Raw genomic sequence first — 57671 nt, 5'->3', positions numbered from 1 at the left:
AAGGAGCCGCGGGCGGCACGCCCGCCGCGACCATGTCGTCGATCAATTTCGCTGCCGTGGTCGCGGTGGCAAGGAAGCCGATCGTCTCCAGTACATCGTCGAGACCCCGCCGCGCGGCGTCGTCTTTTCCGCCGGCGGCGGAACGCAGTGCGGCGAGCGCCTGTCCATTCGTCAGGTCGTCCCATTCCAGCCAGTCGGCATCGATGCCTTCCGCCAGGGTGATCATGCCAAGATAAGTCGTCTCCTTGAGGATCAGCCTGATGAGGACACGCTTTCTGCGGCTGTCCAGGCGTGGCATGAGGTGAAGCACGAACAGCGCCGGTTTGCCGCCTTCGGCGATAAGCGTATCCGCCATCTGCGTAAGGGCGGCTTCGCTCCCTGTGGTGGCGACCATTCGTGCGATCAGGATGTCGGCTTTATTGTCGGCGCCGAATTGCCAGCCTCCTATGAATTCGGCTTCCGTAGTGTTGAACCGTTCGGTAAGGTCGACGAGGTTGCATATCTCGAACAGTTCGGCGCGGCGTTGCTCCTGCGCTTGGGATTTTAGTTTTGCCGGAGTGTAGATGGTCCGGCGGCGGATTAAGCCCGATCTGCCTTCAGTGATAAAGGCGGCGAGCTCGGCTACGGGATCGTCCGGTCCACCGTCGCTCGGGCGAACGTGCTCTCCTAATCTTGCCAGCAGCCGGCCAGCCAGTTCACGCACCTTGCCGGACCTGTCGGCGGAAAGGCTTTTCAGGAAAGGCGCGTCCTCGGCACTCAGGACGAAGCGCATAAGCTCGATGAGCGCAAGCCTGACTTCCGCCGGTTCGCCAGACGCCTTGGCTTCGATCAACGTTCGAGCCGATGTCGGGTCGGTACGGCGCATATCGGCAAGGGCCAAGCGTCGCGCTGCGGGATAGAACTCATCCCAGTTTTCCGCAGTCAGTTTCTCTTGTGGGGCGAGCCTTTCCCCGTCCATGCTTGCTTGCCAGTCTACCCATGGCGCGTAGACGTCAGGACAGTTCTGATCCGAGGGCATCCAATCCATGGGATGGAGCACAAAGCCGCGGCTGGCGACGAGCGCCGCCACGCGTGTCTTTCGCCTCGCGTCGGCGGCGTGCTTCAGAGCGGCTCTCAACAACGGCCGAAATCGTGCCGGCAGAATGGGCAGGGCAAGTCTGGGCAGCGGCAGACGACGCTTGAGTGTCGTCGGCGCGGCCGGCCGCAGCGCGACGTCGAGCGCTTGTGCTGTGATTGCCAGGAGCCGGCGCTCCTGTTCGTCGGAACTTGCACCGCCGGCGATTGCCTTCCATTCTGCCGGAGCCAGATCGAACGTAGCACCGCCGGTGATCCAGCAATCGCGCATTGCCGCCAGGCCTGTTTGCTCGCGTTCGTTCACGCCAGATCAAGCCTCCCGAACTCGCTTTGCGCCGCCAGAAGCTCAAGCCGGGCGCCGTTCCAGAGCGCTGCCGTGGCCGCAAGGTCGAGGCCGAGCAAGGTTTGATCTACCGCGCCGGCGATCGGCAAGGCGATCCCCTGCGGTTCATCCTCCGCCTGCCACCATGCCGTACCCCGATCGTCGAGCAGGATAGCGCCGGGCGCCAACATGAGGGGCCAATCGGCGATCCAGGGCGCGGCGTCCTGATGGGAAGCATGCGTGGCGAGCGGATCCTTCGCGGTGCCAAAAGCAAAATCGGGCCAAGCGCCGGGCGCAACTTCCCCCATGCGCTCCGCCACCAGAGCGCGGAGCGGCATACGTGATGGATAAAACACCAGTCGAGCATTGAAACGGTCGCCTGGTGCGAAAGCGTTGGACCGGCGTCCGGCCGAAGCCGGGAAAAAGTCGAGCAGCACGGCAAATTGCGGGTTGGCGCTGTTCAAATCGAGCAGCCAGGTCGAATGGCTGACCAGACCATCGCGGCGGCTCTCGATCTTCTCGCCGAGAACTTCCCAGAGGCTTTCAACCTGTCTTGCATTCGGACTGCTGAGAACCTGTTCTCGGGGTTCAGACGTTGATACGAGGCGCTTCAGCTCGGGGTCGTCGGGCGCCGCCCGCCACGCCTTGGCCAGCAGCACGAGCTTGCCGAGTTCGCGGATTGCGGCATCAGACCGTTCCTCGCTGCGCAGCGCCATCAGCCGCGATGGAATCTCGTCGATACGGCCGGCGAGCGCGGCCGCCTTCATATCGACCAGCCGCGCAGCAATCCGCCGGCAACGGTCGCTGCTGGCGTCGACAAACCCGGATAGACCGAGCCGTAACTGGTCGGCAATCCACTGATCAAGCTCATCGAGCCCAGCCGACACTGCTTCTCGTGTGCTTTCCGCCCGCTTGCGCTGCGCCGCCTCGCGACGCTCCAGCGCCGCGATGTCTTCAACGGCGGTGCTCTCGTCGGCTTGTGCGGCTTCGCCAATGCGCTTGGCTTCCGCGCCGGGTACCGGTTGCGCCGGCTGTGGCGTTGTCTTCCTGCGTCGGCCAAGCCAGTCATTCACCCATTCCGGCGTGGTATTGGCAGCGGCAAAACTGGCTGGCGCGGTGGCGGCAATCCACATCAGGGCCAGCGTATGCTTGCATGGGAATTTGCGCGAGGGACAGGTGCATTTGTAGCCGTGATCACCCGTGTCGACCACCACGCGATAAGGATTGGAGCCGGAGCCCTGGCATTCGCCCCAGATGAGCGCCTGCTGCTCATGCTTTTCTAGCCGCGGCCAGTTCGTTCGTTTGGTGAGCTTGGAGGCGGCGCTCAGCGACGCCTGATCGGGAGCAAGCGCCTCAATGGTTTTCAGATCGAATTCCAAGCCGCGCTTCTCCCCGCCCCGACGCAGTATAGGTAGCGGTTTGTGAAGAATTATTATAGCTCTGGTGTGGTGAAGATCGGCACGCCTTGGCTCTGTTTTGATGGGCCAGGACATGCCTCGGACGCAAATAGTATCGACCGTTATTCGGCAGACAGAACGGGCTTTGATAGCCGGCGGCCTAGGTGGAAGCGTTCAGGCTCTGCCTTTCAGGAACTCGATCACCATCGCTGCGGTCCAGGTGAAGCGGCTGCCGCCGAGCGGCTCGCCGCTGAGGGGATCGTAATATTCGGCAAAACCGCTCTCGGCGATCAGGTCGAGACTGGACTGGGTGATCCGTTGTGCGATTTGGCTGTGGCCGGCGGCGGCAAGGCCGCCGGCGATCATGTAGTTGACCACCAGCCAGACCGGGCCGCGCCAGTAGCGCTTGGAGTCGAAGCGCGCATCGCCAGGATCGTGCGAGGGGACGATGTAACGCGCTTTGCCGGCGATGCGCTCGATCGTTGCAGCGATGGTCGCTGCCCGGCTATCCGGGATGGCCGAAAACACCGACAGAATGCCGCCAACCGACGCGCTGTCAACGTGCTTTCCGGCCACTCGATCGAAACAAATGTACTGGCCATGCGTGTCGCTCCACAGCCGTTCCATTGCCGAAAGCCCCTTTTCGGTACGGGCGCGGTTGGCCTTGGCGATTTCGGTTTCGCCAAGTGTCTCGGCGAGATCGGCAAGGTCGGCGGCGGAACGGATCAGGATGGCGTTGAAGCCGGGATCGACGACCTGGAATGGCGAGGCATCGTGCAGCCGGGCGTTGTCCCAGCCAAGCCCGCGGAAATGCTGCAGCAGCCAGACATAGCGGTCATACTGTGCCTTGGTTGGACGATGCGCCGGGTCGGCGTGCAAGGTGTCGCGGCGCGTGTAGGCCTCGACGCCTTCGGTCGGCACGCGCTCGAAGGCGTCGTCCCAGTCGATGGAATTGTCGCGGCCGGACTCCCATGGATGGATAATGGCGACCAGCCCCTCGCCCCTTGGATCGCGGTTTTCGTAGAACCAGCGGTGCCAGGCGTCGATCTTCGGCAGCAGCGCGCGGGCGCGCCCGGCCGCCAGTTTCTTGTCCTTTGCCCGGTCGAACAGGCGGCGCACGGCAAAGCCGGCGACCGCCGGCTGGGTGATGCCCGAGGTGGCGGTCGGGCGGTCCGTTCGCCAGACCTCCGGCCCGGGGAAATAGCCGTCGCTCCAGACATGAAAGACGATGTGCGGCACCATGCCGTCTGGCCACTGGTGGGCGAACAGCGTGTCGATCTCGGTCCAGGCGCGCGCCTCGTCATAGTGGGCAAGGCCGAGCGCGGTCAGGCAGGAATCCCAGTTCCACTGAAACGGGTAGAGGCCCTTGGTCGGTATGGTATAGGTGCCTTGGTCGTTTTCCCTGAGCACCTCGACGGCGCGGGCGATGGTTTCGTCGACAGCAAGAGATATCATCGGGGCGTTCGTACTTTCAGAATCGAAGGGGGGATCAAAGGGCGTTGGTGGTTTCGGGATCGAACCAGCGGATGCGGTCGGGTTTGGGCAAGAGTCGCAGGTGATCGCCGACAGCGACCGTGACATTCGATTCGAGGATGGCGCGGAACAGGCCGCCCTCGACATCGCAGGTGACCAGCGTGTGCGGTCCGAGCGGCTCGACAACGCGCACGGTGGCGTGCAGTCCTTCGGTGCCGGCGTCGACATCCTCGGGGCGAATGGCGAATTCTATCGTCTGCTTGTCCGATTTCGGGCCAGGCAGCGTCAGCCCGGCGACGGTCCAGCTGCCGTCTGCCGCCTTCGTCGCCGGGATGAAATTCATCGGCGGGTTGCCAATGAAAGAGCCGACGAAGCGGGCCGCCGGATTGCGGTAGACCTCTACCGGCGAGGCGGCCTGGACGATACGGCCCTCGTGCATGACGGCGATGCGATCGGCGAGGCTCATCGCCTCGACCTGGTCATGGGTAACGTAGATGGTGGTGGTCTTGGACGCAGCGAGCACGCCCTTGAGCTCGGCGCGCATTTCGAGCCGCAGCAGCGCGTCGAGGTTCGACAGCGGCTCGTCCATCAGGATCACGTCAGGCTCCATCGCAAGTGCCCGAGCGACTGCCACGCGCTGGCGCTGACCGCCCGAAAGCTGGCCCGAATAGCGCTTCAAAAGCTGCTCGATATGCATGAGCTCCGCGGTGCGGTTGACGCGCCCCTCGACCTCCTGCTGCGGCAGCTTCTTCATGCGCAGGCCGAAGGCGATGTTCTCGAACACGGTCAGGTGCGGAAACACGGCGTAATTCTGAAACACCATGGCGATGCCGCGTTCGCGCGGCGGCAGATGGTCGACGCGACGGCCGCCGATCCAGACCTCGCCCTGGCTTGGCGTTTCCAGCCCGGCGACGATCCTCAGCAGCGTGGTCTTGCCGCAACCCGAGGCGCCAAGCAGCACCATGAATTCCTGGTCGGCGATGGTCAGGTCGATCGAATGCAGCGCGGTGAAGCCGCCGAAACGTTTTGCGACCTGCTTAATGGCGATCTCAGCCATCGGCGTTCTCTTTTGTGCGCGTCATCGGTTCGCGATCCCCCACATGGCGAACAGATATTTGCGAACGGCGAAGATGAAGATCAGCGCCGGGATGACCAGTGCCGCGCCACCGGCGAATTTGAGGTAGAGCGGCGATTCGCCGAGGCCCTGAAGCAGGAAGGCGGTCAGCGTCCGGTTCTCGATGGTGAGCACGGCGGCGGCAAACACCTCGTTCCAGGAGATAGTGAAGGCAAATACCGCCGATGCCGCGATACCCGGCAGCGCCAGCGGTAGAATGATTTTTCGGAATGCCTCCAATCTCGTGCAGCCGAGCGTCCAGGCCGCTTCCTCCAGCTCGACGGGAATGCCGGAGAACAGCGAGAAGGTGATCAGCACCGCAAACGGAAGCGCCAGCGTGGTGTGGACCAGCGCCAGCCCGATCGCGGTGTCGTCGAGGCCGGTGCGGATGAACATCACCGCCAGCGGCAGCGCCAGCAGCGGCAGCGGGAAGGCGCGGGTCATCAGCACAAGGAAACGGAACGTTTCCTTGCCCGGGAATTCGAAGCGCGACAGCGCGTAGCCCGCGGGTGCGCCGAAGCCGATCGAGAGGAGCATCGTCAGCGTGGCGACGAGAACGGAGTTCCACAGCGCCTTGGCGACGCCGGCGAAATTGATGAAGAAAGAAAGGCTGCCGAAATCGAATGACGGGAAGAAGCGCTTAGGAAAGGCGGTCACCTCTTCCGGCGACGACAGCGCGTTGACGATCAACAGATAGATCGGCAGCAGCACCCAGACGCAAAGCAGGATCACAGTGGCGACCAGCAACCAGTTGCCGGCTTTGCGGGCCTCAGGCGCGGCGATCGAAAGCTCCGCGACGGTGCTCATATCCGCGCCTCCTTCGGCACACGCAGCACCCGCAGGAAGAACAGCGTGAAACCGATCGAGATGGCGAGGATGAAAAGCGCCATGGCGGCGGCGACATTGTGGTCCTGCAGCGTGAACTGCCAATTGTAGGTCTCGCCCATCAGCACCGGCAGATTGGTGCCGCCGAGTGCTGCAACCACGGCAAAGACCTCAAAGGCAAGGATGACGCGCAGGATGATCGCCGTCTGCAGGCTTGGGCGCAGCAGAGGCAGCGTGATCTTGATGAAGCGCTTCCACGGGCTGGCGCCAAAAACCTCCGCCGCCTCGTAATATTCCCGGGGGATGAGCCCCATGCCGGCGACCAGAATGACCATCATGATGGCGGTCGCACGCCAGATCTCGGCCAGCGCCACGGCGATGAAGATCGTCAGCTTGCTCTGGTAGCCGAGGAACATGACCGGCCTGTCGATGACGCCGAGATTGGAGAGCAAGGTGTTGAGGAAGCCGGACTGGTCGAAGATGGCGAGCCATATCAGCCCGGCGGCGAGATCGGAAATGCCGAGCGGAATAGCGAAGATGTAGAGCGCGGTGCTGCGCCCGATTTCAAGCCGCGACACCACCGTTGCCATCAGCAGCGCCATGACCAGCTGGATGGGCACGACGACGGCGCTCAGCAGCAGCGTGTTGCGAACAGTGACCGGGAATTTCCAGCTGCCCGCCATGGTGCGGAAATTGTCGAGCGTAAAGCCGCCGTCGCGGGTGAACGCCTCGAAGGCGATCAACACGAACGGGTAGAGGAAAAAGACGCAGAGGAACAGCGTCGCCGGCATCAGCAGCAGATAGGGCAGGGCCTTGCCGTGCATGGAGCGCTCTCTATTCGAAGCTTCAAAAGGGGTGGGCGCCCGGCGCGCTGGAAATCCGGACGCCCGGGGAGGATTCTTAATCGACCGGGCAGGCGCCTTGCGAGGGCTTGTCGGGCGCCCAGCATGGCGCCTTCGCCTGGTCGATGATCGCCTTCAGCGCCGCTGCCTGTTCGTCGAGTACGCCGCGCACATCCTCGCCGCCGAGCACGATGCGCTCGAAGCTGTCGGTGTAGATCTGATTGAACTTGCCGCCGAGGCCGCCAAGTCCCATCGGCAGCAGCGCCGGCAGCGCATCCGGGGCACCGGTCATGGTGGCGATGACCGGGCTGAAGGCCTTTACCGAGGCCGGCATGTCGTCGGGCAGCTTGACGTCGACGATGGGGAAGAAGTTTGTCGCCTTCAGCGTCGCGATCTGGGTTTCCGGTTTCAGCATATAGGCGACCAGCGCCTTGGCCTTGTCCATGTCAGGCGAGGTCTTCGGGATAGCGACGCCGGCCACCACTGGCATGTAGCCGCGGCCTGCCGGGCCAGCCGGCGCCGGGAAGGCGACGAAGTCATCCGGTTTCTGGTTGAAGGCGTCGGCGAGGCGCGCCACGTGGTCGAATGCCACCCAGACTTCGCCGGTCAGCAGCGGCTCCTGCATGAAGGCATAGTTGGTCGAGTTCGGGTTGGTGTATTGCCATAGTTCCTTGAACTTGTTCCACGCCGTCTCGGCCTCCGCCGAGCGGAACTTGGTCACCATCGAGCCGGTATACGATGGAAGGAGAAAACCCTCGAAGAAACGGTGCTTCAGCCCTTTCGGGCCGGCCGGAAAACCGAATTTGGGCGAACCGGTCTTTTCAGCGATGTTTTTCGCCCACTCGATCAGTTGGTCATAAGTGATGGTGTTGAGATCGGTGCCGGCCGGCAGATATTGCAGCGCCTGCTTGTTGGCCGCCATCAGAAAGGTGGCCTGCATCCATGGCAGGTACTTCTGCTCTCCGGTGCCGAGCATGCCGAGTTTCTTGTAGGTCTCGTTGACCTTGACGCCACCGAGATCGATGCCAGAGAGATCGACAAGGTTCGCGCCGACGGTGGAGAAGTCTCCGTGCAGGCCGCCGAGCACGCCTATGGTGCCGGAGCCGGCTTGCAGTTCGGCCTGAAGGCGGGTGAGCCAGGGCCCGTCCTCGGCGACCTGATAGTCGACCTGGCCGTCAAACCCTTTCAGCACCTCACCGCGCATTTTTTGCGTCTCTTCCACAGGTCGCGCCTGTGTCGACCAGAACAACACCTGCTGGGCTTGCGCTGCACCGGCAGCGAGTGACAGCGCCAGCACGGCGCCTGCCAATCTCCGCAACGTATTCATCGTCGTGTTCCTCCCTGGTTGTGCGCCGCTGAGGCGTCAGTTCCGTCCTATGGGTGCCGGGCCATGGCTTGCCCGCGAGACAAGTGTCGGCCGGACCAGCCGCGTCAGTGGCGCGTCCGGCCTGTTGCCGATGACGGTCAGCAGCATCTCGCCGATCTCGCGCGCGCACTGGCGGATCGAGGCGTCGAAAGTGGTTAGCCCAGGCGGCGCATAGGCTGAGGCGGCTATGTTGTCGAAGCCGATCACCGAAAGGTCGCGAGGAACGGCAAGGCCGGCGCGGGCAGCCTCTTCCATCACCGTCAGCGCCAGCTCGTCGAACAGCGCGACAATGGCCGTCGGCCGGTCGGTGGCGTGCAGCAGCCGATTGATTGCCTGGATGCGGGCACCGCGATCGAACCGCGGCGCCGTCGCCACATCGAGCCTGACCGACGGATCGCCTCGGCGGGCGATCGCGGCAGCGAGCCCATCCTGCCTGAGATGGCGAAACGTCATCGGCTCGGAAATCGTCACCAGGCCGAAATGGCGGTGTCCGAGATCGTAGAGCATGTCGAAGGCCTCGCCGAATGCGTGCGCGCCATCGGTATCGAGCCAATGATAGGCAAAGTCACCGTCGAGCAGCCGGCCATGCGCGACGAACGGAAAATTGCGTTGACGCAGATAGGCAAGCCGCTCGTCGACCTCGGCGATGCGGGTGACGACGACCCCATCGGCGCGTCCGGATTCGACGACATGGCGAAGCACTGAAAGTTCCGACTGGCCCTGCGCCGCTGCGGCCAGGATCAGGTCGGAGCCGTGCGAAACCAGCCCTTCGCCGAGCCCTGTGACGAATTCGCCGAGGAAGGAATCGACCAGATTGGGGCCGCGGATCGGCAGCACCATGCCGACAAAACCGCTGCGGCCGGAGACCAGCGTGCGGGCTGCCGTGTTCGGCACATAGCCAGCCTGGCGCGCGGCCTCGGTGACACGTTGGCGCGTTTTCAAGGCGATCTGCTCGTGGCCGGCAAGGGCGCGCGAAACGGTGGTAATCGACAGGCCGAGCTGCGCGGCAAGTTCCTTGAGGGTGGTAACGCGGGCCGGCATCGTTCCTCCCGAACGAAGTTTGAAACGTTTGTAATACGTCCAAGCGAAATTGCAAACGTTTTAAATGCGCATGGTCAGTGTTATTTCTTGCCGGTTGGTTCGCGTGGCTCCTGTTCGGCCCCGACCGGCTGGCTCCCGGATAGCGATTTAAACGCAACGGTTGCTTGACTCGGGCGATGCCTTGTGAAAAATTTTGCAGCAACTGATAAAAATATCAAAGGGCGGAAATGGTTGGTTTTGGCAACGGCCTGCTGCGCGACGATGAGACCGGCATGGCAGCCCGCGCCGCCTGGCTTCACTATGCCGGCGGCCTGACCCAGTCGGAGGTCGCCAAACGGCTCGGCCTGACCAGCCTCAAAGCGCATCGCCTGATTACCAAGGCCAATCAGGAAGGCCTGGTCAAAGTCTATATCGACGGCGAAGTCTCAGAATGCGTGGAACTCGAGGACGAGTTGTCCGGCCGTTACGGTCTCGACTATTGCGAGGTAGTTCCGGACTTCGATGCCGAAGACCTGCCGCTCAAGGCGCTCGGCATCGCGGGCGCGCAGTTTCTCAAGCGCGAGATCGAACGCGGCGAGGAGGCGCTGATCGGCGTCGGCCACGGCCGCACACTTGCCGCCTGCGTGGAATATCTGCCGCGTATATCGGCAGGCAGGATCCGTTTCGTCTCGCTACTTGGCGGCCTGACGCGCAAGTTCTCGGCCAATCCGCATGACGTCATCCACCGCGTCGCCGAACGGACCGGTGCGGAAGCCTATGTGATGCCCGTACCGATGTTCGCCAACACGGCCGAGGATCGAACCGTGTTGCTCGGGCAGAAGGGCGTCAGCGATGTCTTCGACCTCGCCAAGTCCGCCGACTTGCTCATCGCCGGCATCGGCACCGCCGAGCGTGAGGCCTCGCTTGTCGCCACCGGCATGATCGAGAAGGGCGAGATGGAGGAGATCCGCCGCAACGGCGGTGTCGGCGAACTGCTAGGGCATTTCTTTGACGACGCCGGAAAGGCCGTTGCGACGACGCTTTCCGACCGGGCGCTGGCGCTGGCGCGCGAAGACATCAGCAACCGCAGAATTGTCGCCGTCGCCGGCGGCAAGGTGAAGGTTCGCGCCATCAAGTCAGTGCTGGAGGGCCGCTATCTCAAAGGCTTGATAACCGACGAGCGGACGGCGCGATCGCTCGTGGAACAGACGCCGGTCGGGTAGCCGGCAACCATTTCGTCGAAACTACCCTGTGGAGGAGAAGAGAAATGCATGAGAAAGAGAAAGACCTCATCGACGCATTCCTGCGTGGACAAGTCGACCGCCGTGGGCTGATCAAGGGCCTCGGTGCAATGGGCCTTGCCGCCAGCACCGCCGGTACACTGCTCAATTTCGGGCAGACCCGCGCCCTGGCGGCTGATTTCGACTGGCAGGCGCACAAGGGCAAGACCATCAAGCTGTTGCTCAACAAGCATCCTTACGCCGATGCGATGATTGCCAACCTCGACAATTTCAAGAAGTTGACCGGCATGGAAGTCGTCTATGACGTGTTCCCCGAAGACGTTTATTTCGACAAGGTTACCGCCGCGCTGTCGGCCAGCTCGCCCGAATACGATGCCTTCATGACCGGCGCCTACATGACCTGGACCTACGGCCCGGCCGGCTGGATCACCGACCTCAACGAATGGATCAAGGATCCGGCCAAGACCAACCCGAAATATGCCTGGGACGACTTCCTGCCAGGCGTCAAGAATTCCTGCGCCTGGAACGGCCAGCCGGGCGGCGCGCTCGGTTCGGAAGACGCCAAGCAATGGTGCATTCCGTGGGGCTTCGAGCAGAACAACATCACTTACAACAAGGGCATGTTCGACAAGGTCGGCGTCAGCGTTCCCGGCAATATGGATGAGATGGTCGCTACGGCGGCGAAACTTACCAAGGATGTCGGCGGTGGCGTCTACGGCATCGGCGTGCGCGGCTCGCGCTCCTGGGCAACGATCCACCCAGGCTTCCTGTCGGCCTACGCCAATTTCGACCAGAAGGACCTGAACGTCTCGGCTGACGGCAAGCTGTCGGCCGCGATGAGCACCGCCGAATCCAAGGCTTTCCACAAGCAGTGGGTCCAGATGATCCAGGAGAGCGGCCCGAAGGACTGGTCGACCTACACCTGGTACCAGGTCGGCACCGATCTCGGTGCAGGTGCCTCGGCGATGATCTACGACGCCGACATCCTTGGTTACTTCATGAATGGCGGCGACAACAAGATGGCCGGCAAGCTCGCCTTTTCGGCATTCAAGGCCAATCCTGCCGCCAAGGCGCCGACGCCTAACATCTGGATCTGGTCGCTGTCGATGTCCAACTTCTCGAAGGACAAGGACGCCACCTGGTACTTCATGCAATGGGCATCCGGACCCGAGCACGCGTTGTTCGGTGCGACCAAGATGGACTTCGTCAATCCGGTCCGTCAGTCGGTCTGGAACGACCAGATGTTCCGCGACAAGCTGAACAAGAGCTATCCGGGTTATGTCGAGATGTTCGACGTCTCGGCGCCGGGCGCCAGCATCAAGTTCACTCCGCAGCCGCTGTTCTTTGATCTCACCACCGAATGGGCGGCGACGCTGCAGAAGATGGTGGCCAAGGAAGTGCCGGTCGACGAGGGCCTCGACAAGCTGGCCGAGAGCATCAACAGCCAGCTCAAGGAAGCCGGGCTCGGCTAGGCCGCGGCCAAGGCTGGCCCGTCCGCGGGCCAGCCTTTGAGATGTGATACGTTTGCGACGCGGTCCCGAAAGGTGCCGCCTGCTCGCCCGACCGGCCGCCTTGCTCCCTTGGGCGGCCGGGACGGCGAAGCAACAGGATGACGGAGCAGCCGATGACTGCGGCAACAATACAAAGAAACAGGCCATCGGGCTTCAGGATCAGCAAGCGGGTGCTGCCCTATCTCCTCAGCCTGCCGGCCCTGCTGGTCTGCATCGGCATCCTGATCCCGTTCTTCACATCGGTGGTCTATTCGTTCCAGCGCTACCGGTTAAGTCAGCCCTGGGCGCGGCAGTTCAACTGGGGCGACAACTATATCTCCTTCTTCACGGACCCGAAGTTCTGGAACACGCTGGAGATATCGCTGCTCTACGCCGGCATCACCGTTGTGCTCGAACTGCTTCTCGGTCTCGGCATCGCCATGCTGCTGCAGAAGCGCTCGACGCTGAACAACTTCATCTCGATCATGCTGCTGATGCCGCTGATGACGGCACCGGCGCTCGCCGCGCTGATGTGGAAGCTGATGACCAACCCCGGTTTCGGCGTGCTCAGCTATCTTGCCAGCCTGATCGGCCTGCAGGATTTCCGCTGGGCCTCATCGCCGTCGACGGCGCTGCTCACCGTCGTGCTCGTCGACATCTGGGTCTACACGCCTTTCATCATGATCCTGCTGCTTGCAGGCCTGCGCAGTCTGCCGACGCAGCCATTCGAGGCGGCAGCACTCGATGGCGTGCCACGCAGCTTCGTCTTCTTCCGCATCACACTGCCGATGCTGACGCCCTACATCCTGACGGCGACTTTGTTCCGCCTGCTCGATTCCATCCAGCAGTTCGACATCATCTACGCCATGACGCAGGGCGGCCCAGGCGATACGCTGACCGTGTTCCAGGTCGAGGCCTATCTCAACTTCTTCCAGTCGACCAATGTCGGCCGCTCGGCGGCGCTGATGATCATCCTGTGGGCGATCACCTATTTCCTCTCGAACATTTTCATCAAGAACTGGCTGCGGCTGCGCGAACGCGCCCGCGGCCAGGCATAGGAGGCTGGCGTGGAACACACCTCGCTTCTCGAACGCATCCTGCGCGGCATTGCCCTGGCGCTGGTCGTGATCTTCTTCATGTTCCCGATCGTCTGGATCCTGATGATGTCGTTCCAGACCAACGAGACAATCCTGCGGATTCCGCCGCAGCTTGTCTTCGAGCCGACGCTCGCCAACTACACGGCCTTGATCACCGGCAAGCTGATGACGGCGGCCGGCACGCTCGACATCGCCTTCATGCGCAACCTGTGGAATTCCGTCTTCCTGTCGGTCACCTCGGTTGCCGTCGCGTTGCTGCTCGGCGTTCCGGCGGCCTACGCCTTTGCGCGGCACAAATTCCGCGGCTCGGAGGACATTGCCTTTACGCTGCTGTCGTTCCGGTTTGCGCCGGCGCTGCTGGTGCTCCTGCCGCTCACCCTCTATTTCCAGAAGCTCGGGCTGGCCAACACCTATATCGGGCTGATCTGGGTCTATCAGCTGATCTGCCTGCCGTTGATCCTGTGGATCGTGCGCGGTTATTTCGAGGACATTCCCGCCGACATCGAATACGCCTACCGCATCGCCGGCCATTCCTGGTTTGCCACCTTCCGCAAGATTGCGCTGCCGCTCGCCGGCCCAGGTATTGCCGCTGCCGGTCTGCTCGCCTTCATCTTTGCCTGGAACAATTTCGTTTTTGCATTGGTGCTCGCCTCGGCCGACAAGCAGCCGGTGACGGTCGGCGCGCTCGCCTTCATCACCTCCTCGGGGATCCAGTATGGCCAGATCTCGGCGGCGATCGTGCTGTCGATCACGCCGACGCTGGCGCTCGCGCTCTATGCGCAACGCTATCTCGTCGAAGGCCTGTCGCTTGGCGCGGTGAAAGGATAGTCCGATGGCAAGCCTCGAACTGCGAAACATCGTCAAGCGCTATAAAAGCCAGACCGTTCTCGACAATCTGTCGCTGACCGTCGCCGACGGCGAAACGCTGGTCCTGTTCGGGCCGTCCGGCGCCGGCAAGACGGTGCTATTGCGGCTGGTGGCCGGCGTCATCGACCCCGACGAGGGAAAGATCCTCATCGGCGGCGAGGACATGACCGATCTCGACGCCGAGTTCCGCGGCGTCGGCATGGCCTTCCAGAACTTCGCGCTGTTCCCGCATATGACGGCGTTCGATAACATTGCGACGCCGCTGCAGGCGAAGCACTCGTCGCAAGGAACGATAAAGACCGGCGTCGAGAGCGTCGCCAAGCTGTTGAAAATCGGCCATGTGCTCAGCCACAAGCCGCGGGCGCTGTCCAACGGCCAGAAGCAACGCACCGCGCTTGCCCGCGCGCTGGTCGGCTCGCCGCCGCTTCTGCTGCTCGATGACCCCTTGCGCAACGTCGATGCCAAATTGCGCTTTGAAATGCGGCTGGAATTGCCAAGACTGCTGGCGGATCGTGGCGCGACCGTCATCTACGTCACCCAGGACTATAAGGAGGCAATGGCGCTCGGTGACCGCATCGCGGTGATGTCGCAGGGCGTCGTCAAACAGCTCGGCACGCCCGAACAGATCTATCGCGAGCCGGCCAATGTCGAGATTGCCCGGCTGTTCGGCGACCCGACCATCAACCTTCTGGACGTCAAGCCGTCGCGGGACGCCAAAGGCATCTATGTCGGCCTGTCCAACGTCCAGGTCCATCTTGCCGGCGCTCACGAGGCGGCGGTCGGCCGCGACTGCGTGATCGGTTTGCGGCCGGAGGCGCTGGCGTTTGTCGATGAAGGCACGCCCGGCGCCATCCCGGTGACGGTTGAGGCCGAGACGCCACTCAACGAGAAGATCGTCACGCTGGTGCGAACCGTGCGCGGCCGTGAAATCCTGGTCTCGCGTCCTTCCGGGACGCCGGGCCGATCCGAGGGCAAGGTCCACATTGCCGTCGACAGCAAAAGCGCCCTTTTGTTCGATCGCACAAGCGGCGAGCGCATCGGCTCGAAAAACGTCGTCAATTTGCGCAGTGGAGAAGCGGCATGAGCCCGACCGCAATCACCATTTCGGGCGTCGACAAGTTCTATGGCCCGATCGACCGCGGCGTGCATGCGGTCAAGAACCTGACGATGGAAATCGCCAAGGGTGAGATCGTGGCGCTGCTCGGCTCGTCCGGCTGCGGCAAGACCTCGACATTGCGCATGATCGCAGGCTTCGAAGAGGTCTCGCGCGGAACCATCGCGGTTGCGGGCCGCAAGGTGCACACGTTGCCGCCGGTCAGGCGCAACGTCGCAATGGCCTTCGAGGGCTATTCGCTCTACCCGCCTCTGACCGTGCGTGAGAACATGGCATTCGCCCTCAAGGCCGCCAGGCTGGCGAAGAGTGCGGTCGATACAAAGGTTGCCAACATCGCCAAGCTGCTCGAGATCGAGGACATTCTCGAGCGCTATCCGAGCTCGATCTCCGGCGGCCAGCAGCAGCGCGCCAGCCTCGGCCGGGCGCTGATCCGCGAGGCCGACCTGCATCTGCTGGACGAGCCGATGGGCCAACTCGAGCCGCAGCTTCGCGCCGTGCTGCGCGGCCGCATCAAGCATTTCATCAAGGAGCGTGGCCTGACCGCGATCCTGGTCACCCACGACCAGACCGAGGCCAATGCGCTGGCCGATCGCATCGCTGTCATGGAGGGCGGCGTGCTGCAGCAGTTCGACACGCCTGACAGGCTCAAGGAGCGGCCGGCAAACCTGTTCACCGGCACCTTCGTCGGCGAGCCGCCGATGAATGTCTTCGAGGCCTATGTCGGCACGGCTGCCGGCAAGATCAGTCTCAAGCTGCCCGACGGGCTTTCGCTCGACTACGACAAGGATGCGTTCAGCGGCCCGGTTCGCGACGAATTGCTCAACCGGCAGCGCGTCGTCATCGGCGTCAGGCCCTATGCGGTCCGCCGCTCGAAGGATGGTGTGCCGGCGACGGTTTCGGCCAATCAATGGCTCGGCGACCAGACCCATATCGCCGCCGATTTCGCCGGCGGTTCGCTGGTCCTGGTCGAACATGACCGGACGCGCCTGGAGCTCGGTGCACCGATCAAGATCAGCATCGATCCGAAAAACCTCCACGTCTTCGATCAGGCGAGTGGTGACGCCATTTCGCACGGCACGGAGCTTGCCTGATGCGGGATGTGCTGATCGGCATCGATGCCGGCACGTCTGTCATAAAATCCGTCGCCTTCGACACGGCGGGCGGACAGATCGCGGTCGCCGCGCTGCCCAATAAATACGAGACACTGCCGGGCGGCGGCGCCGAGCAGGACCTGGCCCGCACCTGGGCCGATACCGCGACGACCTTGCGCGAGCTTGCCGACAAGGTGCCGGATCTCGCCAGCCGGACCATTGCCATCGCCGTGACCGGGCAGGGCGACGGTACCTGGCTGATCGACAAGGATGGCGAGCCGGTGGCCAAGGGCTGGCTGTGGCTCGACGCGCGCGCTGCCGCGGTCGTCGAGGAGATCCGCGCGCGGCCAGAGGACCGGGTGCGCTTCGAAAAGACCGGCAGCGGGCTCGCTGCCTGCCAGCAGGGATCGCAGTTCGTGTTCATGAAGCGCCACATGCCCGCGATGCTTGCCAATGCAGCGACGGCGTTCCACTGCAAGGACTGGCTCTATTTCAAGTTGACCGGCCACCGCGCCACCGACCCGTCCGAGGGAACTTTCACCTTCGGTGACTTCCGCACGCGCGGCTATTCAGATGATGTGCTCGAGGTACTCGGCGTCACCGATCTCCGGCATCTATTGCCGCCCATCGTCGATGGCACCAGGCAAAGCACCTCGCTGTCGGCGGCAGCAGCCGATGCGACCGGCCTGCTCGCCGGCACACCGGTCGTTCTAGCCTATGTCGATGTCGCCTGCACGGCGCTTGGGGCCGGCCTGTTCGATCGCGAGCGCAAGCCGGGATGCTCGATCATCGGCTCCACCGGAATGCATATGCGGCTCGCCGAAACGCCGGACGAGGTGCTGCTCAACGAGGCTGCAACCGGCTACACGATGACGATGCCGGCACCAGGCGTCTTTGCGCAGATGCAGTCGAACATGGCGGCAACGCTCAATATCGACTGGGTCCTTGGCCTCGCCTCCGGCATTCTCGCCTCGCAAGGCATCACGCGGACCAATGGCGAGATGATCGCGCTGGTCGACCAGTGGATATCGTCGTCCGAGCCAGGCTCTCTGCTCTACCAGCCCTATGTCTCGGAGGCAGGCGAGCGCGGGCCATTCGTCGATGCCAATGCCAGGGCAGGCTTCGTCGGCATTTCGTCCAGGCACGGCTATGCCGACATGGTCCGCGCGGTGTTCGAGGGGCTGGCTTTCGCGGCACGCGATTGCTACGCCGCCATGGGGCCGCTGCCCAAGGAAATCCGCCTGACCGGCGGAGCGGCCAGGAGCCCGGCGCTGCGCAAGATCCTGGGTGCTGCGGTCGGCGCCGACATTCGCACCAGCGAGCGCGAGGAGGCTGGTGCTGCGGGCGCTGCAATGATTGCTGCGGTCTGCGTCGGCCAGTACGCATCGATGGACGATTGCGTCAGTGAATGGGTCACACCTTTGCTCCGTGCGGCCGAACCCAGCGACCGGAAACTTGCCGCTGCCTATGAGGCGATGGCTCCGTCCTACGCATTGGCGCATGAGGCGCTGCGGCCGGTCTGGCGTTCGATGGCCGCGTCCAGGCAAACCGACGTGAATTGAGAAGAGCATGCCCAAGAAAATTGCGATCATCGGCGACCGCTTCATGCTTCCGGAAGTGTTTCGCGAGAAAATCGAAGCGGCCTGCGGCGACAATATCGACATCCGCACCGTTGAGACCGCTTGGCCCGACGAGCCAATGCAATTCGGCAATGCCGCGCTTAGTCTGGATAAGGTCAAGGAATATTTCGGCGATCCCGACGAGGTGGTGGATTTCATCGGCGACGCCGAAATCTTCGTCACCCAGCTTGCGCCGCTCTCCGAAGCCATGATGCAGCGCCTGCCCACGCTCAAGCTGGTTGTGGTGTCGCGCGGCGGGCCGATCAACATCGACATGGCGGCCGCCAAGGCCCATGGCATTACCGTTGTCAACGTGCCCGGCCGCAATGCCAGCGCCGTAGCCGAGTTCACCATCGGCGCCATTCTCGCCGAGACGCGGCTGATCCGCGTCGGCCACGAAGCCTTGCGCAAGGGCGAGTGGCGCGGCGATCTCTACCGCGCCGACCGCACCGGCCGCGAGCTCAACGAAATGACCGTCGGCGTCATCGGTTACGGCAATATCGGCACCAGGCTGGTTCGCCTGCTGCGCGCCTTCGGCTGCCGCATCCTGGTCTGCGATCCCTATGTGCAATTGAGCGCCGAGGACCGCAATGCCGGCGTCGAACTGGTTGCGCTGGACGATCTCCTGTCGCGCTCCGACGTGGTCACGCTGCATTCCCGGGTCACCGAAGAGACGCGGGGTCTGATCGGCAAGGACGCCATCGCCCGGATGAAACCCGGCGTGATCTTCGTCAATACCGCGCGCGGACCGCTGGTCGACTACGATGCGCTCTACGAGGCGCTCGTCTCGGGACACATCGGCAGTGCTATGCTGGAGACGTTCGCCGTCGAGCCAGTGCCTGCCGACTGGCCGCTGTTGCAGCTGCCGAACGTGACGCTGACGCCGCATATCGCCGGCGCGTCGGTACGCACCGTGACCTACGCGGCCGAGCAGGCGGCGGAGGAAGTGCGCCGCTTCATCGCCGGCCTGCCTCCGGTCAATCCATGCTGACGACAGGGCATAGAGCGAGATGAGCGGTGAAACCGAAATCGTCGACCTCTTCGTCATCGGCGGCGGCGTCAATGGCGCCGGCATCGCGCGCGATGCGGCAGGCCGGGGCCTGTCGGTCATTCTTTGCGAAAAAGACGATCTCGCCGAGGGCACCAGTTCGCGATCGGGAAAGCTCGTTCATGGCGGTTTGCGCTATCTCGAATATTACGAGTTCCGCTTGGTGCGGGAGGCGCTGATCGAACGCGAGGTGCTGCTCGAATCCGCGCCGCACATAATCTGGCCGATGCGCTTCGTGCTGCCGCACAGCCCCGATGACCGGCCGGCCTGGCTGGTCCGGCTCGGCCTGTTCCTCTACGACCATCTTGGCGGCCGCAAGCGGCTGCCGGCCACGCGCACGCTCGACCTGCGAACCGCGCCAGAAGGCGCGCCGATCAAGGACGCCTTCAAGCGCGGCTTCGAATATTCCGACTGCTGGGTCGATGACGCTCGCCTGGTCGTCATCAACGCGCTCGACGCCGCTGAGCGCGGAGCCAGGATATTCACCCGCACCGCCTGCATCGCCGCCCGTCGCGAAAACGGCCTGTGGTCGGTGGAGATGCGCGACGGTCGAACCGGCGTCAGGACCACAGTTCGGGCACGGGCGCTGATCAACGCCGCCGGACCCTGGGTCAACGACGTCATCAACCGCGTCGCCGGCCAGAATTCCAGGCGCAACGTGCGCCTGGTCAAGGGCAGCCACATCGTCGTGCCGAAATTCTGGGAAGGGCGGCAGGCCTATCTCGTCCAAAACAGCGACAAGCGGGTGATCTTCATCAATCCCTATCAGAACGACCTCGCGCTGATCGGCACCACCGACATTCCCTATGAAGGGCGGCCGGAGGACGTGACCGCCGATGCGAGCGAGATCGATTACCTGATCAAGGCAGTCAATCGCTACTTCAAGCGCCAGCTCGCACGAAGCGACGTCGTCTACTCGTTTTCCGGCGTCAGGCCGCTTTATGACGACAATGCCGACAATCCGAGCGCGGTCACCCGCGACTACATATTCGAACTCGACGCACCGGCTGGGCAGGCGCCGCTGCTTTCGGTCTTCGGCGGCAAGATCACCACCTTCCGCAAATTGGCCGAGCACGCGCTCGACCGTATCGCCCCGTTCTTTTCGAAAATGGGCAAGCCGTGGACCTCGAAAGGGCACCTGCCGGGCGGCGATATCGCCAATGCCGATTTGGAGCAGTTTCTGGGCGACCTCGGCCATGAATTCCTCTGGATGCCGGCATCGCTGGTCAAGCATTATGGCAGGCTCTACGGCACAAGGACGCGCGATCTGGTCGGCGCGGCCACCTCGCTCGCCGAACTGGGCCGGCGCTTCGGCAAGGATTTTTTCGAGCGCGAAGCCAATTACCTGTTCGAGCATGAATGGGCCGAGACCGCCGCCGATATTCTCGACAGGCGCACCAAGCACGGCCTGCATCTGTCCGCCGCGGAAAGAACCGCCTTCGAGGACTGGTGCTCGAGCCGGCTGGCAAAGGCCGGCTGATGGCCTTCACGCTTTCGCTCAATACCAATCCGCTGGTCAACCGCTTTGCGGAGCCGGACGACCTGATCGACGCGATCGCCTATCAGATCGGTATCAGGGACGTGCAGCTCACGCATGAATTCGTCAATCCCGGCTGGCCGGCGGCGACGATCGCCAAATTCGTCCGCCTGTTCCGTACCGCGCTTAACCGCACCGGCGTGCGCGTGACCTCCGCGATGACCGGCCCTTACGGCCGGCTCAATCATTTCGGCCATCCCGATGCCGACGTGCGGGGTTACTACGTCGACTGGTTCAAGACCTTTGCCGAAATTTCGGTCGAGCTCGGCGCCGCGGGCATGGGCACGCAATTCGCGATCTTCACCCATCGTGACTACGACGATCCTGAGCGTCGCGCGCGGCTTTTCGACATCGCGCTGGGATGCTGGCGCGAGGTCGCCGAGCATGCCAAAGCAGCCGGCTTGACCTACCTGTTCTGGGAGCCGATGTCGGTCGGCCGCGAGTTCGGCCATACGATCGAGAGCTGCCGGATGCTGCAAAGCGAAATCGATGCGGCAGGGATAGCGATCCCGCTCAAGATGATGGTCGACATCGACCATGGCGACGTGACGTCGAGCAATCCGGACGACATCGACCCCTATGCCTGGGCCGAAGCCTTTCCCCGGCAGTCGCCGATCATCCACGTCAAGCAATCGTCGATGAACAAGGGCGGCCATTGGCCGTTCACTGCGACCTACAACATCGACGGCCGCATCACGCCGGAAAAGCTCCTTCAGACGGTTCGCCGTGGCGGCGGCGTCGACAACGAGATCTGCCTCGAACTGTCATTCCGCGAGCGCGAGCCGGTCGACCATCAGGTCGTCGCCATGATCCGCGAGTCGGTCGACTACTGGGCACCATTTATCGAGACCGGCCGGGCCGATCTCTTGCCGCGAGTATGATCGGATGAGCAGGAGCCGAAGCGGCTCCTGCTCAGAACCGGAATATGTCAGCCAAATTTCGGATCGAGGCTTCCGGACTTGTAACGTTTGGCCATTTCCGACAGCGGCAGCGGCTTGATCTTGGGAGCGTTGCCGGCGGTGCCGAACTGCTCGAAGCGCTCCTTGCACAGCTTCCGCATGGCGGCCATTGCCGGCGTCAGATATTTGCGCGGATCGAATTCGCTCGGGTTCTCGGTCAGCACCTTGCGGATCGCGCCGGTCAGCGCCATGCGGTTGTCAGTATCGATATTGATCTTGCGCACGCCGTGCTTGATGCCGCGCTGGATTTCCTCGACCGGCACCCCCCATGTCGGCTTCATCTGGCCGCCATATTTGTTGATGATCTCCTGCAGCTCCTCCGGCACCGAGGACGAGCCGTGCATGACGAGATGCATGCTCGGCAGACGCCGGTGGATTTCCTCGATGACGTTCATGGCCAGCACGGCGCCATCCGGCTTGCGGCTGAACTTGTAGGCGCCGTGGCTGGTACCCATGGCGACTGCCAGCGCATCGACACGGGTGTCGCGCACGAATTGTTCGGCCTGCACCGGGTCGGTCAGCAGCTGGTCGTGGCTGATGACGCCCTCGACGCCATGGCCGTCTTCCTGTTCGCCGCCGCCCATCTCCAGCGATCCGAGAACGCCGATCTCGCCTTCCACCGAGACACCGCCCCAATGCGCCATGTCGACGACGCGGCGGGTGATGCCGGAATTATAGGCGTAGTCGGCCGGCGTCTTGCCGTCTTCCTTCAGCGATCCGTCCATCATCACAGAGGTGAAGCCGTGCTGGATCGCGGTGACGCAGGTCGCTTCGTTGTTGCCATGGTCGAGATGCATGCAGATTGGGATATCGGGATGGATTTCGACCAGCGCGTCGATCAGCTTGGCCAACACCACGTCGTTGGCGTAGGCTCGCGCGCCGCGGCTCGCCTGCAGGATAACCGGCGATTTGGTCTCCTCGGCTGCCTCCATGATAGCGAGGCCCTGTTCCATATTGTTCATGTTGAAGGCAGGCACGCCATAGCCGTATTCGGCGGCATGATCGAGCAATTGTCTCAGTGTGATGCGAGCCACTCAGTAGTCTCCCGTATCCGGTTTCGAGCCAGTGTTTGCGGGCTGTTCGGTTGTCGTCGAGCCCCTAATGCTTCTGGCCGGATTTCCGCGGCACCGCAACCGCTGGGCGCTCGGCCGGCAGCAATTCTTGTTACAGCACGCGACCAGAAGCGCATGATATCCCATAAAGATATAACATTATCACAAAAAATTTGGTGGCTTGTGCGACGTTTGCTGTTATATCTCGGAGCCGGGGTGCACGAGGAAGCCGCGGAAATGAAGAGCGACGGCCGTCGGCAAGGCATCATGGATTTTCTGATGGACATCGGCACCGCCAGTGTCGACGATCTTGCCTCGCGCTTCGGCGTGTCGAAGATGACCGTCCACCGCGACCTCGACGAGCTCGAGGAAAGCGGTTTTCTGCGCAAGGTGCGCGGCGGCGCCTCGATCCAGCCGAGCAGCCTTTTCGAGAGCGATTTCCGCTACCGCCAGCGGCTGGCCGGCGACGAGAAGAAGCGCATCGCCGCCGCTGCCGTGACGATCATCGAACCGGGTCAGACGGTGATCATCGACGACGGCTCGACCGCGGGGGGCGTTGCTCGGCATCTTGCCGATCTGCGTCCGCTAACGGTGATCTCGAACAATCTGGCCGTCATCCAGGATTTGGCGGGCGTTGCCGGGATTAACCTGATTGCGCTCGGCGGCCAATACAGCAAGAAGTTTCACGGTTTCTTCGGCCTGCTCGCCGAAGACACGCTGAAATCATTGCGCGCCGATGTCGCGTTCCTGTCGTCATCGGCCATTCATGGTGCCTCGGCCTTTCACCAGGATCAGGAAGTGGTCCAGACCAAACGGCTGATGATGGCCGCAGCAGCGCGCAAATATCTGCTGGTCGATCATGGGAAATTCGGCCGCACTGCCTTGCACTTCCTGACCGATCTCAAGGCCTTTGACACGGTCTTCACCGGCCGCGAGCCGCAGCCGCAGATGCGCGCCGCGCTGGATGGTGCCGGCGTTTCGCTGACAGTGATCGCAGAATAGGAGGGCACGTATGGTTTATTGGGTCGGCACCAGCTGGAAAATGAACAAGACGCTCGCCGAAGCGATGATTTTCGCCGAGGCGCTGGCGGAGTTCGTCCCCGGTTTCGACGAGCGCATCCAGCTTTTCGTCATCCCGCCTTTCACGGCGATCCGCGAGGTCAAGAAAGCGCTGTCGCCGACGCGCATCAAGGTCGGCGCGCAGAACATGCATTGGGCCGACGCCGGCGCCTGGACCGGCGAGATCTCGCCGGTGATGCTGAAAGACTGCGAACTTGATATGGTAGAATTGGGTCACAGCGAACGGCGCGAGCATTTCGGCGAGACCGACAAGGCGGTCGGGCTGAAGACTGCGGCCGCGGTGAAGCACGGCTTGGTGCCGCTGATCTGTGTCGGCGAGACTCTGGCACAGCGAGACAGCGGCCAGGCCGCTGCGGTGCTGGCCCTGCAGGTGCACGGCGCGCTGCAGTTTCTCGAAGGCGCGGCGAAGGCGGCGACGATCCTGTTTGCCTATGAGCCGGTCTGGGCGATCGGCGATAAGGGCGTGCCGGCCAGTTCGGACTACGCAGACAGGCAGCAGGCGCTGATCAAGAAAATCGCCCGCGACCTGCTGCGAGTTGTGCCGCCGGTGCTTTATGGCGGCAGCGTCAATCCGCAAAATGCCGCCGAACTGGTCGGCCAGCCCAATATCGACGGCTTGTTCATCGGCCGCTCGGCCTGGCAGGCGGAAGGCTATATCGACATCCTCCAACGCGCCTCGGCGGCGATCTGAAGCATCGAACAGGAAGGAAACCGAACATGAAAATAGCCATTGGAGCTGATAGCGCCGGCAAGCCGCTGCTCGACGTCATTGCCGCTCACCTCGCCACCAAGCCCGGCCTCACGGTCAGCGACCTCAGCCAGGCGGGCTACTATGCCGACCTGTCGCAGAAGCTCGCGCAGACGATCCTGGACGGCGAAAACGACCGCGGCATCCTGTTTTGCGGCACCGGCATCGGCGTATCCATATCCGCCAACAAGGTCCCCGGCATTCGCGCTGCACTCACCCACGACACCTATTCGGCCGAGCGCGCTGCAAAATCCAACAACGCCCAGATCATCACCATGGGCGCGCGCGTCATCGGCCCGGAACTGGCCAAGTCGATCGTCGACGCCTGGCTCGCATCGGAATTCGATGAGAAGGGACCATCGGCCGGCAATGTCCAGGCCATCGACAGGCTCGACGCGGCGAAGCGGGGTTAGACCAGACTGTTCCGCATCGCCCTGATGATCGTCACGGCCGATGCGGCGCCGGGGTCCATGTGCCCCAACGAGCGCTCGCCGAGCCGCGATGAGCGGCCCTTGGCGGCGATCATGTCCTTGGTCGCCTCGGCACCTCGTTCGGCCGCCGCAAGTGCAGCCTCCAGGCTCTCGGACAGGCTCTTGCCGGCTTCCTGCGCGGCACAAGCTGCCTGCGTCGCCGGCAGCCAGGCGTCGACCATCGTCTTTTCGCCGAGCTCGGCCTTGCCGCGATCCTGGATGCCTTGCGCCATCGCCCGGAACATGGCGACGACGTCTACGTCCTCTAGAATTGCCCTGCCTTTGACGGCGACGGCACCGCGCATGAAGGCCGTCGCATAGAGCGGGCCTGACGAGGCGCCGACCGCGTTGAGGAACGACTTTGCCGCGGTGTTGAGCAGTGCCGTCGGCTCGGTCGCCGAGAGATCGAGCGAGGCGAGCGCATCGCGCACCGCGCCGAAGCCGAGCGCCATGGCGATGCCGTGGTCGGCGTCGCCGATGACGCCGTCGAGTTGGCAGAGCCTGTCCTTGTCGGCGTCGATCGCCACCGCGATCGCATCGAACATTCCTTTCAAGCCGGCTGAATCGATCGACGTCATGATGCTCTCTCAGCCGGCGCGGAACATGGCGCAGTCGCAAGGGTGGTCGAGCATCTCCTGCAATTCGCCGTCGAGATGCATCAGCGTCACCGAGGCGCCGGCCATTTCGAGCGAGGTGCAATAATTGCCGACCCAGGTCGCGTGGACAGAAACGCCGATGTCGTCGAGCCTCTGCTTGACCCGCCGGTTCATGATGTAGAGCTCCATCAGCGGCGTCGAACCGAGCGAATTGACCAGCACGGCGACCTTGTCGCCGCGCGTCGGCGCCATCTCGTCAAGGATCTTGTCCAGCATCTCGTCGGTGATCTCGTCGGCCGTCTTTAGTTTTCCACGCGCGGTGCCCGGCTCGCCATGGATGCCCATGCCGATCTCCATCTCGTCCGGTCCGATCTCGAAATTCGGCCGGCGGGTCTGCGGCAGCGAACAGGGCGAAAGCGCCACGCCCATAGTGAACGTCTGATCGTTGGCCTTCCTGGCGATACGCTCGCATTCATCGAATGACAGCATCCGGTCGCATGCGGCACCGACAGCCTTGAAGATGAAGAAATTGCCGGCGACGCCGCGCCGCTTCTGTCTCTGGTCGCGCGGCGCCGAGGCGACGTCGTCGGTGGTCAGCACGGTGCGCACTTCGATGTTGTCCATTGCCGCCATTTCGGCGGCCATGTCGAAATTCATCACGTCGCCGGCATAGTTGCCGTACATGAACAGCACACCGGTACCGCCGCTGGCCGCTTTGGCGCATTCGAGGATCGGGTCCGGCGGCGGCGAGGCGAAGACATTGCCGATCGCGGCCGCGTCGGCAAGCCCCTTGCCGACAAAGCCGAGGAAGGTCGGCTCGTGGCCCGAGCCACCACCGATGACGAGGCCGACCTTGCCGGGGCGTGGCCCGTCGCGGGCGACGATGGAGCGGGGGCTGCCGTCCGCACGTCTGAGATGGCGCGGATGCGCGGCCAGAATGCCCTCCAGCATCTCGTCGACGGAGCGGTTGCCGTCATTGATGATCTTCTTGGTCTGCACCGGCATCCTCCCTGGTTTTCGTGAGATACTACAGCGCCTTACCGGGATTTCCACCCGGCGACGGAGGTTTCACGCCGCGATGCGTTCGCGTGTCGCCAGCAGTTGCACGCAGGCGCTGGCCGCCTCTTTGCCCTTGACCCTGAAATGCTCGAAAAAGAAGCGGTGATGGTCAGCGCTGTCATGGTAGTTGTGCGGCGTCAGCACCGCCGACAGCACCGGCACGCCAGTTGACAATTGCACGTTCATCATGCCGTCGATGACCGCGCTCGCCACGAACTCATGCCGGTAGATGCCGCCGTTGACGACGAACGCGGCGCCGAGGATAGCGGCATAGCGGCCGGTTTCGGCAAGCGTCTTTGCATGCAGGGGAATCTCATAGGCGCCGGGAACATCGAAGACATCGACGGCAAAGCGTTTCTCTCCGAGAACCGCCAGTTCCGCCTCGAATGCTTCAACGCATTGGTCGACGATATCGGCGTGCCAGCGCGCCCGAATGACGGCGACGCGGATCGTTTCATAGTCGTTATGGGAATGCTGATTCATGGGTCCATCCTTCCGTTTCGAACCAGAATCAGGACGCACGATACGGAGTTCGAACCGCGAAAGCGGATCGTCTTCCATTTCGTTCTCTTCCATCCGGACTGTGACCGTCGGCTCCGGAATCGCACCGGATCTGCTGACCTTTCCGATCATCTGGAAAGCGCTCGCGGGCTTGGGCCGAGACCCTTACCGCCGGTGGGGACTTTCACCCCGCCCTGAGAACATTGACGGCCTTTGTATGAAAGGGCTGGATGGCGCTGTCAACCACCGGCGTCGTCGCGGATGGCGCAGAAATAGCCATCCGTTTCGACTTGTCACAATTGAGAGCGAGAGAGGAAAGCGTCAAATGGCGATCACAGGCAAGGCAGGCAGCACCTTGTCCAAGGTGATGGGAAATTCACGCACTCGCGCGCCGGTCGCGTTGTAGATGGCGTTGGCGACAGCAGCCCCCGCACCGCACACGCCGAGTTCGCCGAGACCCTTTGCGCCAAGCGGGTTGGCCTTGTCGTCGTCTTCCTCGAGGAAGACGACCTCCATCGCGGGGACGTCGCCATTGACCGGCACATGATACTCGGCAAGATCGTGATTGACGAAGTGGCCATGGCGCGGGTCGAGCACCGTCTGCTCCATCAGCGCTGCACCGATCCCCCAGGTCATGCCGCCGATGATTTGCGAGCGCGCGGTCTTGGCGTTGAGGATACGCCCCGCGCCGATCACAGTCAGCATCCGGCGCATGCGGATTTCACCGGTATCGCAATCGACAGCGACCTCTGCGAAATGCGCGCCATAGGAATGCTGCGAATAAGTCTTGTATGACTGGGTGGTGGCGCCCGCGGCTACGGAGCCTTCAGCCTCGAGGCCGTCGGGAGAGATCCCTCGGATGAGATCGGCCAGGCTCGCCGATCGCTGGCCAATCCTGACCTCGCTGTCGGCAAAGCTTGCCTCGGTGGCGTTCGCGCCGCGCAACGGCGAGGTTTTGCTCGACTGCGCCGCCTCCAGGATCCGTTCCTTGAGGGCGTTGCACGCATTATGCAAGGCCGAACCCGCGCTTGCTGCGCCCCAGGACCCGCCGGAGCCGGCGGTACGCGGGAAGCGACTGTCGCCGAGCTCCACCTTGACGGACGAGATCGGCAGGCCGAGGCTCTCGGCGGCGATCTGGGTCAGGATCGTATAGGTGCCGGTGCCAATATCGGTCATGTCGAGCCGCACCGTAACCCGAGCGTCCCGGTCGATCGCCACTCGCGCCGTCGCCGCGCCGATATAGTTCGGACGGATCGCCGCCGCCATGCCGTAGCCGATAAGCTTCCGGCCCTCCCGGGTGCGGCCCGGTGTCGGGTTTCTCCGCTCCCAACCGAAACGGCGGGCGCCTTCCTCCATGCAGGCGACGAGATTGCGGGTGGAGAACGGCACGCCGCGCTCGGGATCCTGTGCCGGTTCGTTGCGGATCCTGAGTTCGATCGGGTCCAGGCCGACGCGCTCGGCGAGCTCATCCATGGCGCATTCGAAAGCCAGCATGCCGGGCGCTTCGCCCGGCGAGCGCATCCATTCGCCGCGGTTGATGTCCAGCGGGACCAGGCGATGGCGGGTGAGACGGTTCGGCGCCGCATAGAGCGAGCGCGCAAAAACTGCCGTTTGTTCGCAGTACTCCTCGAAGCTGGAGGTTGCGGACCAGACATCGTGCGCGATGCCGGTGAGCCGCCCGTCGGTGTCCGCGCCGAGACGTACCTGTTGGACCATCTCTGCGCGATGACCGGCATTGGCGAACATCTGTTGCCGCGTCAGCGCGATCTTCACGGGGCGCTGCAGCACCTGCGCTGCAAGTGCGGCCAGGATCGTGTCGGCATGGGCAATCAGCTTGGAGCCGAAGCCTCCGCCGATGAAGGGGCTCACGATGCGCACTCGCTCGGGCGGGATGCGAAGCGTGCTGGCGACCCCGGCCCGGAAGTTCGCGAGAGTCTGCGCCGATGTATGGATCGTCAGCTCGTTGCCTGACCAGGCAGCGAGCGTTGCATGCGGCTCCATCGGATTGTGATGTTCGAAGGGGGTCCGGTAAGTGGCATCGATGTTGATCGGCGCCGTCGCAAAGGCGCTCTCAAAGTCGCCTACCGCGCTGTCGGTCTCGAAGCCGGCATTTGTCCGCTTTGGTGCATAGGCGTCGGCCTCATGGCCCGTTAGATCGTAGAGGCCCGGCTCCTTGTCGTAGCGTATTCTGATGAGGCCGGCAGCAGCGCGTGCCGCCTCGAACGTCTCCGCAACGACCAGCGCGACGGGCTCGTCGTAATACCGCACCCGATCGCTGTTGAGCGCGGGCCGGGCGCGGGTGAAGACCTCCGGCACCGTCGGCGTGACCGACGGGCCGAAATCCGGCTGGGCCGGCGCATTGCGGTGCGTCATGACGAGCAGCACCGCCGGCGCCCGTTCGGCTTCGGTCGTGTCGATCTCGGCGATGCGGCCCTTGGCGACGGAGGCGCCGAGAATGTAGCCATAGGCTGTACCATCCAGGTCATTCTCGTAAGCATATGTGGCGCCGCCCGTCACTTTGAGCGGACCGTCGATGCGGTCGATCGGCCTCCCGATGATGCCGGCATCGGGACGAGGTTTCACCCTTGAATGGGTGGCGGAGCCGGGCAGTCCGGGTATGGTCTCGTTCATAAGTCACCTAAAGATTTTCATTTGGAGTTCGGAAGCATCGAGGCCGCGACGACGCCTCTTCCTTGCACCTTCATGTTCGTCGCGCGGCGGCCCGGAGCTCACGCGGCGATCTCGCCGAAATACTCGCGAAACTCGACCAGCCTCCCCGTCGGGCCGGCCCGCATGAAGATCGCATGCAGGCCAGTGTAGGGCGCGCCACTGATTGTCCCGCTCCCGCGATCGCAGACGATGACCCAGTCGGCCGCGAAGAGCTTGAGATCGACGGTCGATTTCGTAATCCTGTTTCCCTGAGCTTGATGCGCGGCGGTCCAGGCTGCGAGTGCCCGCTTGCCTTCTGGCGGTCCGTGTCGGCCTCGTTGCTCGCCGACAGGGAATTGGAAGGTCATCGTCTCATCGCAACAATCAAGGAATGCCGTCCAGTCGCCAGAGGCCCAGCCGGCAAAGAAGGCGTCGACGGCCGCCTCGAGCACGTGCCGAGCTCCCGGGTCGGATGTGGCGCCCAAGCTGCGGCGGCAGAAACAAAAAGGCCGCCACCCGCGGCGGCAACGGCGCGTCGCGTGAGTTTCATATCGATCTCCTGCTCGGCGCCTGCATCTGGGAACCGCTGTTCGGGGTCGTCGTCTCTGTCATCGCATCACCTCATGCACGTTCGACGGCAGCAGCGAGCGTGTGCCGCATCGTCCGTTTCGCCAGCGGGATCTTGAAGTCATTGCCGCCATGCCCGACGGCTCCGGCGAGTGCGACTTCGGCCGCGTTGGTAAAGGCAGCGTCGGACGCCGACGCTCCTGCGAGCGAGCGCTCCGCCTCCGTCGCGCGCCAGGGCTTCGCGGCCACGCCGCCCATGGCGATCCGAGCGCTTCGGATACGATCGCCGCTTTTCTCGACGATTGCTGCCACCGACACCAGCGCGAAGGCGTAGGAAGCACGGTCGCGCACCTTGCGGTAAAGCTGCCGGCCGGGTGGTGGCGGCGGTAGGTTAACCGCGACGACCATTTCGCCGTGGCCGAGCACGGTCTCGACATGGGGCATCGTCTCGGGCAATCGATGGAAATCACCGATCGGGATCGTGCGGGTCTCGCCGCCGGGCGAGACGGTCTCGATCCTGGCGTCGAGCCCGGACATGGCGACCGCCATGTCGGAAGGATGGACCGCGATGCAGGCTTCGCTCGCGCCGAGTACGGCGTGCATGCGGTTGAAGCCTTGAAGCGCCGCGCAGCCCGAACCCGGCTGGCGCTTGTTGCAGGGCATGTTGCGGTCGTAGAAATAGGGGCAGCGCGTGCGCTGCAGGAGATTGCCGCTGGTCGAGGCCTTGTTGCGTATCTGGCCGGACGCTCCCGCCAGCAGCGCTTGTGTGAGCATCGGGTACCGCGACCTTACCCGCGGGTCGGCGGCAAGATCGCTGTTGCGGACCTGGGCGCCGACCCGAAGCCCGCCTTCTGCCGTCTCCTCGATCCGATCAAGGGGCAGCCGGCTGATGTCAACGAGATGCGCTGGGCGCTCGATCTCGAGCTTCATCAGGTCGAGCAGATTGGTGCCGCCGCTGATGAACTTGGCGTCCGGCCGGGCCGCAACTGCGGCGGCCGCCTGCTGGGCACTCGTCGCACGTTCATAAGTGAAGGACTGCATTGCTCATGCCTCCTCTGCCGCGTCGCGGATTGCAGCGACAATGTTCGGGTAGGCGGCACAGCGGCAGATGTTGCCGCTCATCCGCTCGCGGATCTCGGCATCTGTGAGAGCGACGGAAGTCGCTGCCACGTCGGCGCTCGCATGGCTTGGCCAGCCGGCCCGCGCCTCGCCCAGCATGCCAACCGCCGAGCAGATCTGGCCTGGCGTGCAGTAGCCGCACTGGAAACCGTCGCGGGCTACGAAGGCGGCCTGGACCGGATGCAGCCGGTCGCCCTCGGCAAGCCCCTCGACCGTGGTGATCTCGTCGCCTTCATGCATTGCGGCCAGCGTCAGGCAGGAATTGATCCGGCGTCCATCGACAAGCACCGTGCATGCGCCGCACTGGCCGTGGTCGCAGCCCTTCTTCGAGCCGGTGAGGCCGAGATGGTTGCGCAGGGCGTCGAGCAGTGTCATTCGCGGGTCGAGCTCGATGGCAAGATCCTTCGCGTTGATCCGCAACGATATCGGTATCGTCGGTACCGGCGAGGACGATGCAGCCGCCGTGACGGTCTCGGCCGGCTCCGCGTCAACCGGTATTCCGGTAGCCAGGAGCACCCCGGTCGCAACACCGCCTTCCAATACCATCCGACGCGTCGGCCCGCTCCTGTTGTCCGTTTTGGCCATGCATGATCTCCCAGTCGCAATGAAGCGCAGACGGCAACTTGACCCGAGCGAACCCTCGGGTTCTGTCACCCAACGACACTGGAGGTGGGAGTGCGGGCGGCGGCTTTCTTTCAAGAAACCGGCGCACTATCAGGATTCTGGAGAAGAATTCACCCGATAGGCACGAGGCGTCATGCCCCTTAGACGCCGGAAGGTCGTGGTGAAATGGCTCTGGCTTGAGAAGCCGAGCCGAAAGGCAATGATACCGATCGACAAACCCGTCTCGCGCAGCAGCGCCTCCGCTCGCCGCACCCTTTCCTCGATCACATAGGCATAGGGTGGAAGGCCGGTCGTCGCCTTGAAGCGACGCGCAAAACTGTCGACGGCCATGCCCGCGACGGCTGCCAGCTCGCTTAGCGAAATGTCGGAATTCATATGCGTATCGATGTAGTCCCGAACGCGAGCAAGTGCTCGGCGGCTGAGGCAGCCGTGACGTACAAACCGCGGTTGCTCCCGGCTCAGGTTGGCCACGCGGAGACTGACGAGGGCGACCAGATGCTCGACATAGGCAGTGTCCGGCTTGTGGCCGAGTGCCATCTCGTCACGAAGCGAACTCAGCAGCGTGGCGACGACCGCGTCCTTCTTGTTTACCAGTATAGGCAGGTTCCTCAGGCGTTCGCATCCGGGAAGCCCGATATCGGGATCGATCCACAGGGCTGAATAGGAGAGGTTTACATCTCGATAGAAGCCGTGTCGCTCCGCGCCTGCCGGGACGAAGGTGAGGGCTCCGGGACGGTCCCTTCCGTCGTAAAGGGATCGTGCCCCGTGCCGGATGGATGTGTGGGACGTGCCGCCTTCTTCGGTCAGCACGATCAGATGATGAGGGGCTGTCCAGCGGAGCTCCGCCTCCCGGCACGCCCACCGCCGATTGTCGAAAACGATCGAGGAGCTGACCCATGACGCGGTTTGCAGGGGCTCCGACTTCTCCTCCTGGCTCCGAATCCGTCCGTCACCAAGCAACGGTCTGAATGACATCGCGGCATCCCGCTGGTTCACTCGCCGGCCCGTGGTCAGCCCCGGCTTCGAGCGTTGGGCGCCGCCCCGCCGCTACGCATACGGCCGTCCATGTGGGACAGGCAACCGGCGTTTTTAACCGTGCCGTGTTCAAGAAATCGTGAGATCAGGCAAATCCAGAGCGCCCTCCCGGCAAAGCGGATCATCCGCGCTCGGGAAACATCGCCTTCAGGCCTTCGCGCGAGGCCGTGGCGACACCGCGTTCGGTGATCAAGCCGGTGACCAGCCGCGCCGGCGTCACATCGAAGGCCGGATTGGCCGCCGGCGTGGCTTCCGGTGACACGCGTACCTGGGCGATCTCGCCGGAAGCGGTCTTGCCCCAAACCAGCGAGACCTCGTCGGGCGAGCGCTGTTCGATCGGGATTTCGGCCAGCCCGTCGCCCACCGTCCAGTCGATCGTCGGCGACGGCAGCGCGACATAGAACGGCACGTCGTTGTCGTGGGCCGCCAGTGCCTTGAGATAGGTACCGATCTTGTTGCACACATCGCCGTCGGCTGTGGTCCTGTCGGTGCCGACGACGACCATGTCGATCTGGCCGCGCTGCATCAGATGGCCGCCGGCATTGTCGACGATCAGCGTATGCGGCACGCCGTGGCCGGCCATCTCCCAGGCGGTCAATTGGGCACCCTGGTTGCGGGGTCGCGTTTCGTCGACATAGACATGGACTGGAATGCCGGCTTCCGTCGCCAGATAGATCGGCGCGGTGGCGGTGCCATAGTCGACCGTGGCCAGCCAGCCGGCGTTGCAGTGGGTCAGGATATTGACCGGTTCGCCCGGCTGCTTGCGCGCCGCGATCGCCTTGATGATTTCGAGCCCATGGGCGCCGATGGCGCGATTGAGGCCGACATCCTCGTCGGCGATCTCGCCGGCACGCCGATATGCAGCCGCGGCACGTTCTGCCAGGGGAAGCGTCAGCAGGAAGCGCTGCATTTCGTTCAGCGCCCAGCGCAAATTGATCGCCGTCGGGCGCGTTTCGTGCAAGGTTGCCCAGACGGCGTCGAGTGCTGCATCCGACGGATCGTCGGCCATCTGCATGGCGACGCCATAGGCGGCAGTGACGCCGATCAGCGGCGCCCCGCGCACCCACATGTCGCGGATTGCCGTGGCGATGCCGGCGACGGTATCGATCTTTTCGATGCGGAAATCATGCGGCAACCAGCGCTGGTCGATGATCTCCACCGAACGCCCGTCGTCACTCGGCCAGATGGTGCGGTAGTGGCGGTCGCCGACGTTCAAATCCTGCTCTCCCGTTCGATCAGCGCGGCCAACCGGTTGACCTCGTCGATGCTGTGGATCTGGCGCCGGTTGACGGCGAGGTGACGGCCGAATTTCAGCGCCTTCGCTTCACATCTGGCGCGCAGATCGGGATCGGCAATGGTCTCGAAATCAGCATTGTGGGCAAGGCCGAGAATGCGCCGGTGAACCTCGACGCCGGCAAAGCCGAGCAGATCGGTCCAGATCGACTGCAGCATGTGGTCGAGCGCCTGCTCGGCGCCAAGCCTGTCGCCCTGATCTTCGAACAGGCTCTTCTGGTAGAGCATGCCGGTACGCTCCGTCCGCCACAGATGCGAGAACTCGGCGCGGAATACCGACCATGTCTCGACCGTAACGCCGAGCAGATAGTCGCGCATGGCATCGCGGCTTCCGCCCTGTTCATGGCCGCGCTGCGAGAAGAACGCCATCCAGAAATTGGCGAGCAGCATGCCGACGTCGAAGGCGATCGGCCCGTAGAAGGCGAATTCGGGGTCGATCATCCGCGTTTCGGTGTCGGTGACCATGATCGAGCCGGAATGCAGGTCGCCATGCAGCAGCGTCTCGGCATTGGCGGCGAAGATGTGTTTCATGCGCTGCGCCTCGACCTTGAGGTCGCGGTCGGCGCGCAGCTCGGCGACAATGCCATCGAGCTGTGGGCTGGTGTGCCGGTTCATCTTGGCATCGAAATACGGATCCGAGAAAACCAGGTTCTCGGTGATGTCGCAGAGTTCGACATTGTCGGCGAACAGCGCCAGATCGGCCTTGCGGTCCTTGGTCGCCATGCTGAGGTCGGAGCCGCGAAACAACGTGCGGGCCATGAACAAGCCGATGTCTGTCGCGATGTTCGGCAATTGCCGGCCCTCGATCAGCGCCCGCCGCAAGATAATGTGCGGCAACAGGTACTCCATGATGATCAGCGCCTGGCCTTCGTCGAAGTGATAGATCTCAGGCACCGAACCCGGCGCCCGCGCCTGTTGCCGCGTCAGCGCATGGTATTCGAAGAAGGAGCGTTTTAGCGGCAGCGGCCAGCTGTCTCCGACCAGTCGGACGTAGGGCAGGGCCTGCTTGACGACGGCCGCACCCTCAGCACCCTCGACAATGAACACCAGGTTCAGATTGCCGTCGCCGACTTCACGAACCTTCCACTGGCTCGTATCCTTGCCGATCTGCGAACACAGGGGCTCGTTGGCACCGAGACGGCCCGCCAGTGTCTCGACCGACAGTGCTTCGAACGGCGATTTCCCAGTCATCCTCACCTCCCGCTCATGTGCTCCGATGATAGCGGAGCCAACGCGGTCGGGCCAAGCTAGGAAGCCTGCTGGCAATTGTCAATCGTGTTGACAATTGCCGATATAGCCCATAGCGTCACGGTCAGGGAGGAACGAATGGGCAATGATGCCGTGTTCCGCGTCGACGGCCTGAGGAAATCCTTTGGCCATATCGAGGTGCTTGGCGGCGTCTCGCTCGAATTGCATGCCGGCGAAGTGACCGTGCTGATGGGCGCCAACGGCGCCGGCAAATCCACCCTCGTCAAGATCATCAGCGGTGTTTACGACCATGGCGGCGGCTCGATGTCGCTTGCCGGTCATGAGTTCGACCCGAAAACGCCGGCGGAGGCGATCCGCGCCGGCGTCGTCACCGTCCACCAGAACATCAATGACGGTGTCGTCGCCGACCTCGATGTCGCCACCAATCTTACCCTCGACAGGTTGAGCGGCAGCGGCGTGCCGACGCTGTTCAATCCAGGCCGGGTGCGTCGCGAGGCAAAGGCGGTGGCCGACCGCATGGGACTGGCCATCGACCTCAAGGCCCGCATCAGCGATCTCTCTCTGGCCGACCGCCAGATGGTGGCGATCGCCCGCGCCATGGCGCACCGGCCGAAAGTGCTGATCCTCGACGAGCCGACCTCCTCGCTGTCCAGCGCCGAGGCCGACCGGCTGTTCGCATTGCTCGACCGGCTTCGCCAGCAAGGCGTAGCCATTCTCTACATTTCGCACCGTATGTCTGACATCAGACGGCTTGCCGATCGCATCATTTCGATGCGCGATGGGGTCATCTCAGGCTTCTTCGACAAGAAGCCGTTGGATTATGAAGGCGCTGTCAACGCCATGCTCGGCCGCAAGATCCAGCTCGAGCGGATCGTCGCCAGGAATTCGGCCAAAGCAATTTTCACTGCCGACGCGCTGCGGATTGCTGAAGGCGCCAGGCCGATTTCGCTGACGCTCGGCGATGGCGAGGTCGTTGCCATCACCGGCCTTGTCGGTGTCGGCAAGACGGCGCTCGCCGAGACGCTGTTCGGCCTGCGCCAGCCGCTGGCCGGGACCATGGTGCTGAACGGGAAACCCTATGCGCCGGCGTCGACCGGCGAAGCGATTGCCGCCGGCGTGTTTCTCGTCGCCAAGGACCGGGGCGAAAACGGCATCGTCGGCGACTTCAATATCCAGGAGAATATCAGCCTGCCGTTCCACAGCCGCATGTCGCGTCTCGGTGTTCTCAAACGCCGTATCGAACGCGCCATTGCCCGCCGGCAGATCCACGAGCTCGGCATCGTCTGCCGCTCGGAGAAGGACGAGATGTCCGCCCTTTCCGGCGGCAATCAGCAGAAGGTGATGGTCGCCCGCTGGATGTCGCAGGCGGCAAGGCTATTCATCCTCGACGAGCCGTTTCAGGGCGTCGACATTTCGGCCAGGCGCGACATTTCCGCCAAGCTGCGGGCCAGCGCCCAAGGCCGCGCGACGCTGCTGTTCGTCACCGAACTCGACGAAGCCCTGGAGACGGCCGATCGCATCCTGGTGATGTCGGAGCAGACGATCGTCGGCGAGCACCGCAATACCGATGTCGATCTCGAGCGCCTGCTGGCCGAAGTGGCGGGCGGGCCGTTGCACAGCGTAGCCTGAGGGCGAGAAGACGATGAGAATTGGAATGGTGAGGGCATGAATTCGGGTTGGATAAAGACGGTGCCAGCGTGCGGGAGCGCTGAATGATCCTGCGCGACAATGCTATTCGCTATGGCTTCATCGTCCTGTTGTTCGGGCTGATCGCCTATTTCGCCGTCGCCGCCGATGGTTTCGTCTCGCCGCAAAGTGCTGTCTTCATATTCCAGTCGGTCGCCATCACCGGCGTTCTGGCCCTCGGCGTCACCGCCACGCTGGTCGTCGGCGGCTTCGACCTGTCGATCGGCTCTGTCGCCACCAGCGCCATGATGGCGGCTGCCTATGTCATGGTGGTGCTGGAACAGAACGCCGTCGTGGCGGTCGTCGTCTGTCTTGTGATCGGCGCGGTGGTCGGCCTAATCAATGGCTGGCTGATCGTCTATATGCGGGTGCCGGACCTTTTGGCGACGCTCGGCATGATGTTCCTGCTTGTCGGCCTGCAGCGCATCCCGACCGAAGGCCGTTCGATCGCCACCGGCATGACCATGCCCGATGGCTCGGTCGCCAACGGCAGCTTCGGCGCAGCGTTCCTGGCGCTTGGCCGCCATCGCTTCGATTTCTTCATCCCGAACCTCATTCCGGTGTCGGTCGTCGTCCTGCTCGTGCTGGCGGTGCTGATCTGGTTCTTTCTCGAATACACCCGTTTCGGGCGCATGATGTATGCGGTCGGCAGCAACGAACGCGCCGCCGAACTCGCTGGCGCGCCTGTCAAGGCATACAAAATCTGGGCCTACGTTATTTCTGGGGTTTTTGCCTCGATCGGCGGCATTTTGCTCGCTGCCCGGCTTGGACGCGGCGACATCGCCTCGGGTAATAATCTGTTGCTCGACGCGGTGGCTGCGGCACTGATCGGTTACGCGGTTCTCGGCGCCGCCAAGCCGAATGCCTTCGGCACGGCCGTCGGCGCGGTGTTTGTCGGCGTGCTGCTGCAGGGCCTGACGATGATGAACGCGCCTTACTACACGCAGGATTTCGTCAAGGGCGTGGTTCTCGTGGTCGCCCTTGTCTTTACCTTCGCCCTGTCCGGCAGGGGCAGGAGATAGGGTTCGACCGGTCACATTTTGGGTTCAACAAGTGGAGGAAGCGACGTGAACATCACAAGAAGACTTTTGGGGAAGGCAGCGTTCGGGCTTGCCGGCGCAACATTGCTGATGCAGTTGCCGGCAATGGCGCAGGATCGGCCGGCGCCGTTCGACAAGCCGGGTGCCGTCAAGATAGCGCTGGTCCGCTATCTCTCGACCGGCGACTTCTTCCAAGCCTATTTGTCCGGCGTCGAGGCGCAGGCCAAGGCGCTCGGCGTCGATCTGCGCGTGCTCGACAGCCGCCAGGACGCGGCGCTTCAGGCGGACATGGTCGACCAGGCCATCGCGCTCGGCGTCCAGGGCATCATCATCCAGCACGGACTGACGGAATCGATGAAGGACGCCGCCCAGCGCGCGGTCGACGCCGGCATCAAGGTCGTTGCCTTCGACGTCAATGTCGAAAACCCCAAGATCCCGCAGATCGAACAGTCTGACCGCGATCTCGCGCGCCTGGCGCTCGAACAGGCCGTCAAGGACAATGGCGAGAGCTGGAAGGCCGGCTATGTCTATGTCGCCGGCATCGCCCCGCTCGACCGCCGCAACGAGACCTGGGTCGAATTCAAGAAGAAGTATGCAGGCATCGACGAAGCTGCCATGTTCGGTACGCTCGACAACCCGATCGCCAATTCGGTCGCCAACCAGGCCCGTTCGGTGCTGTCGGCCCACCCCGACATCAAGGTGATGTTCGCGCCCTATGACGAATTCGCCAAGGGCGTGAAGATCGCCGTCGACGAGGCCGGGCTGAACAAGGACATCAAGATCTATTCTGCCGACATCTCGACCTCGGACATCGCCGCGATGCGCGAGCCGGACAGCGCCTGGGCGGCAACCGCCGCTACCAACCCGGCCGTCGTCGGCCAGGTCTCGGTGCGTGCGCTGGCGCAGCTTCTGGCCGGCGAAGATCCCGGCCACAACGTCATCGTGCCGCCGACGCTGATCACCCAGAAGGATCTGATCGACAAGGACATCAAGAACATGGAGGACCTCTCGGCCAAGCTGCCGCAGTTCGCCCATGCCGATGTCGCGATGCCGGCCTGGATGCCGAACCCGAACGCGAAGTAACTTTCGGCACGAGCAAAACAATAGCCGCCTGCAGCAGCTTGCTGCAGGTGGCTTTTTTGTCGAAGATGTCTGGCGAAGCCGGACTGCCGAAATCCAGTTGTCGCAGACACCGGTTTGCAGGCCGATTGGACGGTTGAAACCCAGGGTTCAGCAGGTACATGGAGGCGCATACGGTAAGAGAGGAAAGTCTTACCGGCGCCGTCGCCGGAACATTTTTTCGATGCTTGCAGGCCACCACGGGCGTCGTGGTGTTGGGTGGATCGAGCGGCCATGTCGATGTCGGTCGCGCGCGGCTCTTTGCAAATGCTGGTGCGTCGGCCTTGGCGCTGCAGTGGTTTGGCGGTGAGGGCCAGGTTCCAGGAATATGTGAGGTTCCCCTGGAAACGTTCTTTGCGGCAGCCGACTATCTCATCGAAACGGGATGCCGTCGCATCGTTTATGTCGGCACGTCTAAGGGGGCCGAGGCGTCTTTGCTTGCCGCGGTCCATGACCAGCGAATTGATGCGGTGGTTGCGATTAGCCCGTCATCCGTAGTTTGGGGAAATATCGGTGCGGGCCGCGATGGTGCCAGCTGGCCTGAACGATCCTCATGGTCGCTCGACGGTATCCCGCTGCCGTTCGTGCCGACAGATCCAGATTGGACACCAGAGTACGTCGATGGCCAGGTGTCCTACAGGGGTCTTTTCGAAAGTTGTTTGAAGACTTTCAAACGGGAAGCGAATGCGGCGACCATCCCCGTTGAGACCATATCGGCCGAGCTTCTGCTCGTCGCCGGTGGCGGCGATGCACTGTGGCCTTCCCTATCGTTCGCCCGAGATATTGTTCGGCGGCGCGGCGAAGCAGGCAAGGTCGCGCATCTCATTTCGTCGCCGGATGCGGGACACCGCATTCTCTTGCCAGGCGAGAACACACCACGCTCCGCATTGCACGCATACGGAGGCAATGACGAGGCCGATTCAAATCTGGGCACAAAGGCTTGGGAAGGCATCCGAGAACTGCTGTAGCAGCGGTTGAAGAATGCCTTCCATGGCCGTATCGCAAAATTCCGAGTTGCGTGCCTGTCTCGGCCGGTCCCGACTACCTCAACGCCGCCGCGATGTTGCCACCGTCCACCGTCGTCACGTCGGCGGTGGTCCGCTCGGCCAGCGCCTGATGCAGGAAGGCCTGAGCGACGTCTTCGGCCGTTACTTCCTGCCCGAGCAGGTTGCCGGACATATATTCCTTCTCCGACACGCCGCGCGCGCCCGAGCGGCTGGCGATCATGGCATCGGTCAACAGCCCCGAACGGATGCGGTCGGCGTTGACGGCATTGGAGCGGATGCCATGCGCGCCGTAGTCGAGTGCATATTGCCTGGACAAAAACAGCGTTGCCGCCTTGGGAATGCCATAAGCGCCGAACTTCGGCCCCGGATTGACCGCCTGCTTGGAGGTGTTGAACAACAGCACGCCGCCGGTGCCTTGCTCGAGCATGATGCGCACGGCATTTTGCGCCGCCGACTGATGGGCGAAGAAATTGAGTTCGAAGCTCTTGCGCAAGGTTGCGTCGTCGAGCTCGCCGATCCGGCCCTCCCAGGCAGCACCGGCATTGGAGACGAGAATGTCGAGGCCGCCGTAGACGGCGACCGCTTTGTCGAACGCAGCGCGCATCTGCGCCGGATCGGTGATGTCGGCGCCAATGCCGATCGAACCGTTACCGGCCTTTTTTGCCGCCTCGGCAGCCCTTGCCGCGTCGAGATCGACGACGACGGCATGGGCACCGTTGTCGGCGAACAGCTTTGCCGTGGCAGCACCGATCGCGCCGGCGCCGCCGGTGACCAGCACCACCTGGCCGGTCAGCGGCTTCGGCTTGTTGGCGGCGAGCTTGGCCTGTTCCAGCGACCAGTATTCGAGCGGGAACAGATCGCTTTTGGAGAGCGGGCGGAAATCGCCGACGGCTTCGGCGCCGCGTACCGCCTCGATCCACATTTCGCCGACGTCGGAGGCGATCTTCGCGTCCTTGAGCGTGCGGCCGTGGCCGAACATGCCGAGGCCGGGCACCAGCGTCAGCCGCGGCATCGGGTCGAGCATGGTGCGCTTCACGTCGTCGAGCGCATCATTGGTTTCGAAATAGGCGCGATAGTCCTTGGCGAATTTCTCGACATGCTGGCGGATGACGGATTTGTAGTCGCCGACCTTGTCAGCGTCGGGCGCAGGCAGTGCCATCGGTCCGGTCTTGATGCGGATCGACAGGTCGGGTGTCGACACGCCGCGCCCGGCATAGTCGGCAATTTTCGCCGAATTGATGAAATCGACGATCGCATCCGAGGTGCGGAAATCGCTGACCATGCGGTCGAAGCGGCCTTCGCCGCGTGCCACCGCCACCGCGCCGCGTAGCATCGGCGCAATCTCCGCGGGCTTCGCCAGCCCGGCCGGCAGTGCCACCTTTTCGGTGCGCGGCTTGCCGTGGCTGGCGATGAAATCCTCGGCGACGTTCACGTAATGGATCATCCGGTCGTAGGCCTGCTTGGCATCGTCGCCGAAGGTGAAAATGCCATGCTTGTCGAGGATCAGGCCTTCGACCGTCGGATCGGCGTCGAAAACATCAGCGGCCGCCTTCGCCAGATCGAAGCCCGGCATGATGTAAGGAACGAAGCCCATCTTTTCGCCGAACACCTTCCGGCTCAGCGCCTCGCTGTCCTCCTGGTCGACGATGGCGAGGATTGCGGTCGAATGCGTGTGGTCGACGAATTTGTGCGGCAGGAAGGCGTGCAGCAGCGTCTCGACGGAGGGATTGGGCGAGGACGGATCGATGAGGTTCGCCCGCTGCAGCGCGACCATGTCCTCATCGGAGAGCTTCTTCAGCGACCGCGCCTTCAACAGCGCGCCGAGCTTGACCGCCGGCAGGCCCTGCGGCTCGATGACGCCCATGTCCCAGCCGCTGCCCTTGACACAGAGCACGTCCCATTCGTCGCCGACAAGATCGGTGGCCCTGGTCTTGCACGAGGTGTTGCCGCCGCCATGCAGGACGAGCCGCGGCTCGCCGCCCAGCAGCCTGGTCGTGTAGACGCGCAGCGCCAGGTCGCGGGCCACACCCTTCTTTGCATAGTCGGCGACCAGCTTCTCCGCCTCGCCGTCATTCCACAGGTTCTTCATGTCAGCTTCGTCCGATTTCTCTTTGTTGTGAACAGGAATGCCGCGACGCTTTGATGACAATGCACCGGCGGCTGGAATTAACTATCAGGCGACCTTTTCTGCTGCCGCTCCGGCATTGTCGAGCAGCCGTCGCGCCATGCGCGCGCCGACGACGAGATGGGTGCAGAGCCCGCCGGCGATCGCCGCGACGAGCGGTTCGAACTTGCTCTCTTCCTGCACTACCACAAGCCGTTTTTCGATCTGGCGCAGCGATGACAGCTCTGCCGAAATCAGTCGGCGGTTGTAGCTGCAGTCGAGCGCCTGGCCGTGGGCGTCGATGATCTGTCCGGCAAGGACGCCGGCCGCACCGGCCTTGCGCAATACAGCCATTTCACTTGGCGTCAGCGCGCCGCATTTGACCAAGTGGCTGTCGGTGTCCACCGAGCCTACCGAATACAGCGCCAGGTCGCATTCGCCGATGCCCGACAACTGCTCGCGGATCACCGGCTCGGCGCGCAGGCCGCGTGCCAGTTCTTCCGTCGTCAGCACCAGCGGCGCGTAAAAGTTCAGCCCCTTGGCATTGAGCCGGCGTGCGATTTCCATCGTACATTGGTCCGGCCGGTACGAATAGGGGGCGCCCAGATTGCCGCAGAGCTGCACCACGGTGACGTCCTGCAGATCGGCATAGGACATGATGTCGGCGATTGTGTAGATCGTCCGTCCCCAGGCGACGCCGATGCGGTCGCCCTTCCTCACCAGTTCGAGAAAGACGCTTGCCGCCAGCACCGCAATGTCAGTCGAGGGGTCGGCGACATAGCCGTTTTCCGGCGCGATCCAGACCGCGTCGAGCTTCAGCGCGTCTTCCAGCTTGCGCGCCAGCACGTCGTCGGTGAAAAGCTGGGTCGAGGTCGAGATGTTGACGATGCCGGTCTCGCGCGCCTTGCGCAGATACATCGCCACCGAGGCACGGGAAATCTTGAGCTGGCTGGCCACCTGGTCCTGGCGCAGGCCGTGTGCGTAGTAAAGCCAGGCGGCCTTGTGGATAAGCTGTTCTGCCGGTCGGATCGCCATGCCATCTCCTCGCTGACATTATTCACGGCTCTCGACAAAAGTCAAATTGAGAGAGGAGGCATGGTATGGCATGGGAGCATTGCCGATGTCAGCAATTGCACATTTATTGTTATTGCGGTACCATTTGATCAGACAGGAGATCCGAGAATGAACGTATCGTTGGGAGAGCGATGGGAAACCTTCGTGTCCAATATTGTCAAACGCGGCCGCTACGGCTCTGCCAGCGAAGTCGTGCGCGAGGGCCTACGCCTGGTCGAAGAACGAGAGGAAAAGCTGAAGGCGCTGCGTGCCATGGTGGACAAGTCGTTTGCCGAAGGCGGCGAGGCCACTGAGCAGGATATTGACGCGGCTTTGGAAGCCAAGGCCAAGCAACTCGCGAAGGAAGGCTTTTAGGGGTGCCACGGCTGCGCATGCTGCCGTCAGCACAGACAGATTTGGTCAATATCCTTGAATACATCACCAGCCAAAGCGGCAGCCTGTTGATCGGCCGGCGCTTTGTGGATGCGTTACGCCAGAAATGCCGCGATCTGGCGAGCTTGCCTGTGACGATCGGTCGTGCTCGTCCCGAACTCCGGCCGGACGTCCGAAGTTTCACTTTCAGGGGGTATGTTATTTTCTTCCGTTACAATAGCGATTTCTTCGAGGTGGCGAACATTGTGGAAGGACATCGGGACATAGATGCTTTGTGGCCGGAGGATGAAGGCGAGTAGGGCTCCCAGGTAAATAGGCGAAGCCGCATACCACTGAGGTGGCTTCGATGAGATATTCACCAACAGCGGGCGCTTGCATCGCGAAAGACGGTTGCAACAGACCGGCGATGCACAAATCCTACACCGTGTTCAAAGCCAGGTGGTAAGAAGGCCTAATAACCCATTTGCGGAGGACGGGATGGGCAATCCCTACGAACAGGACCTCGATCGAAACCCGGCCAACCACCAGCCGCTGACGCCGCTCACCTATTTCGAGCGGGCGGCAAAAACCTTTCCCGATCAGACCGCCATCATTCATGGCCGCCAGCGCACGACCTATCGCGATTTCTGGAAGCGCTCGCTGAGGCTTGCCTCGGCGCTGGCGAAGCGCGGCATCGGCAAGGGCGACACCGTCACCGTCATGCTGTCCAACACACCGCCGATGCTAGAAGCGCATTTCGGCGTGCCGATGACCAAGGCGGTGCTGCACTCGCTCAACACCCGCCTCGACGCCGCCGTCATTGCCTTCCAGCTCGATCACGCCGAAAGCAAGGTGCTGATCGTCGACCGCGAATTCGCCGGCGTGGTTCGGCAAGCGCTGACGCTGGCCAAGGTCAGGCCGCTGTTGATCGATTACGACGATCCCGACTATGCCGCCGATGCGCCCTATCCAAAGGGCGAGCGGATCGGCACGCTGGACTATGAGGCGTTTGTCGCCGACGGCGACGAGGATTTCGCTTGGTCGATGCCGGACGATGAATGGGATGCTATCTCGCTCAACTACACCTCCGGCACCACAGGCAATCCGAAGGGCGTCGTCTGTCACCATCGGGGCGCGGCACTGATGGCCTATGCCAACACCATCCACGCCGGGATGGGCAAGCACCCGGTCTACCTGTGGACGTTGCCGATGTTTCACTGCAACGGCTGGTGCTTTCCCTGGACGCTTGCCGTGCAGGCCGGCACGCATGTCTGCCTGCGCTGGGTGCGGCCGAAGCCGATCTACGACGCCATCGCCGATCACGGCGTCACCCATCTCTGCGGTGCACCCATCGTCATGTCGGTGCTGATCAACCCTAGGGACGAGGACAAGCGGCAATTCCCGCAGACCGTCACCTTCAATACCGCCGCGGCGCCGCCGCCCGAGGCGGTGCTGTCGGGCATGGCCGATGCGGGCTTTGCCGTCACCCATCTCTACGGCCTGACCGAAACCTATGGCCCGGCCGTCGTCAACGAATGGCATGGCGAGTGGGACCGGCTTGAGAAAGGGGCGAGGGCGGCGAAGAAGGCCAGGCAAGGCGTACGCTATGCCGCGCTCGAAGGCCTGACGGTGATGGACCCGCAGACGATGCAAGAGACACCGGCCGACAGCGAAACGATCGGCGAGGTGATGTTCCGCGGCAATATCGTCATGAAGGGCTATCTGAAAAACCGCAAGGCGAGCGATGAGGCCTTTGCCGGGGGCTGGTTCCATTCGGGCGACCTCGGCGTCATGCATCCGGACGGCTACATCCAGCTCAAGGACCGTTCCAAGGACATCATCATCTCCGGCGGCGAAAACATCTCCTCGATCGAGGTCGAGGAGGCGCTCTACAAGCATCCCGCCGTCGGTTCCTGCGGCGTTGTCGCCCGATCCGACGACAAATGGGGCGAGGTGCCGGTCGCCTATGTCGAGCTGAAGCCGGGCAAGGCGGCGACCGAGGCCGAAATCATCGGGCACTGCCGCGCGCTGCTCGCCCGCTTCAAGGTGCCGAAAGCGGTGATCTTCGCAGAAATCCCGAAGACTTCGACGGGCAAGATCCAGAAGTTCCGGCTGCGGGAGATGGCAAAGCAGCCTTAACGCCTGATCCGAAACGGAACCGATTTCGGAAAGCATCTTTTCAAGATCCTTCGCAAAAAAAGACGGGCGGCTTGCAGGCGCGCCCGGCGGAAACCACATGCGTTTCATGGGCCAACTCCGTCCAGAGGTGTCACCATCTGTCATCAGGGGCACCGGCTGGCGAAAATCGCGCCTTGACAGGTGATGGTTTTCAATTTACGAGTGACGAAATTCTAAATTCGTCAGTCGTAAATTGGCCAACGAGATGCTTGAAACCCTAGACACCACCGCCGATTCCGCCCGCCAGGAAAATGTCACGCGCATCCTGGATTGCGCGGAGCGACTGTTTCGCCACTACGGCTACGGCAAGACCAACGTCGCCGACATAGCGCGCGAACTCGGCATGTCGACCGCCAACATCTATCGCTTCTTCGCCTCCAAGGTGGAAATCCACCAGGCGGTTTGCGGCCGTATGCTCGAGACCTGCTACCGGTTGACCTACGAAGCCTGCCATGGCCCCGGCAACGCCAGCGAAAAACTCCGCCGCTATGTGCATACGCACTATCAGTGGACGCTCGAGACCATGATCGACCAGGAGAAGGTGCACGAGATGGTCATTGTTGCCATCGAGCGCGACTGGCATGTCATCGAAAAGCACATCGACAGCATCCATGAACTGGTCGCGGATGTGATCCGCGAGGGCATCGCCACCGGCGAGTTCATCGATCAGGATCCGGTGATCGCTTCCCGGTGCTTCGGCGCTGCCATTATCAGCCTCTGCCATCCGCAGATGATGGCCCAGTGCCTCGCCAAGAAGAACCGGGCGACGCCGGACGAGCTGACCGAGTTTGCTATCAGAGCCTTGAAGAAATGACCGTTGCCGCCCGTCGGGCGGCGATACCGGCAATTCATCCCCACAGTTCGGGAGTACGAAAAGTGTCTTTGTCCAAGTCCATCACCTACAGGCTACCAGCCGCCGGCCTGGCACTGATTATCGTCGCCTCTCTCGGCCTCGCCGGCTGCTCGCAGGAGAAAGCCGAGGTCACCGAGATCATCCGCCCGGTCAAGGTGGTCGAGATCGCCAAGGCGAGCGATACCCGTCAGCTTTCCTATTCCGGATCGGTGCGTGCCCGCACCGAGATGAATCTCGGCTTTCGCATCAACGGCAAGATCACCGAGCGCCTTGTCGACATCGGTGACCGCGTCAAGCCGGGCGACGTTCTCGCCCGCATCGATCCCACCGACTACGAACTTTCGGTGAGAAGCGCTCAGGCCAGCCTCGATGCCGCCGACCGTCAGGTCGAGACAGTCGAGCTGACGCGCAAGCGCGCCGAACAGCTCTACGCCAAGAATTTCGCGCCGAAGTCGCAGCTCGAGCAGGCGACGCTCGCCTATAACCAGGCGGTCGCCACGCGCGATTCCGCCCGCTCGCAGCTTGCCCAGGCACAGAACCAGGTCCGCTATACCGATCTCAAGGCGGACAAGAACGGCATCGTCACCGCCGTTGCCGCCGATGTCGGCCAGGTGGTCGGCTCCGGCACGCCGGTGGTGACCGTTGCCATCGACGGCGAGAAGGAAGTCCTGATCGCCGTTCCGGAAACCGATATCGCCGAATTCAAGCCGGGCAAGACCGTCAAGGCGGGCTTCTGGTCCGATGAGGCGCTGACGCTCGACGGCAAGGTCCGCGAAGTCGCCGGCAGCGCCGATCCGCAGTCGCGCACCTTTGCCGTTCGCGTCAGCCTGCCCAACGATCCGCGCGTGCTGCTAGGCATGACCGCCTCCATCGAAGCCGCGGCGGACAACCGGCAGCAGCTGGTGTCGATCCCGCTGGCCGCGTTGGCGCAAAAGGACAGCCAATCGATCGTCTGGACAGTCGACCGCAATGGCGGGACCGTCCATGCGCATCCGGTCAAGGTCGCCGCCTTCACCCCCGACGGCGTCAGTGTCGCCGACGGGCTGAAGCCGGGCGACGTCGTCGTCGCCGCCGGCACGCAGTTCATGACCGAGAATCTGAAAGTCAAGCTGACCGGTGATGCAGCGCAACAGTCGGCATCGGCCGACGACGCTGCCAGGCGCTTGCGCTGACGGCCAGGCAATTCACGGTTTCCGGGCGGCAGGCGCCCGATTGTCGAGATCTCAAGTCGATGTAACCCCCACGTCGATGCTCGCGTCCCACCGCGATGTAGATCTCTCAACTCCGTAAGGCCTCGCCGTCCGGAAGCCCACATCGGAAGTTCCGTAGGCATGCCAGGCGCGTGCTCTGTTGATCAAATTGAAATGGACTGACGCCGATGACCATCGACACCAACGAAAAGCGGTCTTTCAATCTTTCACGCTGGGCAATCGGCCATCCGAGCATTGCCCGCTTCCTGTTCGGTCTGATCATCGTCGCCGGTGCGCTCGGCCTGATGCGCATGGGCCAGAAGGAAGACCCCGATTTCACCTTCCGCGTCATGGTCGTCCAGGCGATCTGGCCTGGCTCCTCGATCAAGGAGATGGAAGACCAGGTCGTCAACAAGATCGAGCGCAAGCTGCAGGAAACGCCGCATCTCGATTTCGTCCGCTCCTACACCCGCGCCGGCAGCGCCATCATCACCTTGCAGGTCAAGGGCGACACCAATCCCGCCCAGGTCGCCGATGCTTTCTATCAGGTGCGCAAGAAGGTCGGCGATATCGCCAACGAGCTGCCTCAGGGGCTGCTCGGGCCCTACTTCAACGACGAATTCGGCGACACGTTCATCACCCTGCATTCGATCAGTGGCGACGGCTACAGCTATCCCGAGCTGAAGAAATTCGCTATCCAGGCGCGTGACATGCTGCTGACGACGCCTGGCGTCGAGAAGGCCGTGATCATCGGCGACCAGCCGGAAAAACTCTACATAGACGTTTCATCCAAGGCGCTTGCCGAACGCGGACTGACGCTGACCGACCTGCAGAATGCCATCCGAGGCCAGAACAACGTCGACCCGGCAGGTTCGGTCGACACCGGCCAGCGTTCGGTGCGCATTTCGGTCGAAGGCGACGTCACCAGGGCGGCCGACATCCGCGAGCTTCGCCTGCGCGCCGGCAACCAGGTGACGCGCCTCGGCGACATCGCCACGGTGACCTCCGGCCTCGAGGATCCGTACCAGCGCAAATACCGTTTCAACGGTCACGACAGCGTCCAGCTCGGCGTCGTCATGGCCAAGGGCTTCAACGTCACCGACGTCGGCAAGGACGTCGAAGCGACCTACAAGCGCTTCGAAGAGGCGCTGCCCTATGGCGTTTCGGTCGATCAGATTTCCGACCAGCCGCATGTCGTGAAGGAGGCGGTGAGCGAGTTTATGGAAGCGCTCGGCGAAGCGCTGCTGATCGTGCTTTTCGTGTCGTTCCTGTCGATCGGCTGGCGTTCGGGCCTGGTGATCGCCATCGTCATTCCGCTGGTCCTGGCAGCCACGTTTGCCATCATGTACGAGCTCGGCATCGACCTGCAGCGCATTTCGCTCGGCGCGCTGATCATCGCCCTTGGCCTCTTGGTCGACGACGCGATGATCGTCGTCGAGATGATGGAGCGAAAGCTCGAGGAAGGCCTGGTCAAGGTCGAGGCGGCGAGCTTCGCCTACTCCTCGACCGCTTTCCCGATGCTGACCGGCACGCTGATCACCACAGCCGGCTTCATCCCCGTCGGTTTCGCAGCCTCGACGGCCGGCGAATATGTGCGCACCCTGTTTTACGTCGTCGGCATCGCGCTGGTCGTGTCCTGGTTTGCGGCGGTCTATTTCACGCCGTGGCTCGGCCACATGATCCTTAAGCAGCGCAAGCACGCCGGCAGCCATCACGATGTCTTCGACACGCGCTTCTACCGCCGTCTTCGCTCGACTGTGGCATGGGCGGTGCGCCATCGCATCATCGTCCTGGTGATGACGCTGATGACCTTTGCCACCAGCCTGTGGGCGTTCCAGTTCATCCCGCAGAATTTCTTCCCGCAATCGTCGCGTCCGGAAATCCTCGTCGATCTCTGGCTGCCGGAAGGCACCAGCATCAAGGAAGTCGAGACCCAGGCCAAGGCGCTCGAAGCCAGGATGATGGACGACAAGGACAAGCGCTTCATTGCCACCTATATCGGCGAAGGCGCGCCGCGCTTCTTCCTGCCGCTCGACCAGCAGCTTCGCAATCCGAACTTCGCCCAGCTTCTGGTGATGGCCAATGACGAACCGGCCCGCGAGCGGCTGATCGTCAAGCTGCGCACCATCCTGGCCGAGGATTTCCCATCGATCCGCGCCAAGGTCGATCGCCTGTTCCTCGGTCCGCCGACCGGCTGGCCGGTGCAGATGCGCGTCATGGGTCCGGATCGCCAGGAGGTGCGCCGCATCGCCGACGAGGTGAAGGCGAAGTTCCAGGCAAATCCGCTGCTCGGCGCCACCCACGACGACTGGCTGGAGCCGGTGCCGGCGATGAAGCTGGTGATCGACCAGGATCGTGCCCGTGCGCTCGGCGTCACCTCGCAGCGCATCCGCCAGATGCTGCAGGCAAGCATGTCGGGAGCGCCGCTCGATGACTTCCGCGACGGCGAGGAGACGGTTTCGATCGTCGCCCGCGAACCGGAGGCAAGCCGTCACCTGCTGTCGGCGGTCGACTCCGTCTATATCCCGACCGATTTCGGTGGCTCCGTGCCGCTGTCGCAGGTCGCTAAGATCGTCCCGGTGCTGGAGCAAGGCGTTGAATGGCGGCGCGACCGCTTGCCGACCATCAGCGTACGCGCCACGCTTCCGGATGGCGTGCAGCCGAACGATGTCGCCATGAAGATGTACAGCGAGATGCAGGGTCTGCGCGCCAGCCTCGCCCCCGGCTACAAGATCGAGATCCAGGGCGGCGCCGAGGATGCGGCCGAAAGCCAGGCCTCGATTGCGGCGAAAGCGCCGATCATGCTGGCCGTCATCGTCGTGCTGCTGATGATCCAGCTGCAGCATTTCGGCAAGGCGATGCTGGTGCTGGCGACCGGTCCGCTCGGCATCATCGGCGCGGCGGCGGCACTTTTGATCAGCGGCGCCCCGTTCGGCTTCGTCGCCATCCTCGGTGTCATCGCCCTGCTCGGCATCATCATGCGCAACTCGATCATCCTGGTCGATCAGATCGACCAGGACATCGCCGCCGGCGTGGGGCGTTCCGAGGCCATCATCGGCTCGGCGGTCCGCCGCTTCCGGCCGATCGTGCTGACGGCGTTGACCGCGGTGCTGGCGCTGATCCCGATCTCGCGCGGCGTCTTCTGGGGGCCGCTCGCCTATGCCATGATGGGCGGCATTCTCGTCGCCACGGTGCTGACCATCCTTGTCCTGCCGGCAGCCTATGCGCTGTTCTTCGGCAGGGAGCCCAAGAAGGTGGTGGAGCAGGCGGCCGAGACGGAAGAAAAGAACGAAAGGCCGCAACTGGCCCTGGCGGCCGAATAGGGCTGTTGGCAAATGTGACCTCCGGCGGTTTAATCCGCCCACCAGGCGTAGGCGCCGGAGGAGGACCGTCATGACCATGGCTCAGACAAAGGCACCGCTGCGGCTGCCGATCGACGGGCGCCATCGCCGGATGTTCATCGGCGGTGGCTGGATCGATGCCCGCTCCGGCCGGACCATGGAGAGCCGCAACCCCGCCACCGGCGCGGTCATCGCCACGGTGCCGCGCGGCGACCGCCAGGACATCGACTTTGCGGTGACTGCTGCGCGCAAGGCGTTCGAGGGCCCGTGGAGCCGGTTCAAGCCTTATGAGCGGCAGGTACTGCTGCTGAGGATCGCCGACCTCTTCGAAAAGAACTGGGAAGAGATCAGCCGCTCCGACACCACCGACATGGGCATGCCGATCGTGCGCACCCGCGCCAATCGCAACCGCGTCATCGGCATGCTGCGCTATTATGCAGGCATGGCGACGGCGCTGCACGGCGAGACGATCGAAAACTCGCTGCCCGGCGAAATCGTCTCCTTCACCCGCAAGGAGCCGGTCGGCGTCGTCGGCGCCATCATCCCGTGGAACGCACCGACGGCCGCGTCGATCTGGAAGATCGGCCCGGCGCTGGCGACCGGCTGCACCATCGTGCTGAAACCGTCGGAAGAGGCACCGCTGACGCCGCTTTTGATCGCCGACATCATGAACGAAGCCGGCGTCCCGGAAGGCGTCGTCAACATCGTCACCGGCACCGGCATCGAGGCGGGCGCCGCACTCGCCGAGCACATGGGTGTCGACAAGATCGTCTTCACCGGCTCGACGGTGACCGGCCAGTCGATCGTGCGGGCCTCGGCCGGCAACCTCAAGCGCGTATCCTTGGAGCTCGGCGGCAAGTCGCCGGTCATCGTCTGCGCCGATGCCGATCTCGACAAAGCGGTGCCGCTGGCCGCGATGTCGGTGTTCGCCAATTCCGGCCAGATCTGCATCGCCGGTTCGCGCCTCTTCGTCGAACGCGCCGTCCATGACGAGTTCGTCGAGCGGCTCGCGGCATATGCCAAGGGTCTCAGGGTCGGCGACGGCATCGACCCGGCGACCGAGATCGGCCCGCTCGTCTCCGAAAAGCAGTTGCAACGGGTCACCGGTTACCTCGAGGCTGGCACCGCAGAAGGAGCAAAACTCGTCACCGGGGGCGAACGGCTCACGGAAGGCGCGCTTGCCGCCGGCAATTTCGTTGCGCCGACCGTCTTTGCCGGTGTCTCGGACGACATGAAGATCGCCCGCGAGGAGATCTTCGGGCCGGTGATTTCAGCCTTGCCGTTCGATACGCTGGACGAGGCGGTAGAGCGGGCCAACAACACGCCTTACGGCCTGGCTGCAGGGGTCTTCACCCAAAATCTCGCCACCGCCCACCAGCTGTCGCGCAAGATCCGCGCCGGCTCGGTCTGGGTCAACACCTATCACGCGATCGATCCGGCCGTGCCCTTCGGCGGCTACAAAATGAGCGGCTACGGCCGCGAGGGCGGCGCCGAGCACCTCGACGAATATCTCAACACCAAGGGCGTGTTCATCAAGATCGATTGAGCCAGAATAGGTCCAGAAACGAAAAACCCGCCTCAGCGGCGGGTCTCGGGGCGAATCAGCACCATAGCGAATTTAGTAGCATAGCTGCCGGCACAAAGCAAGAACAAAATGCAGGGACCGGGCGCATCGCGCGCCCGATCCCTCAAGGCAAGCCTCAGATGACGAACAGCCAGTTGGCGAGCAGCACCACTGCGACCCCAGCGATCAGCGTCAGGTAGGGCAGCATGCCCGCCTTGCGTACCGCAAGGTCGGACGAGCTCATGCCGAGATCGGCCAGCATGTGGTCGGGGAACTTGCCCTTGTCCTGGATGTAATGCCGGAAGCAGAACACCGGGATGATCAAGGCTGCCGTGATCAGCCCGGCCCACAATGCCATCGGATTCCAGACCTTGGCGCCGGCGCCCATGAAGACCGCGTTGACATAGGCAAAGATCGCGCCGAGGCCGAGCAGCCAGCTCGGCGCCTTCCATGGCCGCGCGATGTGGCCATTGTCGATGCGGTGGATCCAGCCGGCATTGAGATTGAGAAAGTTGAAGATGATGTAGCCGCAATTCGACACCGCCAGGATGAAGAAGAAGCTCGTCGCGTCGGCCGAGGCGATGGCCAGCACGATCAGGTTGAAGATCAAGTCGGTCCACATCGCCCGCGTCGGCGCGCCATGCTCGTTGACGTGGCTGAGGTAGCGCGGCAGCCAGCCGTCGACCGAACCCTGGTAGAGCGTGCGCGAAGAGCCGGCCATCGCCGTCATGATGCAGAGCACCAGCGCCAGGATCATCAGCATGACCAGCAGGCTGTGGATCAGCTGTCCGCCGCCGACCATACCGGCCAGTGCGTCAGCAACGCCGGAGCCATCGACGATCGGCGTCGCCAGCATGCCGTTCAAGCCGAGCACGCCCTGGAAGGTGAATGGCACCAGGATGAACAGCAGCATGCACAACAGGCCGGAATAGAAGATCGCCTTGAAGGTATCGGTGCCCGGGTTCTTGAACTCGGAGGTGTAGCAGACGGCGGTCTCGAAACCGTAGGTCGACCATGCCGCGATGAACATGCCGCCGAGCACCAGCGTCCAGCCGGCGATGTTCCACGCACCGGGCTCCGGCGCATAGGCCGCGGCGAGCGGCACCAGCGGCGAAAAATTCGCCCAATCGATCTGGCCGGTGACGATCGGCACCGCGCCGACGATCAGCATCGGGATGATGACCAGCAGGCCGATATATTTCTGCACGTTGGCAGTGCCCAGGATGCCGCGATGCTGGATCGAAAAGATGATCAGCATCAGCACCGCGCCGATGAAGAAGGTGGCGTTGAAGGTGAAGGAAACCGGGCCTAGCATGTGGCCGTAGAGCGTCCAGTTGCGGATCGCCGGCGTCGCCGCCGCGGTGACCGCGTTGATGGCGTCGGCGGCGCTGGTTCCGGCATGGGCCGCGATATAGGCGGCGACTTCCGGCGAAGTGTCGGTGAACAGCGGCACCGGCGCCAGTGCGTTGAGGATATAGGCGGCGGCGATCGAGCAGCCGAGCGACAGCACCGGCGACCAGGCGAACCAGTTGCACCACACCGAAAGCGGCGCGATGAATTTCGAGTAACGCAGCCAGGCAGTGGCGCCGTACACCGAGGCGCCGCCGGATTTGTTCGGGAACAGCCCGGCGATTTCCGCATAGGTGAAGGACTGCAGGAAGCCCATGATCATGGATACCGTCCAGATCAGGAAGGCCAGCGTTCCGGTGGTGCCGGCAATGCCGCCGATCGAAAACAGGACAAGGGCCGGAACGCCGCTTGCTACCCAGAAGGCGCCGCGCCAATCGATGTTGCGGTGCAGCTGCCCTTCGGCAGGCGGCACCAAGGTGGTGACTATCGTGCTCATTTACGTGGATTCCCCATTTTTGATGTTCCCCATCGGCAACAGCCGCAATCTCGCGAAGGCGTCATCGACGCTCACGTTGAACGGCCCAAGCGTTTTCCGCTCAGTAGTATTTTATTCTTAGCAGTGAAGATTGACCCAACGCCCTTTCACGTCAAGCGCTTTGTGACGCTGTGCACATTGCTGTGAAAGACAGGACAAGCAGCCGCATCGCCGAAAGGCTGGACTAAGCCTCCCGTGGGGCGATCGGTCAGGAGCGCGGCCTGGTCTTTTGCGGGTCGTAATGGGCAAAGGCGACGACGCGCGCCGGCAGCCGCTTGCTGTGGCCGTCGAGCTTGCCGACCTCGACCTCGGTGCCGATGGCCGCGTGGGCGACGTCGAGCCTGGCCAGCGCGATGGTCTTGTTCAGCAGCGGCGAACGCATGCCTGAGGTGACGACGCCGATCTGGGCGCGGCCGACATGCACGCAATCGCCGTGGCCGACGGCGACATTGGCGTCGATGTCGAGGCCGACCAGCTTCCTCTGCGGATTTTCCTTGCGTCGGATCAGCGCCTCGCGGCCGATGAAATCGTCGCTCTTGGTCTTCAGCGGCACGGTGAAGCCGATGCCGGCCTCGAACGGGTCGGTCTGGTCGGAGAACTCGTAGCCGGCAAAGATCAGCCCGGCCTCGATGCGCACCATGTCGAGCGCCTGCAGCCCCATCGGCTTCAGGCCGTGCGGCTGGCCGGCCTGCCAGATCGCGTCGAACACCTTTTCGACGTCGCGCGGATGGCACCAGATCTCGTAACCGAGCTCGCCGGTGTAACCGGTGCGCGAAACCACGACCGGAATGCCGTTGCCGCCGCCGATGCGGGCGACCGCGAAACGGAACCATTCAAGCTCGTCGATCGACGGCTGCAGCGGCGAGGTCCAGATGATCTCTCTGAGGATGTCGCGGCTTTTCGGTCCCTGCACTGCGACGTTGTGCATCTGGTCGGTCGACGAGCGGACCAGCACGGTGAAGCCGAGTTTTTGCGCCGTTTCTCGCAGCCATTCGCCGGATAGATCGTCGCCGCCGACCCAGCGGAAATTATCCTTGCCGAGCCGAAGCAGCGTGCCGTCGTCGATCATGCCGCCATGCTCGTAGCACATGGCGGAATAGACGACCTGGCCGACGCCGAGCTTCTTGATGTCGCGGGTCAGCGTGTATTGCAGCAGCGCTTCCGAATCCGGCCCGGTGACCTCGAACTTGCGCAGCGGCGACAGGTCCATGATCACGGCGTCCTGCCGGCAGGCCCAGTATTCGTCGATGGGGCCTTGCCTGGCGAAGGAATTGGCCAGCCAGTAACCCTTGTACTCGACGAAGTTGCGGGTGTGCTTGGCAAAGCTCGAATGAAAGGCGGTCTCGCGGGTCATTTTCGGTTCCGAATCGGGCGTCATGCGTCTGGCGATCGCTCGCGAGAATTTGTGCTGGCCGGAATAGGTTCGCACATGGATGTCGGTCAGGTTCCAGCCATTGGCGGGCGTCGTATCGTCAGGGCAGGCTGACGAGACGCAGACGATGTCGGTCAAGGCGCGCAGCAGCACATAGTCGCCCGGCCGCGACCACGGCTCGTCGGAAACCACGACGCCATGCGCGTCGATTGACGTGTTGAAGAAGAAGTTGATCGCCATCCAGCCGGCGCGGGGCGTCACACCCTTGTCGGCCAGCGCGCGGTTGAAATTCTCCGAGCAGTTGGGATGGCCGGGATAACCGATGTCGTCGTAATATTTGGCGGCGCAGGCGAGCGCGAATGCATCGTGCCGGCCGCAAGTGTCCTGGATAACCTCGACCAGCGGCTCCATGTCCTGGTCATAATATTTCGAATGCAGGCCGGGCATCGGATAACTCGAGCCCATCAGGGTGCGCGTCGTCGTCACGTCGAGCGGATGATCGCGGCCCTTGTCCAGCTTGCGCGCCGAAAAGCACTGGAAGTCCGTGCATTGACGCCCGTCGACATCGATGATCTGCAGATAGTCGCCGGCTTTGACGAAGTAGGCTTCCGCCGTCGCCGAATTGACGCGCAGGTCGAGCACGGGATCGGCCAGCGGGTCGGCAAGCCTGGATTTCGCCGCCGGGCGGATGGTGGCGCGCCGGACGATGACGCTAAGCGGCGTCGCCGTATCGTGGCCGTCGACCAGCATCGGACCACCGGGCGCCGCAATCACCATCGACCCATCGCGGGCGACGGTAAAAGCCTGTTCGGTACCGGCAGGGGTGGCGCCGCCGAACACGCGCACTGCCTTTGCCTGGTCGAGCTGCACCTGTCGTCGCTCGAGCCCCCGGCGCAAGGAAGCGAGGCTGTCGTCGCCCTCGGCCAGCAGCGCCTTGATGCCGGCGGCATTGCTGTTCGATTTCTCGCCGAAAATGCCGGGATCGGTCGCGCCGCTGCTATCCCATGCCAGCAGCTCGCAGGCCTGCCCGCCCTCGACATTGCGCACGCTGATCGTATCGCCGGCCTCGACCTCGATCAGCACGGCGCCATTGCCCTGGACGGTATAGCGCTCCATCCCGGCCGGCAGCGCGATCTGGCCTGGCCGCAGGATCAGGCTCGGCCGGGGCGGTCCGGCGGCGACGGCGGGGTAGGGCGACTGGCTCATCTCAACCCTGGTTTCGAGAAACAAGTTTGCCTGTGTGTGAAATTATTTTAGCGGGAAGAATAGCAGGGGGATCGGGTTTGGCAAGGTGAAGGTGGCACAAGCTCCCCCTTCTCCCCCAGCTATCGGATTCACACATTTTGCAGATTGAGTTTGGTTCCGTACTTGATGGCGTGGAATTCGGCGAGGCCGATGCGCATGACCTT

Annotated in this window: 47 protein-coding genes and 1 riboswitch (1 of these 48 running past the window's edge); of the genes, 24 read left to right on the top strand and 23 right to left on the bottom strand. The window is 63.2% G+C overall.

The genetic code is table 11. The annotated features are described in order from the left end of the window. The 8 genes from NKH21_RS18465 to NKH21_RS18430 all read right to left on the bottom strand — a co-directional run. Positions 1–1378 carry the 5' portion of a DUF5691 domain-containing protein gene (locus NKH21_RS18465; protein WP_352660611.1) on the bottom strand. It extends 56 nt beyond the left edge of the window, so only the first 1378 of its 1434 coding nucleotides appear in the window; its start codon is at positions 1376–1378; its stop codon lies beyond the left edge, outside the window. After that, complete coding sequence (locus NKH21_RS18460; protein WP_352660614.1) at positions 1375–2775, bottom strand: SWIM zinc finger family protein; 1401 nt, start codon at positions 2773–2775, stop codon at positions 1375–1377. Before NKH21_RS18460 ends, NKH21_RS18465 begins: the two co-directional genes overlap by 4 nt. Before the next feature lie 192 nt (positions 2776–2967). Continuing rightward, on the bottom strand, positions 2968–4248 hold the full coding sequence (locus NKH21_RS18455; RefSeq protein WP_352866719.1) for an amylo-alpha-1,6-glucosidase: 1281 nt from the start codon (positions 4246–4248) through the stop codon (positions 2968–2970). Between the two features lie 34 nt (positions 4249–4282). Next, positions 4283–5323 carry an ABC transporter ATP-binding protein gene (locus tag NKH21_RS18450; RefSeq protein WP_352660619.1) on the bottom strand — a complete coding sequence of 347 codons (1041 nt, stop codon included), beginning with the start codon at positions 5321–5323 and terminating at the stop codon, positions 4283–4285. Between the two features lie 21 nt (positions 5324–5344). After that, positions 5345–6187, bottom strand: a complete 843-nt coding sequence (locus NKH21_RS18445) for a carbohydrate ABC transporter permease (protein ID WP_352866716.1) — start codon at positions 6185–6187, stop codon at positions 5345–5347. Beyond that, complete coding sequence (locus NKH21_RS18440; RefSeq protein ID WP_352660624.1) at positions 6184–7029, bottom strand: carbohydrate ABC transporter permease; 846 nt, start codon at positions 7027–7029, stop codon at positions 6184–6186. Before NKH21_RS18440 ends, NKH21_RS18445 begins: the two co-directional genes overlap by 4 nt. Positions 7030–7105: 76 nt before the next feature. Beyond that, positions 7106–8374 carry an ABC transporter substrate-binding protein gene (locus tag NKH21_RS18435; RefSeq protein ID WP_352660627.1) on the bottom strand — a complete coding sequence of 423 codons (1269 nt, stop codon included), beginning with the start codon at positions 8372–8374 and terminating at the stop codon, positions 7106–7108. 36 nt (positions 8375–8410) lie between these two features. Further along, on the bottom strand, positions 8411–9454 hold the full coding sequence (locus NKH21_RS18430; RefSeq protein WP_352660629.1) for a LacI family DNA-binding transcriptional regulator: 1044 nt from the start codon (positions 9452–9454) through the stop codon (positions 8411–8413). Between the two features lie 227 nt (positions 9455–9681). Between NKH21_RS18430 and NKH21_RS18425 the strand changes: the two genes are divergently transcribed. The 10 genes from NKH21_RS18425 to NKH21_RS18380 all read left to right on the top strand — a co-directional run bounded on the left by NKH21_RS18425 (position 9682) and on the right by NKH21_RS18380 (position 21418). Continuing rightward, positions 9682–10656, top strand: a complete 975-nt coding sequence (locus NKH21_RS18425; RefSeq protein ID WP_352866712.1) for a sugar-binding transcriptional regulator — start codon at positions 9682–9684, stop codon at positions 10654–10656. 44 nt (positions 10657–10700) lie between these two features. Beyond that, positions 10701–12146 carry an ABC transporter substrate-binding protein gene (locus tag NKH21_RS18420; RefSeq protein ID WP_352489459.1) on the top strand — a complete coding sequence of 482 codons (1446 nt, stop codon included), beginning with the start codon at positions 10701–10703 and terminating at the stop codon, positions 12144–12146. Between the two features lie 152 nt (positions 12147–12298). Next, positions 12299–13222, top strand: coding sequence for a carbohydrate ABC transporter permease (locus NKH21_RS18415; protein ID WP_292653833.1), 924 nt, complete (start codon positions 12299–12301; stop codon positions 13220–13222). Between the two features lie 9 nt (positions 13223–13231). Continuing rightward, on the top strand, positions 13232–14089 hold the full coding sequence (locus NKH21_RS18410; RefSeq protein ID WP_023676025.1) for a carbohydrate ABC transporter permease: 858 nt from the start codon (positions 13232–13234) through the stop codon (positions 14087–14089). 4 nt (positions 14090–14093) lie between these two features. Next, positions 14094–15212: an ABC transporter ATP-binding protein gene (locus NKH21_RS18405; protein WP_352660639.1), complete on the top strand. Its 1119-nt coding sequence runs from the start codon at positions 14094–14096 to the stop codon at positions 15210–15212. Then, on the top strand, positions 15209–16333 hold the full coding sequence (locus NKH21_RS18400) for an ABC transporter ATP-binding protein (protein ID WP_352660642.1): 1125 nt from the start codon (positions 15209–15211) through the stop codon (positions 16331–16333). The genes NKH21_RS18405 and NKH21_RS18400 overlap by 4 nt, the downstream gene beginning before the upstream one ends. After that, positions 16333–17895, top strand: coding sequence for an FGGY-family carbohydrate kinase (locus NKH21_RS18395; RefSeq protein WP_352660644.1), 1563 nt, complete (start codon positions 16333–16335; stop codon positions 17893–17895). Before NKH21_RS18400 ends, NKH21_RS18395 begins: the two co-directional genes overlap by 1 nt. Before the next feature lie 7 nt (positions 17896–17902). Further along, entirely contained in the window at positions 17903–18943 is a 1041-nt protein-coding gene (locus NKH21_RS18390; RefSeq protein WP_352660647.1) for a 2-hydroxyacid dehydrogenase, read from the top strand. Between the two features lie 19 nt (positions 18944–18962). Continuing rightward, entirely contained in the window at positions 18963–20480 is a 1518-nt protein-coding gene (locus tag NKH21_RS18385) for a glycerol-3-phosphate dehydrogenase (RefSeq protein WP_352660650.1), read from the top strand. After that, positions 20480–21418, top strand: coding sequence for a sugar phosphate isomerase/epimerase family protein (locus NKH21_RS18380; RefSeq protein ID WP_352661303.1), 939 nt, complete (start codon positions 20480–20482; stop codon positions 21416–21418). Before NKH21_RS18385 ends, NKH21_RS18380 begins: the two co-directional genes overlap by 1 nt. Before the next feature lie 47 nt (positions 21419–21465). Here the strand turns inward: NKH21_RS18380 and fba are convergent, their stop codons facing one another. Then, positions 21466–22530 (bottom strand): class II fructose-bisphosphate aldolase, encoded by a 1065-nt coding sequence (fba, locus tag NKH21_RS18375; protein ID WP_352660653.1) that lies wholly within the window; start codon positions 22528–22530, stop codon positions 21466–21468. 255 nt (positions 22531–22785) lie between these two features. On the opposite strand from fba, the gene NKH21_RS18370 reads away from it, so the two are divergent. Genes NKH21_RS18370 through derI form a run of 3 tightly spaced genes read left to right on the top strand, consistent with a single transcriptional unit; the run spans position 22786 to position 24789 of the window. Beyond that, positions 22786–23550 carry a DeoR/GlpR family DNA-binding transcription regulator gene (locus NKH21_RS18370; RefSeq protein WP_352866765.1) on the top strand — a complete coding sequence of 255 codons (765 nt, stop codon included), beginning with the start codon at positions 22786–22788 and terminating at the stop codon, positions 23548–23550. Positions 23551–23560: 10 nt separating this feature from the next. Beyond that, positions 23561–24319 carry a triose-phosphate isomerase gene (locus NKH21_RS18365; RefSeq protein ID WP_352660657.1) on the top strand — a complete coding sequence of 253 codons (759 nt, stop codon included), beginning with the start codon at positions 23561–23563 and terminating at the stop codon, positions 24317–24319. A gap of 26 nt (positions 24320–24345) precedes the next feature. Continuing rightward, positions 24346–24789 carry a D-erythrulose-4-phosphate isomerase gene (derI, locus tag NKH21_RS18360; RefSeq protein WP_254818715.1) on the top strand — a complete coding sequence of 148 codons (444 nt, stop codon included), beginning with the start codon at positions 24346–24348 and terminating at the stop codon, positions 24787–24789. Here the strand turns inward: derI and dhaL are convergent. From dhaL to mtnK, 10 genes are all read right to left on the bottom strand, one after another. Next, positions 24786–25424 (bottom strand): dihydroxyacetone kinase subunit DhaL, encoded by a 639-nt coding sequence (dhaL, locus tag NKH21_RS18355; RefSeq protein WP_352660661.1) that lies wholly within the window; start codon positions 25422–25424, stop codon positions 24786–24788. The two genes, derI and dhaL, sit on opposite strands and share 4 nt — an antisense overlap. A 9-nt stretch (positions 25425–25433) precedes the next feature. Next, positions 25434–26441 carry a dihydroxyacetone kinase subunit DhaK gene (locus tag NKH21_RS18350; RefSeq protein WP_352660664.1) on the bottom strand — a complete coding sequence of 336 codons (1008 nt, stop codon included), beginning with the start codon at positions 26439–26441 and terminating at the stop codon, positions 25434–25436. A gap of 69 nt (positions 26442–26510) precedes the next feature. Beyond that, positions 26511–26984 carry a 6,7-dimethyl-8-ribityllumazine synthase gene (locus NKH21_RS18345; RefSeq protein ID WP_352660667.1) on the bottom strand — a complete coding sequence of 158 codons (474 nt, stop codon included), beginning with the start codon at positions 26982–26984 and terminating at the stop codon, positions 26511–26513. 77 nt (positions 26985–27061) lie between these two features. After that, positions 27062–27208: riboswitch (FMN riboswitch) on the bottom strand. Positions 27209–27323: 115 nt separating this feature from the next. Further along, entirely contained in the window at positions 27324–29633 is a 2310-nt protein-coding gene (locus tag NKH21_RS18340) for a xanthine dehydrogenase family protein molybdopterin-binding subunit (protein WP_352660670.1), read from the bottom strand. A gap of 98 nt (positions 29634–29731) precedes the next feature. Then, a complete protein-coding gene (locus NKH21_RS18335; protein ID WP_352660672.1) occupies positions 29732–30103 on the bottom strand; it encodes a nuclear transport factor 2 family protein in 372 nt (123 codons plus the stop codon). 169 nt (positions 30104–30272) lie between these two features. After that, on the bottom strand, positions 30273–31259 hold the full coding sequence (locus tag NKH21_RS18330) for an FAD binding domain-containing protein (RefSeq protein ID WP_352660674.1): 987 nt from the start codon (positions 31257–31259) through the stop codon (positions 30273–30275). Between the two features lie 3 nt (positions 31260–31262). Continuing rightward, complete coding sequence (locus NKH21_RS18325) at positions 31263–31922, bottom strand: 2Fe-2S iron-sulfur cluster-binding protein (protein ID WP_352660676.1); 660 nt, start codon at positions 31920–31922, stop codon at positions 31263–31265. Between the two features lie 129 nt (positions 31923–32051). After that, entirely contained in the window at positions 32052–32936 is an 885-nt protein-coding gene (locus tag NKH21_RS18320) for a helix-turn-helix domain-containing protein (RefSeq protein WP_352660678.1), read from the bottom strand. Positions 32937–33117: 181 nt separating this feature from the next. Next, entirely contained in the window at positions 33118–34212 is a 1095-nt protein-coding gene (mtnA, locus tag NKH21_RS18315) for an S-methyl-5-thioribose-1-phosphate isomerase (RefSeq protein ID WP_352660680.1), read from the bottom strand. Further along, entirely contained in the window at positions 34209–35480 is a 1272-nt protein-coding gene (gene mtnK, locus NKH21_RS18310; RefSeq protein WP_352660682.1) for an S-methyl-5-thioribose kinase, read from the bottom strand. Before mtnK ends, mtnA begins: the two co-directional genes overlap by 4 nt. Positions 35481–35615: 135 nt before the next feature. Here mtnK and NKH21_RS18305 point away from each other — a divergent pair, with 135 nt between their 5' ends. From NKH21_RS18305 to NKH21_RS18290, 4 genes are all read left to right on the top strand, one after another. Next, a complete protein-coding gene (locus NKH21_RS18305; RefSeq protein WP_352660685.1) occupies positions 35616–37127 on the top strand; it encodes a sugar ABC transporter ATP-binding protein in 1512 nt (503 codons plus the stop codon). 83 nt (positions 37128–37210) lie between these two features. Beyond that, positions 37211–38206 carry an ABC transporter permease gene (locus NKH21_RS18300; RefSeq protein WP_352466051.1) on the top strand — a complete coding sequence of 332 codons (996 nt, stop codon included), beginning with the start codon at positions 37211–37213 and terminating at the stop codon, positions 38204–38206. 45 nt (positions 38207–38251) lie between these two features. Then, entirely contained in the window at positions 38252–39307 is a 1056-nt protein-coding gene (locus NKH21_RS18295; protein WP_352866700.1) for a substrate-binding domain-containing protein, read from the top strand. 158 nt (positions 39308–39465) lie between these two features. Further along, positions 39466–40311, top strand: a complete 846-nt coding sequence (locus tag NKH21_RS18290) for an acyl-CoA thioester hydrolase/BAAT C-terminal domain-containing protein (protein ID WP_352660690.1) — start codon at positions 39466–39468, stop codon at positions 40309–40311. A 73-nt stretch (positions 40312–40384) separates the two neighbouring features. On the opposite strand, the gene NKH21_RS18285 is transcribed toward NKH21_RS18290, so the two are convergent. Both NKH21_RS18285 and NKH21_RS18280 read right to left on the bottom strand, forming a co-directional pair. Continuing rightward, the gene (locus tag NKH21_RS18285) at positions 40385–42439 is read right to left on the bottom strand and encodes a bifunctional aldolase/short-chain dehydrogenase (RefSeq protein ID WP_352660693.1); all 2055 of its coding nucleotides are present in this window, start codon (positions 42437–42439) and stop codon (positions 40385–40387) included. Between the two features lie 84 nt (positions 42440–42523). After that, a complete protein-coding gene (locus NKH21_RS18280; RefSeq protein ID WP_352866696.1) occupies positions 42524–43489 on the bottom strand; it encodes a sugar-binding transcriptional regulator in 966 nt (321 codons plus the stop codon). A gap of 147 nt (positions 43490–43636) precedes the next feature. Between NKH21_RS18280 and NKH21_RS18275 the strand changes: the two genes are divergently transcribed. The 7 genes from NKH21_RS18275 to NKH21_RS18245 all read left to right on the top strand — a co-directional run bounded on the left by NKH21_RS18275 (position 43637) and on the right by NKH21_RS18245 (position 52987). After that, positions 43637–43882, top strand: coding sequence for a type II toxin-antitoxin system ParD family antitoxin (locus NKH21_RS18275; RefSeq protein ID WP_352660697.1), 246 nt, complete (start codon positions 43637–43639; stop codon positions 43880–43882). A 2-nt stretch (positions 43883–43884) separates the two neighbouring features. Further along, positions 43885–44199 carry a type II toxin-antitoxin system RelE/ParE family toxin gene (locus NKH21_RS18270; RefSeq protein WP_352660699.1) on the top strand — a complete coding sequence of 105 codons (315 nt, stop codon included), beginning with the start codon at positions 43885–43887 and terminating at the stop codon, positions 44197–44199. 178 nt (positions 44200–44377) lie between these two features. Beyond that, positions 44378–46018, top strand: a complete 1641-nt coding sequence (locus tag NKH21_RS18265; protein ID WP_352660702.1) for an acyl-CoA synthetase — start codon at positions 44378–44380, stop codon at positions 46016–46018. A gap of 244 nt (positions 46019–46262) precedes the next feature. Beyond that, on the top strand, positions 46263–46871 hold the full coding sequence (locus tag NKH21_RS18260) for a TetR/AcrR family transcriptional regulator (protein ID WP_352660705.1): 609 nt from the start codon (positions 46263–46265) through the stop codon (positions 46869–46871). Positions 46872–46933: 62 nt separating this feature from the next. Then, on the top strand, positions 46934–48082 hold the full coding sequence (locus NKH21_RS18255) for an efflux RND transporter periplasmic adaptor subunit (protein WP_352660708.1): 1149 nt from the start codon (positions 46934–46936) through the stop codon (positions 48080–48082). A gap of 206 nt (positions 48083–48288) precedes the next feature. Continuing rightward, positions 48289–51423, top strand: a complete 3135-nt coding sequence (locus tag NKH21_RS18250; protein ID WP_352660711.1) for an efflux RND transporter permease subunit — start codon at positions 48289–48291, stop codon at positions 51421–51423. A 70-nt stretch (positions 51424–51493) separates the two neighbouring features. Next, positions 51494–52987 (top strand): aldehyde dehydrogenase family protein, encoded by a 1494-nt coding sequence (locus NKH21_RS18245; protein ID WP_352660714.1) that lies wholly within the window; start codon positions 51494–51496, stop codon positions 52985–52987. 154 nt (positions 52988–53141) lie between these two features. On the opposite strand, the gene NKH21_RS18240 is transcribed toward NKH21_RS18245, so the two are convergent. Both NKH21_RS18240 and NKH21_RS18235 read right to left on the bottom strand, forming a co-directional pair. Beyond that, complete coding sequence (locus NKH21_RS18240) at positions 53142–54851, bottom strand: trimethylamine N-oxide permease (RefSeq protein WP_352660717.1); 1710 nt, start codon at positions 54849–54851, stop codon at positions 53142–53144. Positions 54852–55098: 247 nt separating this feature from the next. After that, positions 55099–57468: a trimethylamine N-oxide demethylase gene (locus NKH21_RS18235; RefSeq protein WP_352660720.1), complete on the bottom strand. Its 2370-nt coding sequence runs from the start codon at positions 57466–57468 to the stop codon at positions 55099–55101. Between the last annotated feature and the right edge of the window lie 203 nt (positions 57469–57671).

Origin of the sequence: Mesorhizobium sp. M1329, from assembly GCF_040318035.1 — a bacterium.
Classification (GTDB): Bacteria; Pseudomonadota; Alphaproteobacteria; order Rhizobiales; family Rhizobiaceae; genus Mesorhizobium.
Note: the sequence above shows the minus strand (reverse complement) of the source record. Positions and strands in the feature narration are given on the sequence as shown.

Bases quoted from the DNA above. Each gene is read 5' to 3' on its own strand.
- NKH21_RS18455 (WP_352866719.1), bottom strand. From the start codon at position 4,248: ATGATATCTCTTGCTGTCGACGAAACCATCGCCCGCGCCGTCGAGGTG.
- NKH21_RS18450 (WP_352660619.1), bottom strand. From the start codon at position 5,323: ATGGCTGAGATCGCCATTAAGCAGGTCGCAAAACGTTTCGGCGGCTTC.
- NKH21_RS18445 (WP_352866716.1), bottom strand. From the start codon at position 6,187: ATGAGCACCGTCGCGGAGCTTTCGATCGCCGCGCCTGAGGCCCGCAAA.
- NKH21_RS18440 (WP_352660624.1), bottom strand. From the start codon at position 7,029: ATGCACGGCAAGGCCCTGCCCTATCTGCTGCTGATGCCGGCGACGCTG.
- NKH21_RS18435 (WP_352660627.1), bottom strand. From the start codon at position 8,374: ATGAATACGTTGCGGAGATTGGCAGGCGCCGTGCTGGCGCTGTCACTC.
- NKH21_RS18430 (WP_352660629.1), bottom strand. From the start codon at position 9,454: ATGCCGGCCCGCGTTACCACCCTCAAGGAACTTGCCGCGCAGCTCGGC.
- NKH21_RS18425 (WP_352866712.1), top strand. From the start codon at position 9,682: ATGGTTGGTTTTGGCAACGGCCTGCTGCGCGACGATGAGACCGGCATG.
- NKH21_RS18420 (WP_352489459.1), top strand. From the start codon at position 10,701: ATGCATGAGAAAGAGAAAGACCTCATCGACGCATTCCTGCGTGGACAA.
- NKH21_RS18415 (WP_292653833.1), top strand. From the start codon at position 12,299: ATGACTGCGGCAACAATACAAAGAAACAGGCCATCGGGCTTCAGGATC.
- NKH21_RS18405 (WP_352660639.1), top strand. From the start codon at position 14,094: ATGGCAAGCCTCGAACTGCGAAACATCGTCAAGCGCTATAAAAGCCAG.
- NKH21_RS18400 (WP_352660642.1), top strand. From the start codon at position 15,209: ATGAGCCCGACCGCAATCACCATTTCGGGCGTCGACAAGTTCTATGGC.
- NKH21_RS18395 (WP_352660644.1), top strand. From the start codon at position 16,333: ATGCGGGATGTGCTGATCGGCATCGATGCCGGCACGTCTGTCATAAAA.
- NKH21_RS18390 (WP_352660647.1), top strand. From the start codon at position 17,903: ATGCCCAAGAAAATTGCGATCATCGGCGACCGCTTCATGCTTCCGGAA.
- NKH21_RS18385 (WP_352660650.1), top strand. From the start codon at position 18,963: ATGAGCGGTGAAACCGAAATCGTCGACCTCTTCGTCATCGGCGGCGGC.
- NKH21_RS18380 (WP_352661303.1), top strand. From the start codon at position 20,480: ATGGCCTTCACGCTTTCGCTCAATACCAATCCGCTGGTCAACCGCTTT.
- NKH21_RS18370 (WP_352866765.1), top strand. From the start codon at position 22,786: ATGAAGAGCGACGGCCGTCGGCAAGGCATCATGGATTTTCTGATGGAC.
- NKH21_RS18365 (WP_352660657.1), top strand. From the start codon at position 23,561: ATGGTTTATTGGGTCGGCACCAGCTGGAAAATGAACAAGACGCTCGCC.
- derI (WP_254818715.1), top strand. From the start codon at position 24,346: ATGAAAATAGCCATTGGAGCTGATAGCGCCGGCAAGCCGCTGCTCGAC.
- dhaL (WP_352660661.1), bottom strand. From the start codon at position 25,424: ATGACGTCGATCGATTCAGCCGGCTTGAAAGGAATGTTCGATGCGATC.
- NKH21_RS18345 (WP_352660667.1), bottom strand. From the start codon at position 26,984: ATGAATCAGCATTCCCATAACGACTATGAAACGATCCGCGTCGCCGTC.
- NKH21_RS18340 (WP_352660670.1), bottom strand. From the start codon at position 29,633: ATGAACGAGACCATACCCGGACTGCCCGGCTCCGCCACCCATTCAAGG.
- NKH21_RS18330 (WP_352660674.1), bottom strand. From the start codon at position 31,259: ATGCAGTCCTTCACTTATGAACGTGCGACGAGTGCCCAGCAGGCGGCC.
- NKH21_RS18325 (WP_352660676.1), bottom strand. From the start codon at position 31,922: ATGGCCAAAACGGACAACAGGAGCGGGCCGACGCGTCGGATGGTATTG.
- NKH21_RS18320 (WP_352660678.1), bottom strand. From the start codon at position 32,936: ATGTCATTCAGACCGTTGCTTGGTGACGGACGGATTCGGAGCCAGGAG.
- mtnK (WP_352660682.1), bottom strand. From the start codon at position 35,480: ATGACTGGGAAATCGCCGTTCGAAGCACTGTCGGTCGAGACACTGGCG.
- NKH21_RS18305 (WP_352660685.1), top strand. From the start codon at position 35,616: ATGGGCAATGATGCCGTGTTCCGCGTCGACGGCCTGAGGAAATCCTTT.
- NKH21_RS18300 (WP_352466051.1), top strand. From the start codon at position 37,211: ATGATCCTGCGCGACAATGCTATTCGCTATGGCTTCATCGTCCTGTTG.
- NKH21_RS18290 (WP_352660690.1), top strand. From the start codon at position 39,466: ATGGAGGCGCATACGGTAAGAGAGGAAAGTCTTACCGGCGCCGTCGCC.
- NKH21_RS18285 (WP_352660693.1), bottom strand. From the start codon at position 42,439: ATGAAGAACCTGTGGAATGACGGCGAGGCGGAGAAGCTGGTCGCCGAC.
- NKH21_RS18280 (WP_352866696.1), bottom strand. From the start codon at position 43,489: ATGGCGATCCGACCGGCAGAACAGCTTATCCACAAGGCCGCCTGGCTT.
- NKH21_RS18275 (WP_352660697.1), top strand. From the start codon at position 43,637: ATGAACGTATCGTTGGGAGAGCGATGGGAAACCTTCGTGTCCAATATT.
- NKH21_RS18265 (WP_352660702.1), top strand. From the start codon at position 44,378: ATGGGCAATCCCTACGAACAGGACCTCGATCGAAACCCGGCCAACCAC.
- NKH21_RS18260 (WP_352660705.1), top strand. From the start codon at position 46,263: ATGCTTGAAACCCTAGACACCACCGCCGATTCCGCCCGCCAGGAAAAT.
- NKH21_RS18250 (WP_352660711.1), top strand. From the start codon at position 48,289: ATGACCATCGACACCAACGAAAAGCGGTCTTTCAATCTTTCACGCTGG.
- NKH21_RS18245 (WP_352660714.1), top strand. From the start codon at position 51,494: ATGACCATGGCTCAGACAAAGGCACCGCTGCGGCTGCCGATCGACGGG.
- NKH21_RS18240 (WP_352660717.1), bottom strand. From the start codon at position 54,851: ATGAGCACGATAGTCACCACCTTGGTGCCGCCTGCCGAAGGGCAGCTG.
- NKH21_RS18235 (WP_352660720.1), bottom strand. From the start codon at position 57,468: ATGAGCCAGTCGCCCTACCCCGCCGTCGCCGCCGGACCGCCCCGGCCG.